Origin of the sequence: Micromonospora sp. LOL_024 (assembly GCF_048060415.1) — a bacterium.
Lineage (GTDB): Bacteria > Actinomycetota > Actinomycetes > Mycobacteriales > Micromonosporaceae > Micromonospora.
On sequence record NZ_JBHMIS010000031.1, the window covers coordinates 1 to 49794 of the forward strand.

General features: G+C 68.6%; 41 protein-coding genes and 7 pseudogenes. 29 read left to right on the top strand and 19 right to left on the bottom strand.

Annotated elements, in window-relative coordinates:
• Window positions 1-250: 250 nt before the first annotated feature.
• The 4 genes from ACFHWY_RS23205 to ACFHWY_RS23220 form a co-directional block, all read right to left on the bottom strand.
• Window positions 251-1477 carry a Dyp-type peroxidase gene (locus ACFHWY_RS23205; protein ID WP_416582363.1) on the bottom strand — a complete coding sequence of 409 codons (1227 nt, stop codon included), beginning with the start codon at window positions 1475-1477 and terminating at the stop codon, window positions 251-253.
• A complete protein-coding gene (locus ACFHWY_RS23210; protein ID WP_416582364.1) occupies window positions 1474-2061 on the bottom strand; it encodes a copper chaperone PCu(A)C in 588 nt (195 codons plus the stop codon). Before ACFHWY_RS23210 ends, ACFHWY_RS23205 begins: the two co-directional genes overlap by 4 nt.
• A gap of 95 nt (window positions 2062-2156) precedes the next feature.
• Window positions 2157-2912 carry a zf-HC2 domain-containing protein gene (locus tag ACFHWY_RS23215; protein WP_416582365.1) on the bottom strand — a complete coding sequence of 252 codons (756 nt, stop codon included), beginning with the start codon at window positions 2910-2912 and terminating at the stop codon, window positions 2157-2159.
• Between the two features lie 69 nt (window positions 2913-2981).
• Window positions 2982-3548, bottom strand: coding sequence for a sigma-70 family RNA polymerase sigma factor (locus ACFHWY_RS23220; RefSeq protein WP_416582366.1), 567 nt, complete (start codon window positions 3546-3548; stop codon window positions 2982-2984).
• A gap of 628 nt (window positions 3549-4176) precedes the next feature.
• Between ACFHWY_RS23220 and ACFHWY_RS23225 the strand changes: the two genes are divergently transcribed.
• From ACFHWY_RS23225 to ACFHWY_RS23265, 9 genes are all read left to right on the top strand, one after another.
• The gene (locus ACFHWY_RS23225) at window positions 4177-5454 is read left to right on the top strand and encodes a nucleoside hydrolase-like domain-containing protein (protein ID WP_416582367.1); all 1278 of its coding nucleotides are present in this window, start codon (window positions 4177-4179) and stop codon (window positions 5452-5454) included.
• 338 nt (window positions 5455-5792) lie between these two features.
• Window positions 5793-6803, top strand: a complete 1011-nt coding sequence (locus ACFHWY_RS23230) for a sugar phosphate isomerase/epimerase family protein (protein WP_416582368.1) — start codon at window positions 5793-5795, stop codon at window positions 6801-6803.
• 35 nt (window positions 6804-6838) lie between these two features.
• Window positions 6839-7723, top strand: a complete 885-nt coding sequence (locus ACFHWY_RS23235) for a transketolase (RefSeq protein WP_416582369.1) — start codon at window positions 6839-6841, stop codon at window positions 7721-7723.
• Window positions 7720-8691 carry a transketolase family protein gene (locus ACFHWY_RS23240; protein WP_416582370.1) on the top strand — a complete coding sequence of 324 codons (972 nt, stop codon included), beginning with the start codon at window positions 7720-7722 and terminating at the stop codon, window positions 8689-8691. The genes ACFHWY_RS23235 and ACFHWY_RS23240 overlap by 4 nt, the downstream gene beginning before the upstream one ends.
• Window positions 8684-10159, top strand: a complete 1476-nt coding sequence (locus ACFHWY_RS23245) for an FGGY family carbohydrate kinase (RefSeq protein WP_416582371.1) — start codon at window positions 8684-8686, stop codon at window positions 10157-10159. The genes ACFHWY_RS23240 and ACFHWY_RS23245 overlap by 8 nt, the downstream gene beginning before the upstream one ends.
• Entirely contained in the window at window positions 10156-10788 is a 633-nt protein-coding gene (locus ACFHWY_RS23250; RefSeq protein WP_416582372.1) for a DUF2291 family protein, read from the top strand. The genes ACFHWY_RS23245 and ACFHWY_RS23250 overlap by 4 nt, the downstream gene beginning before the upstream one ends.
• The gene (locus ACFHWY_RS23255) at window positions 10785-12323 is read left to right on the top strand and encodes a sugar ABC transporter ATP-binding protein (RefSeq protein ID WP_416582373.1); all 1539 of its coding nucleotides are present in this window, start codon (window positions 10785-10787) and stop codon (window positions 12321-12323) included. Before ACFHWY_RS23250 ends, ACFHWY_RS23255 begins: the two co-directional genes overlap by 4 nt.
• Window positions 12320-13459, top strand: coding sequence for an ABC transporter permease (locus ACFHWY_RS23260; RefSeq protein WP_416582374.1), 1140 nt, complete (start codon window positions 12320-12322; stop codon window positions 13457-13459). Before ACFHWY_RS23255 ends, ACFHWY_RS23260 begins: the two co-directional genes overlap by 4 nt.
• Before the next feature lie 80 nt (window positions 13460-13539).
• Entirely contained in the window at window positions 13540-14490 is a 951-nt protein-coding gene (locus ACFHWY_RS23265; RefSeq protein WP_416582375.1) for a D-ribose ABC transporter substrate-binding protein, read from the top strand.
• 162 nt (window positions 14491-14652) lie between these two features.
• Here the strand turns inward: ACFHWY_RS23265 and ACFHWY_RS23270 are convergent, their stop codons facing one another.
• Window positions 14653-15663, bottom strand: coding sequence for a sugar-binding transcriptional regulator (locus ACFHWY_RS23270; protein WP_416582376.1), 1011 nt, complete (start codon window positions 15661-15663; stop codon window positions 14653-14655).
• Window positions 15664-16204: 541 nt separating this feature from the next.
• On the opposite strand from ACFHWY_RS23270, the gene ACFHWY_RS23275 reads away from it, so the two are divergent.
• Complete coding sequence (locus ACFHWY_RS23275; protein WP_416582377.1) at window positions 16205-18070, top strand: nucleoside hydrolase-like domain-containing protein; 1866 nt, start codon at window positions 16205-16207, stop codon at window positions 18068-18070.
• Window positions 18071-18623: 553 nt separating this feature from the next.
• Here the strand turns inward: ACFHWY_RS23275 and ACFHWY_RS23280 are convergent.
• A complete protein-coding gene (locus ACFHWY_RS23280) occupies window positions 18624-19775 on the bottom strand; it encodes a pyridoxal-phosphate dependent enzyme (RefSeq protein ID WP_416582378.1) in 1152 nt (383 codons plus the stop codon).
• Between the two features lie 282 nt (window positions 19776-20057).
• Between ACFHWY_RS23280 and ACFHWY_RS23285 the strand changes: the two genes are divergently transcribed.
• From ACFHWY_RS23285 to ACFHWY_RS23305, 5 genes are read left to right on the top strand one after another with little or no spacing between them, the layout of a single operon-like run.
• Window positions 20058-21518, top strand: a complete 1461-nt coding sequence (locus ACFHWY_RS23285) for an ABC transporter substrate-binding protein (protein ID WP_416582379.1) — start codon at window positions 20058-20060, stop codon at window positions 21516-21518.
• Window positions 21515-22504, top strand: a complete 990-nt coding sequence (locus ACFHWY_RS23290) for an ABC transporter permease (RefSeq protein ID WP_416582380.1) — start codon at window positions 21515-21517, stop codon at window positions 22502-22504. The genes ACFHWY_RS23285 and ACFHWY_RS23290 overlap by 4 nt, the downstream gene beginning before the upstream one ends.
• Window positions 22501-24351: a dipeptide/oligopeptide/nickel ABC transporter permease/ATP-binding protein gene (locus ACFHWY_RS23295; protein WP_416582381.1), complete on the top strand. Its 1851-nt coding sequence runs from the start codon at window positions 22501-22503 to the stop codon at window positions 24349-24351. Before ACFHWY_RS23290 ends, ACFHWY_RS23295 begins: the two co-directional genes overlap by 4 nt.
• Entirely contained in the window at window positions 24345-25121 is a 777-nt protein-coding gene (locus ACFHWY_RS23300) for an ATP-binding cassette domain-containing protein (protein ID WP_416582382.1), read from the top strand. The genes ACFHWY_RS23295 and ACFHWY_RS23300 overlap by 7 nt, the downstream gene beginning before the upstream one ends.
• Before the next feature lie 17 nt (window positions 25122-25138).
• On the top strand, window positions 25139-26341 hold the full coding sequence (locus ACFHWY_RS23305; RefSeq protein WP_416582383.1) for an ATP-grasp domain-containing protein: 1203 nt from the start codon (window positions 25139-25141) through the stop codon (window positions 26339-26341).
• Here ACFHWY_RS23305 and ACFHWY_RS23310 read toward each other — a convergent pair.
• Window positions 26338-27075, bottom strand: a complete 738-nt coding sequence (locus ACFHWY_RS23310; protein ID WP_416582384.1) for a class I SAM-dependent methyltransferase — start codon at window positions 27073-27075, stop codon at window positions 26338-26340. The genes ACFHWY_RS23305 and ACFHWY_RS23310 overlap by 4 nt on opposite strands.
• Window positions 27076-27171: 96 nt before the next feature.
• On the opposite strand from ACFHWY_RS23310, the gene ACFHWY_RS23315 reads away from it, so the two are divergent.
• The 4 genes from ACFHWY_RS23315 to ACFHWY_RS23330 are packed head-to-tail and all read left to right on the top strand — an operon-like array spanning window position 27172 to window position 31227.
• Window positions 27172-28206, top strand: coding sequence for a mandelate racemase/muconate lactonizing enzyme family protein (locus ACFHWY_RS23315; protein WP_416582385.1), 1035 nt, complete (start codon window positions 27172-27174; stop codon window positions 28204-28206).
• Window positions 28203-28919, top strand: coding sequence for a class I SAM-dependent methyltransferase (locus ACFHWY_RS23320; protein WP_416582386.1), 717 nt, complete (start codon window positions 28203-28205; stop codon window positions 28917-28919). Before ACFHWY_RS23315 ends, ACFHWY_RS23320 begins: the two co-directional genes overlap by 4 nt.
• Window positions 28916-30085, top strand: a complete 1170-nt coding sequence (locus ACFHWY_RS23325; RefSeq protein WP_416582387.1) for an MFS transporter — start codon at window positions 28916-28918, stop codon at window positions 30083-30085. Before ACFHWY_RS23320 ends, ACFHWY_RS23325 begins: the two co-directional genes overlap by 4 nt.
• On the top strand, window positions 30082-31227 hold the full coding sequence (locus tag ACFHWY_RS23330) for an acyl-CoA dehydrogenase family protein (protein ID WP_416582388.1): 1146 nt from the start codon (window positions 30082-30084) through the stop codon (window positions 31225-31227). The genes ACFHWY_RS23325 and ACFHWY_RS23330 overlap by 4 nt, the downstream gene beginning before the upstream one ends.
• 42 nt (window positions 31228-31269) lie before the next feature.
• Here ACFHWY_RS23330 and ACFHWY_RS23335 read toward each other — a convergent pair whose 3' ends face one another.
• Window positions 31270-31425: a hypothetical protein gene (locus ACFHWY_RS23335; RefSeq protein ID WP_416582389.1), complete on the bottom strand. Its 156-nt coding sequence runs from the start codon at window positions 31423-31425 to the stop codon at window positions 31270-31272.
• Between the two features lie 92 nt (window positions 31426-31517).
• Window positions 31518-31703, bottom strand: a pseudogene (locus tag ACFHWY_RS23340) (LysR substrate-binding domain-containing protein); the annotation flags it as partial.
• Between the two features lie 257 nt (window positions 31704-31960).
• On the opposite strand from ACFHWY_RS23340, the gene ACFHWY_RS23345 reads away from it, so the two are divergent.
• Window positions 31961-35068: an amino acid adenylation domain-containing protein gene (locus tag ACFHWY_RS23345; RefSeq protein ID WP_416582390.1), complete on the top strand. Its 3108-nt coding sequence runs from the start codon at window positions 31961-31963 to the stop codon at window positions 35066-35068.
• A 150-nt stretch (window positions 35069-35218) separates the two neighbouring features.
• Here the strand turns inward: ACFHWY_RS23345 and ACFHWY_RS23350 are convergent.
• The 4 genes and pseudogenes from ACFHWY_RS23350 to ACFHWY_RS23365 all read right to left on the bottom strand — a co-directional run.
• Window positions 35219-35479: pseudogene (locus tag ACFHWY_RS23350) on the bottom strand (divalent metal cation transporter); the annotation flags it as partial.
• A gap of 25 nt (window positions 35480-35504) precedes the next feature.
• A pseudogene (locus tag ACFHWY_RS23355) lies at window positions 35505-36002 on the bottom strand (IS3 family transposase); the annotation flags it as partial.
• A complete protein-coding gene (locus ACFHWY_RS23360) occupies window positions 35999-36379 on the bottom strand; it encodes a TOTE conflict system archaeo-eukaryotic primase domain-containing protein (RefSeq protein ID WP_416582391.1) in 381 nt (126 codons plus the stop codon). The gene ACFHWY_RS23360 and the pseudogene ACFHWY_RS23355, both read right to left, overlap by 4 nt.
• Before the next feature lie 150 nt (window positions 36380-36529).
• Window positions 36530-37549 carry an aldo/keto reductase gene (locus ACFHWY_RS23365; RefSeq protein ID WP_416582392.1) on the bottom strand — a complete coding sequence of 340 codons (1020 nt, stop codon included), beginning with the start codon at window positions 37547-37549 and terminating at the stop codon, window positions 36530-36532.
• A gap of 145 nt (window positions 37550-37694) precedes the next feature.
• Between ACFHWY_RS23365 and ACFHWY_RS23370 the strand changes: the two genes are divergently transcribed.
• On the top strand, window positions 37695-38282 hold the full coding sequence (locus tag ACFHWY_RS23370; RefSeq protein ID WP_416582393.1) for a TetR/AcrR family transcriptional regulator: 588 nt from the start codon (window positions 37695-37697) through the stop codon (window positions 38280-38282).
• A gap of 304 nt (window positions 38283-38586) precedes the next feature.
• On the opposite strand, the gene ACFHWY_RS23375 is transcribed toward ACFHWY_RS23370, so the two are convergent.
• The 3 genes from ACFHWY_RS23375 to ACFHWY_RS23385 form a co-directional block, all read right to left on the bottom strand.
• On the bottom strand, window positions 38587-39189 hold the full coding sequence (locus tag ACFHWY_RS23375; RefSeq protein WP_416582394.1) for a nucleotidyl transferase AbiEii/AbiGii toxin family protein: 603 nt from the start codon (window positions 39187-39189) through the stop codon (window positions 38587-38589).
• A 2-nt stretch (window positions 39190-39191) separates the two neighbouring features.
• Entirely contained in the window at window positions 39192-39689 is a 498-nt protein-coding gene (locus tag ACFHWY_RS23380) for a hypothetical protein (RefSeq protein WP_416582395.1), read from the bottom strand.
• Between the two features lie 208 nt (window positions 39690-39897).
• Complete coding sequence (locus ACFHWY_RS23385; RefSeq protein ID WP_416582396.1) at window positions 39898-40275, bottom strand: winged helix-turn-helix transcriptional regulator; 378 nt, start codon at window positions 40273-40275, stop codon at window positions 39898-39900.
• A gap of 78 nt (window positions 40276-40353) precedes the next feature.
• Here ACFHWY_RS23385 and ACFHWY_RS23390 point away from each other — a divergent pair, with 78 nt between their 5' ends.
• The 4 genes and pseudogenes from ACFHWY_RS23390 to ACFHWY_RS23405 form a co-directional block, all read left to right on the top strand.
• Window positions 40354-40764 carry a RidA family protein gene (locus tag ACFHWY_RS23390; protein ID WP_416582397.1) on the top strand — a complete coding sequence of 137 codons (411 nt, stop codon included), beginning with the start codon at window positions 40354-40356 and terminating at the stop codon, window positions 40762-40764.
• Between the two features lie 175 nt (window positions 40765-40939).
• A pseudogene (locus tag ACFHWY_RS23395) lies at window positions 40940-41871 on the top strand (LysR family transcriptional regulator).
• Window positions 41868-42762 (top strand): annotated as a pseudogene (locus ACFHWY_RS23400) (serine hydrolase); the annotation flags it as partial. The pseudogenes ACFHWY_RS23395 and ACFHWY_RS23400, both read left to right, overlap by 4 nt.
• A gap of 801 nt (window positions 42763-43563) precedes the next feature.
• A pseudogene (locus tag ACFHWY_RS23405) lies at window positions 43564-43650 on the top strand (IS5/IS1182 family transposase); the annotation flags it as partial.
• 100 nt (window positions 43651-43750) lie between these two features.
• Here ACFHWY_RS23405 and ACFHWY_RS23410 read toward each other — a convergent pair.
• On the bottom strand, window positions 43751-44443 hold the full coding sequence (locus ACFHWY_RS23410; protein WP_416582398.1) for a trypsin-like serine peptidase: 693 nt from the start codon (window positions 44441-44443) through the stop codon (window positions 43751-43753).
• Window positions 44444-45232: 789 nt separating this feature from the next.
• Between ACFHWY_RS23410 and ACFHWY_RS23415 the strand changes: the two genes are divergently transcribed.
• On the top strand, window positions 45233-46495 hold the full coding sequence (locus tag ACFHWY_RS23415; RefSeq protein WP_416582399.1) for a serpin family protein: 1263 nt from the start codon (window positions 45233-45235) through the stop codon (window positions 46493-46495).
• A gap of 92 nt (window positions 46496-46587) precedes the next feature.
• Here ACFHWY_RS23415 and ACFHWY_RS23420 read toward each other — a convergent pair whose 3' ends face one another.
• Both ACFHWY_RS23420 and ACFHWY_RS23425 read right to left on the bottom strand, forming a co-directional pair.
• Entirely contained in the window at window positions 46588-47241 is a 654-nt protein-coding gene (locus ACFHWY_RS23420) for a hypothetical protein (protein WP_416582400.1), read from the bottom strand.
• 139 nt (window positions 47242-47380) lie between these two features.
• Window positions 47381-47527 (bottom strand): annotated as a pseudogene (locus ACFHWY_RS23425) (transposase); the annotation flags it as partial.
• Here ACFHWY_RS23425 and ACFHWY_RS23430 point away from each other — a divergent pair.
• The 3 genes from ACFHWY_RS23430 (at window position 47480) to ACFHWY_RS23440 (ending at window position 49482) form a co-directional block, all read left to right on the top strand.
• Window positions 47480-47644, top strand: coding sequence for a hypothetical protein (locus tag ACFHWY_RS23430; RefSeq protein ID WP_416582403.1), 165 nt, complete (start codon window positions 47480-47482; stop codon window positions 47642-47644). The pseudogene ACFHWY_RS23425 and the gene ACFHWY_RS23430 sit on opposite strands and share 48 nt — an antisense overlap.
• Before the next feature lie 147 nt (window positions 47645-47791).
• Window positions 47792-48358 (top strand): RICIN domain-containing protein, encoded by a 567-nt coding sequence (locus tag ACFHWY_RS23435; protein ID WP_416582401.1) that lies wholly within the window; start codon window positions 47792-47794, stop codon window positions 48356-48358.
• 542 nt (window positions 48359-48900) lie between these two features.
• On the top strand, window positions 48901-49482 hold the full coding sequence (locus ACFHWY_RS23440) for an RICIN domain-containing protein (RefSeq protein ID WP_416582402.1): 582 nt from the start codon (window positions 48901-48903) through the stop codon (window positions 49480-49482).
• Window positions 49483-49794: the final 312 nt, after the last annotated feature.

Genomic DNA, 49794 nt, shown 5'->3' on the forward strand with positions numbered 1-49794 from the left:
CGGAACCTACCAGCCTCCACGAAGGACCAGGACCGGACCCGCCACAGACCTATCCAGTTACGACGCGTCGTCCACAGCGTGTACGTGTTCGACTGCGACCCGCAGCCGATCCTCTCTCCACCCGACTGAGGTCGACTCGGTCGGATCCGTCCCGGACACGTCGGCGGGCCGCCGCAGGTGCCGCGGCCGGGCCGAACGCAGCAGTGCCGGCGCGCGGCAGCCCGTCGTACAGTGGATCTTTCCTGTCGGTTCAGCCGAGCAGTTGTTGGCCGATCCAGCCGCCGGCGGGGCAGCCGGGCGGGATCGCGAAGACGGCCGAGCCGACCGGAGTGGTCCACTCGTTCAGTAAATCCTGTTCCGACAGGCGTCGCTGGATGGGCAGGAACTGCTTCCCGACGTCGGCCTGGAACGAGGCGAAGATCAGCCCACTGTCGGCGGTGCCGTCGGCATCGGGCACACCGTCGTAGTTGTACGGCCGCCGCAGGATCTTCAACCGGTCGTCGGTGACATGCGCTCGGGTCAGGTGGGAGAAATCGGGGATGACGGTGAGACCGTCGGGGCCGAGCGCGGCGAAGTCGGGCTCGTCGTGTTCGGCGGTACCGGTCAGCGGCGCTCCGGTGTCCACGCGGCGGCCGACCGACAGCTCCCGGTCGCCGCGGCCGAGTAGGTCCCATGTCTCCAGGTTCATGCTGATCCGCCGCACCACCAGGGTCGTGCTGTCGCGCAGCCAGTCCGGGCCGTCGCTGACCCATACGGCGTTTTCCAGGGGCCCGCCGGGCTTCGGGTTGGCGGTGCCGTCAAGCTGGCCGAACAGGTTGCGCTGGGTCCGGCCGGGTTCGGCGCCGGCGGCCCGGCGGAAGCCCTGCTGCACCCAGGCGACGGTGGCGAACGGCCGGATGTCCTTGACCAGCATCCGTTGGGCGTGGGCGACGGTGAGCGGGTCGTCCGCGCAGATCTGCAGCAGCAGGTCCCCACCGGACCAGCGCGGCTGGAGCCGGTCGATCCGGAACGCCGGTAGGTCGGCCACCGACGCCGGCCGGCGGTCGTCGATGCCGGCGGCACGGTAGAGGCCAGGGCCGAAGCCGAACGTGACGGTCAGCCGGGCCGGCAGCAGCCCGAGCTCGGGTTCGGTGTCGGCGAGGGCGGGACGGCCCTGGGTGAGGCGGGCGGAGTCGTCGGACAGCAGCCGCAGCATCCGCCCGAGCGCTGCCCGGTCGATGCTCGGCTTGAAAGTGAACGCGACGAAGGCCGCGTGCGCCTGCGGTTCGGTGGCCACGCCAGCCTGTCGGGGTCCGTGGAACGGCTCCACCGCGGTGCCGACGTGCGCCATCGGAACCGTGTCGACGGGGCGTACCGCCGGGGTGTCGGAACGAGCGGCGGCACCGGCGGCGGCACCGGCGAGCGCACCCCCGGCAGCCAGGGCACCGCCGGTGAGCAGACCACGCCTGCTCACCGGACGGGCGGACTCACCGGTCATGCGGCCGGGCGGGGGCTCGCGGACTCCTCCGGCATGCCGTGCCCCGGGGCGTAGCTCTCCTGGGCGCCGGTGAACGGCTTCGCCACGGCGGTAAAGGTCTGGGTACGGCCGTCGGTGAAGGTCAGGGTGAAGGTCAGCTCGTCGCCGGCCTTCACCGGCTGCTTGAGGTCCATCATCATCAGGTGGTCGCCGCCCGGCTCAAGCACGTGAATGCTCTTGGCTTTGATCACAATGCCGCCCTGCTTGGCCTGCATGACCATCGTCCCGTCCTGCATGGTCATCTCGTGCATCTCCATCGGCGACACCTCCGTCGACGCCGAAGTGATCGTCACATCGGTGTCTCCGTCGTTGACCAGGGTGCCGAACGCGGCGGTCATGCCCTTGTCCGCGGCCTTCACCCACGGATCGCGGATGCCCAGCACGCTTGCGGCCGCGCTCGCCGACGCTGAGACGGTCGGCGTCGGCGTCGACCCAGCGGCCGACGAGTCGTCCGACGAGCCGCACCCGGCGGCGGCGAAGGCCAGGACGGCGGCACTCAGCAGGGCCGCAGGGCGAGTGAGCCGGCGAGTTCTGGTGCTGGGCATGGCGAGATCCCCTTATAAGTTGGTGTCGAGAACTGGTCGGGCTGGCGGAGCCGGTGGTTCCCGCCGGTGCGGTAACCCATGTCACGCCTGGAGGATCAGGCAGCCGCGTCCCTGCGGTAACGGGCCGAACCGGGGTGGGGCGGTAGCAGCCGAAGCCCGGTCGGCGTTGGTGGCTCCGCCTCCGTCAGCCGCCAGCGGCTGCCGTCCCGGCCAGTTCGTCCAGCCGGGCCGCTCGGCGCCCGCTGTTCGCGGGACATGGCGACCACGATGGCGTAGCCGGCGAGCAGGAAGGCGTGGCTGACCAGCCGGGCGGGGTCCACCCGGCTGGTGGCCAGATCGTTGACCGACAGCAGGACGAGGGTGGCCACGAACGCGGTCAGCATCGGCACCAGGCCGGTCGGCCGGGCCCGCCGGGTCGCCACGAACAGGAAGCCCGCGCCGACGGCGACGTTCCACGCCGCCGACTCGTGCCACAGGTGTCCGGATGCCAGGGCCTCGCCGAGGGCGTGCTGGTGCCCGGCGGCCGGGCCGCGGGCGACCTGGCTGAGGCCGAGCACCAGTTGCAGCGCGCCGACCAGTCCCAGCGCGGCCCGCAGGCCCGTCGGGACCCGGCCGCGTAGGCGCCGCCGCGGTGGCGCTGAGGGCAGCGCGGCGAGCACGGTCTCGGTGAGGTCGACGCCCGGACCGGTCAGCGTCAACCGGGCCCGGCGGGTGACCGCCGCGGCCCGCTCGTACCACCCCTGGCAGTCGCCGCATGCGGCCAGGTGCTCGTCGGCCGCCGGCCGCTCGGCCGGGGTTTCCTCGCCGTCGAGCTGGGCCGACAACATCTCACGCCACTGCTCACACCCCATGTACCGGTAGTCGGCCGACGCACCCGGCTGGTTCCCGCCGATCGCGGTGAGCGCGCAGGTCAGCGCCGGTCAGCCGGCGACGCCGTCACTGCGGCCACGCCGCCCGGTGGGTCGGGTGCTGGCGGTAGCCACCAGGTCCTCGCGGGCCCGGCCCACCCGGGAGCGGATCGTCCCGACCGGGCAGCCACACACCTCGGCGGCCTCGGCGTAGGACAGCCCGAGCATCTGGGTGGCGACGAACGCCTCCCGCCGGTCGTCGGGCAGCGCCGCGATGAGCTGCTCCAGCGCGACCTGCCGGTCGAATCCGCTGCGGTGCGGGTCGGCCATGTCGTGGGAATCCGACATGGGAACCGTGCGGGGACGGGACATCGCCATCCGCACCTGGTCCACCGCGACCCGCCGGGCGATGCTCAGCAGCCAGGTACGCGCAGAGGACCGGCCGGCGAAGGACGGCAGCGACCGCATCGCCCGCAGGTACGTCTCCTGCGCCAGATCGTCCGCCTCACCCGGAGATGCCAGTGCGGCGAGGAAACGCCAGACAGGCAGCTGCGTGGCCCGCACGAACGCCGCCGCGGCGTCCCGGTCACCCCGGCCGGCGGCGAGCGCCCACGCCGTCACCTGCGCGTCGTCCATCACCCTAGGCACCTCCGCGTCGTCGCCTCCGACCTGGGAACGACGGCCTGTAGTAGTAGCTGGTCGTCAGCGTACGGCAGCGACCAGCGCCGACGTCTACATGTACGGTGCGCAGCCCGCCGCGGATCAGTCCGCGCCTTCCGACACTGTTGCGTGTCTCGCCGGTGCGGTGGCTCGGGATGAGGTCGGCCGATGGGGGTGCGCCGCACCCCTTGCGGGCGTACATGGGCTGGCGACCGGACCCGCCCCACAGTCCCCGGTTCGGATCCTGCCAAAGGCCCTGGATTCCGCAGGTCGCGGGCCTCGGCTTGCTGACCATGGTGCCCTCTGCCTCGTGGAGGCCTACCACATCCGGGCCGGCAGGCGTAACTTCGACGTGTCGATGGAGGGCACGGAGCGGATCAGCGACCTGGACACCTACTCCGGGCCGGCGTCAACATCGCCGGGGCCACGCAGGTCGTGGCCGTCAACGATGGAACGCTCAACATCCAGTTCGTGTCCGACATCGAGAGACCAAGGTCAACGCCATCAGGGTGTCGGTGGTGGACTTCACGAAGGGCGACTACACCGTGACGGCGGCGGACAACTGTGGCTGGTCCGGCGCGGCGACGAAGTCGGCATAGGTGCGGAGGTGGCGGCAGCGGTGAAGCCTCGGGTGATCAATACGACTGATCTGGGCGCCGATCCCGATGACCTGCAGTCGCTGGTGCGGATGTTGGTGACCGTGAACGAGGTCGACCTGGAAGGTCTGATCACGGTGACCAGTTGCTGGAGGCCGACGCAGAGCGCGTCGAACATGGCCACCCTGTTGAATCCCCAGTTGACCGCGTACGGGCAGGCGCTGCCGAATCTGCAGAAGCACGCGTCGGGCTATCCGTCGCTGGCGTATCTGCAGTCGATCTCGAAGTTGGGTCAGACCGGGTACGGCATGGGTGACGTCGGCGCGGGCAAGGACAGTGACGGCTCGGAGCTGATCATCGCCTCGGTGGACAAGGACGACTCGCGTCCGGTGTGGGTGAACCTGTGGGGTGGGGCGAACACGCTGGCGCAGGCTTTGTGGAAGGTGAAGAACACCCGGACCTCGGCGCAGGTCGATCAGTTCGTCGGCAGGTTGCGGGTGTATGACGTGCTGGGTCAGGACGACGCCGGGGCGTGGATGACGAAGACGTTCCCGGATCTGCTCTACATCCGGGCGAAGGAACTGGTCTACAGCTGGCAGCCGTCGGACAGTTGGGTGAAGACGCACGTGCAGAGTCACGGGCCGTTGGGGGCGCGGTATCCCGATCGGAAGTACGCGACCGAGGGGGACACGCCAGCTTTTCTCCACCAGATGCCCAACGGGCTCACCGATCCGGACCGGGTGGACTGGGGGGGTTGGGGCGGTCGTTTCGGTCCGGCCGGAAAGGCCGGTGTCCGGGGAATGACCGAAAGTAACAGGTTGGGCGCGGAGTCGTTGTACGACCCTTACTACATGTACAGCGACGCGGCGGAGGGTGGTAGTTCGATCAGCCGGTGGAGCACGGCGATCCACAACGACTTCGCCGCTCGGATGGACTGGAGCATCACGAGCAACTACTCCGACGCGAACCATCACCCGGTCGCGGTGGTCAACGGTGACAGCGGCAAGCAGGTGCTGCGGATCTCGGCCGCGGCCGGAGCGAGTGTCAACCTCTCCGCGGCCGGGTCCACCGACCCTGACCAGGACTCGCTGAGCTATTCGTGGTCGTACTACGACGAACCGAGTTCCTACCACGGTGCAGTCACCATCAACAACAGCGCCTGGATCTCGGCGACCGTGCAGGTGCCGTCGAACGCCGCCGGCACCAACCTGCACATCATCCTGACCGTCGAGGACGATGGATCGCCCAGCCTCCACAGCTACCGCCGGGTCGTCATCGACGTCAGCTGACTGTGACGCCGACGCCGGCCACCTGGAGGTACAAGCCTCCAAGTGGCCGGCGTCGGCGGGTCCAACGGGCCCGACGGGTGTCGCCACCAGAGTTGAGCTGAGCGACCAGCGGGCGGCCGCCACCTGCGATGTGGGGCGCCACCGGCATGCCCGGTGACCGCCATCGGATCGACCCAGCACCGTGATCGCTGCCGGTGACGGTGGCCGGCGGGCACATGACCGACGTTGCCGGCCCCGCAGATCCGTCCTGATCTGCGGGGGTGGCGGTCGGACTGTGAACCAGGGATGGCGAACGTGGGGCATTGACATTGCTGGTTCGGCCAACTTAGGCTGCGGTCATGTCGGATCACAAGCGAATAGATATGCAAGTGCCGGTCTTTGGCGCAGGTATCTGGCATTTCGGCCAGTATGTGGACCGGTATGCGACCGACGGCTACGGTCCTCCAGTCAACACGCTGGAGGCGATCAACCTGGCCGGCAAGGTCGAGGACCTGTCGGTGGTGGACCTGACGTATCCATTCGATCCCGTCGGGTTGAGCGTCGCGGACGTGACCGGCGTGCTCAAGATGAACGGGCTGCGCGCGGTCGCCGTGACTCCACAGATCTACACCCGCCGGTTCAGCCGCGGCGCGTTCACCAACCCGGACGCGGACGCACGGCGAGCCGCGATCGAGCTCGTTTCGCGAAGCGCCGAGGCGGCCCGGGAACTCGGCTGTGACTACGTCAAGCTCTGGCCCGGACAGGACGGCTGGGACTACCCGTTCCAGGCCGACCACCGGCAGCTGTGGAAGTTCTCCGTGGACGCGGTCCGCGAGCTTGCCGAAACCTTCCCCGACCTGCGCTTCGCCATCGAGTACAAGCCGCGCGAGCCGCGCAACGCGATGGTGTTCTCCTCCGTCGCCCGCACGCTGCTGGCCATCGAGGAGATGGGGGTGCCGAACGTCGGCATCCTGCTGGACTTCGGGCACTCCCTCTACGGCGGGGAGTCGCCGGCCGACGCCGCGCGGTTGGCGATCTCGCGCAATCGCCTGTTCGCGATCGACGTCAACGACAACTACCGCGGGTGGGACGACGACATGGTCGTCGGGTCGATGCACCCGATCGAGACCTTCGAGTTCTTCTACGCCCTGGTCGAGGCTGGCTGGCAGGGAGTGTGGCAACTGGACCAGTTCCCGTTCCGGGAGGACAGCGTGCAGGCCGCCACCGACGGCATCCGGGTGATGAAGCGCATCCACCGAGCGGTGTGCGCCCTCGACCGGCAGGCGCTGCAGGCGGCCCAGCGGTCTCAGGACGCCCTCGCCGCGCAACGGATCATCCAGAACGCCCTGTACGGCCCCTACGAGGGTTGATAACAATGGCATACCTTGTCGATGAGGTGGCACCGGTGAAACTGTCCGCTGATCCCGAACGCTCCCAGCGGTACGGGGAACTGTCTGCCCGCCTGCGCGCGTCCGACGCCGATGTCGCCGCCGTCGAGTTGCGGCGCATCTCACGAGAGGTGCGGCGCAGCATCGTCAGGATGATCGACCGCGCTCGGATGGGTCACATCGGCGGTGATTTGTCGGTGACCGACATTTTGGTCACCTGTTTCTGGGGAGCGCTGTCGCTCGATCCGCAGCAGCCGGCGTGGCGGGAACGGGACCGGTTCATCCTCAGCAAGGGGCACTGCGCGGCTGCGCTGTACTCCACCCTGGCGCACTGCGGCTTCTTCCAACAGGAGGAGCTCGACACCTTCATGGCGCCAATGTCCGCGTTGAACGGGCATCCGAACAGGCTGAAAGTTCCCGGGGTGGAGACCAACACCGGCGCGCTGGGCCACGGCCTTCCGGTTGCCACCGGCTGCGCCATCGCCGCACGGCTGACCGGAGCGACCTGGCGCACAGTAGTCGTCCTGGGCGACGGAGAGATGCAGGAGGGCAGCAACTGGGAGGCGGCGATGACCGCCTCCCACCACGGACTGTCCTCGCTGACCGCGGTCATCGACCGCAATCGCCTGCAGCAGGGCGCCCGCACCGAGGACACCAAGCGCCTGGAGCCCTTCGCCGACAAGTGGCGCAGCTTCGGCTGGGAGGTGCGTGACGTCGATGGGCACGATCACGCCGCGCTGCTGCGGGCTCTGGGGCCGTCGTCGGCCGGGCAGCCGGTCGCGGTCATCGCCAACACGATCAAAGGGAAGGGTGTGTCCTTCATGGAGGACCGCGTCGAGTGGCATCACAAGGTGCCCAGCCACGACCAGACCGACCAGGCGCTGGCGGAGCTCGTCGGATGACGATCGTGGAGCAGGCCACCTTCGACTGCCGGCAGGCGTTCGCCGACGAGCTGCGCTCGATGGCCCGAGCGGACGAGCGAATCGTAGCCGTCTGCAACGACTCAGTTGGATCGAGCAACCTCGTGGGCTTCCGCGAGGAGTTCCCGCAGCGGCTGGTGAACGTCGGCATAGCCGAGCAGGACCTGGTCGGTGTGGCGGCCGGGCTGGCCAACGCGGGCAAGATCCCGTTCGTCTGTGCGGCGGCACCCTTCCTGACCGGTCGGGCACTCGAACAGATCAAGGCGGACGTGGCCTACAGCGACGCGCACGTCGTGCTCTGCGGGCAGAGCCCGGGCATGGCCTACGGCGAGCTGGGGCCGACGCACCACTCCATCGAGGACCTGTCGTGGATGCGGGCAGTGGCGAACCTCGATGTCATTGTGCCGGCCGACCCGGATCAGACGCGGGCCGCCGTGCGCTGGGCCGCCGCCGCAGGTCGGCCCTGCTACCTGCGGATTCCCCGCTTCAAGGTGCCCGCCGTCACGCCACCGGACGCACCGTTCGCCCCCGGCACGGCGGTTCGGTTGATCGATGGTGACGACGTCACGGTCATCGCGATCGGGTCACTGACCTCCCGTGCGTTGGACGCCGCCAGTCGACTGCGGGCGGAGGGCATCGCCGTCCGTGTGCTGAACATGCCCTTCGTGGATCCGATCGACATCCAGGCGGTGCTGGCCGCCGCTCGGGAGACGCGAGGGATCGTGACCGCCGAGGAGGCGACCACGACCGGAGGTCTGGGGGCAGCAGTCGCGGCGATTGCGGCCACCACCCACCCCACCCCGATGCGGATACTCGGCGTGCCCAGAGTCTTCGCCCCCACCGGCGACACCGCGTTCCTGCTCAACTACTTCGGGCTGACCGCGGACGGCATCGCCGCGGCGGTGCGTGACCTGCTCGGCACCACTGACACGGGTGGTGGTCATGGCTGACGGGCCGCTCGTCCTCGCGGTGGACCAGGGGACGAGCTCCACCAAGGCCCTCCTGGTCGACGCCGGTGGGCAGATCGTCTCACGTGCCGTCGCGCCGTTGTCCGAACGGCAGCCACAACCGGGTTGGGTCGAGCAGGACGCCGTCGAGCTGTGGCAGAGCGTACGCACGGCCGTGGCGTCGTGCGTCGACCCGGCGCTCGCGCACCGGATCGAGGCGGTCGGGTTGAGCACCCAGCGGGAGTCGCTGGTGCTGTGGGACCGCCGTACCGGCGAACCGCTCGGGCCGTTGGTGAGCTGGCAGGACCAGCGGACCAACGGCGCATGCCGCGAACTCGCAGCGGCCGGCAGCGGTCCGCTCGTCCGTGCGATCAGCGGGATGCCCCTGGACCCGATGTTCTCGGCCCTCAAGGCCGGCTGGCTCCTGGACACCTATGATCCGCAACGGAGGCGCGCCAAGGCCGCCGAACTGTGCCTGGGTACCGTCGACTCCTGGTTGCTCAGCCGGTTCGGAGGTGAGCACGTGACCGAGGTCGGCAACGCGTCCCGCACGCAGTTGCTCAACATCGACACCCGACGGTGGGACGATCGCCTCCTCGACCTCTTCGCCGTACCCGCCGCCGTGCTGCCCCGGGTGGTCGCCTCCTGCGGCGACTTCCCGGCCGTCCGCGGTCTGGCGCCCGTGCCGGACGGCACTCCGGTGCGGGCCGTCCTCGGGGACTCGCATGCGGCGATGTTCGCGCACGCCGGCTGGCGACCCGGGGTGGTGAAGGCCACCTACGGCACCGGCTCGTCGGTCATGGCCATCGGCGACGGCGGTGACAACCAGCGGCTGTGCCGCACCGTGGCGTGGGACGTCTCTGGCCCGGTCGTCGCCGTCGAGGGCAACATCCGGGCGACCGGCCGTACGTTCAGCTGGCTGGCCGACCTGTTCGGCGTCGACGTGCAGCTGCTGCTGCAGGAGGCGGCGCAGGCCGCGGGCCCGGTGCAGTTCGTACCGGCGTTCGGCGGCCTGGGCGCCCCTTGGTGGGAGCCCGACGCGGTCGCCGTGATCAGCGGGTTGACGCTGGCCACCCGCCGGGGCGACCTGGCCGCCGCGGCCCTGCACGCCATCGCCCACCAGATCGAGGACGTGGTGGCGGCGGTCGAGGCCACCGTCGGCGAGGTGCGGCTGCTGTTGTGTGACGGGGGCCTGACCCGCAGTGCCCGGCTGATGCAGGCGCAGGCCGATGTCAGCGGGCGGCGGGTCGGCCGTTCCGCCGAGCAGGATCTGTCCTGTCTGGGTGCCGCGGACGCGGCTGGCTTGGCGGCCGGCCTGTGGAGCCTGCCTGACCTTGAGCGGCGGCTGCGACCCATCGGCGAGTATCACCCGTCGACCGACCACGTGGTCCGGGCCGCCGAGCGGACCAGATGGCACATCGCGGTCGACCGGGCCCGGCCTGCCGCCGAACCGGGAAGGAGCGGATCGTGACTCTCGCACCACGTCCTCGATGGCTCGGCGTGGCGGCGGTCGCCGCACTCGTCGTGGCGATCCTGGTCAGCACCGAGTACCGGCCGGCGGGCGCGCCCTCGGCTGCGGAGGCGCAGAGGTTCGACCCGGCCCGCTACGGGGCCGAGACATACCAGAGCAAGGTGGTGCCGGCCATCCGGCAGGGCGCCACCCCGCTGCCGGAACTGTTCGCGGCCCTGACCGCGGACAAAGAGGCGGCCAGCCGGAAGTACGGTCACCGCCAGGGCACCGGCCCGGCGACCTTCGCGGTGACCGGCGAGGGCGTCGCCGGCAAGACCACCGGCAGTCTCATGCTCGTCTCCGGCACCGGACTACCGGCGCGGACCCGGGTGTCGCTTCAGGTGGGGCCGGCGATCAACGGGACCGCCCTGCGGGACGCCGCTGGCTTCATCACCTTCGGTGAGTTTCTCAACCAGGTGGAGTACGCGGACGCGGCGACCGCACTGAACAACCAGATGCGCGCGACCGTGCTGTCCGAGCTGAATCCCGCGGAGCTGGCAGGAGAGAACATCACGTTCACCGGCGCGTTCAGCTTCGTCACGCCGTCGGTCATCACCATCACCCCGATCGAGATCGGGAGGGTGCCGTGAACCCTGTCCTGCGTGCCTGTGGGGTGACGAAGGTGTACGGCGGCACCCACGCGCTCAAGGGCGTCGACTTTGCGATCGCCGCCGGTCGGGTTACGGCGCTGTTCGGCGAGAACGGCGCCGGCAAGTCCACCTTGATGAAGATCCTGGCCGGGATCGAGCAGCCCACCACCGGTCACATCGAACTCGACGGCACGACCGTCCGTCCCCAATCCGCCCGCGAGGCGGCTGACCAGGGCATCTCGATCATCCACCAGGAGCTTAGTCTCTGCCCCAACCTGAGCGTGCAGGACAACCTCTTCCTGGCCCGCGAGATCCGTAGGCGAGGCATCGTCGACCGGGCGGCACAACGCGAGGCCACCCTTGCTGTCCTGCGCCGGCTGGAGGAGGATCTGGACCCCGATCAGCTCGTGGCTGACCTGCGCCTTGGCCAGCAACAGATCGTCGAGATCGCCCGGGCACTGTTGCAGAACGCGCGGGTGCTCATCATGGACGAGCCCACCTCGGCCCTCACGGCGCCCGAGGTGGCCGTCCTGTTCCGGCTCATCCGGGAACTGACCACCAGCGGGGTCGCCGTCGTCTACATCTCACACCACCTCGACGAGGCGCTGGAGATCGCCGACGACGTGACCGTGCTCCGTGACGGCAACCTGGTGGCCGCCGACGCGGCGAGCGAGGTGACGCTCGGCTGGATCGTCCAGCACATGGTGGGCCGCGACCCCGACGCGCTGTTCCCCCACCGCGAGCCCATTGTCGGCGCCCCCGTACTCACCGCGGACCGGATCGTGGTCCCCGACCCGCAGAACCCGCACCGCCTCGCCGTCGACCAGGTATCGCTGACCCTCCACGAGGGCGAGATCGTCGGCGTCTACGGACTCATGGGATCCGGGCGCACCGAACTGCTGGAGACGCTCGCCGGACGGATCACGCCTGCTGCGGGAACGATCACCCTCGACGGCTCACCGTTGGGCGACGTCGGCATCCGCCGACGTATCGCCCAGGGGATCGCCCTTGTTCCCGAGGACCGTCAACGCGACGGCCTGGTCCAGTCCATGTCGGTCGGGCAGAATCTCAGCCTCGCCGGGCTGGCACGGTTCGTCCGCACCCTGCTCGTCACGCGCAGCGCCGAACGCGAGGCGGTCGAGCGGGCCATCACCGAGGTCACCATCAAGACCAGCGGTGCCACCGCCGCCATCGGCTCGCTCAGCGGCGGCAATCAACAGAAGGTCGTCATCGGCAAGGCGCTGCTGACCCGGCCCCGCGTTCTGCTCCTCGACGAGCCGTCCCGCGGCGTGGACGTGGGTGCCAAGGCGGACATCTTCGAGCTGATGGCCGCTCAGGCGCGCAGTGGACTCTCCGTGCTCTTCGCGACATCCGAAGCCGAGGAGGCCTTGCACATCCCCGACCGTTTGCTCGTGCTCGCCCGTGGCGTGGTGGTAGGCGAGTTCCGGCGGGGGCAGATAACCCGGGAGAAACTGATGAGCCTGTCCGACGGCCGTGTCGCCGCCCCCGCAGCGCAGAAGGAGTCGGCGCGGTGACCACACAGACCACCCTGCCGGTGAGGGCAGGAAGCGATCCCGCCACCGACCCGGACCCGAAGTCTCGCCGGCTGACGTTGCTCAATGGCCTGTTCGAACTCCGTGCCTTCATCGCGTTGGCCGTGCTGGTCGTCGTGTTCAGCCTGCTGTCCGACTCGTTCCTGACCGTCACCAACCTGATCACGATGACCAAGCACGTCGCGATCAACGCGATCATTGCGCTTGGCATGTTGCTGGTCATCCTCAAGGGCGGCATCGACCTGTCGGTCGGATCCGTCGTCGGACTGTCCGGCGTCGTCGCCGGCGAACTGCTGCAGGGCCTACGGCTCGGATTCCTCGACATCGTCGCCTACCCGCCGGTCTGGGCGGTCATCGTGCTCTGCGTCGCGGTGGGGATGTTCGTCGGCCTGATCAACGGCGTCCTGATCACTCGCTTCCGCGTCGCGCCGTTCATCGCCACTCTCGGCATGCTCTACGTGGCACGGGGGCTGGCGTTGCTCATCTCCGACGGCACCACCTATCCCAGACTGGAAGGGAGCCCGGAGCTCGGCAACACCGGTTTCGGCTTCCTCGGCAGCGGGCGACCGCTCGGGCTGCCAACCTCGATCTGGCTGATGGCGATCCTCGCCGCCGCGGTCGCTCTGGTATTGATCAAAAGTCCGTTCGGTCGCTGGCTCTATGCCACCGGTGGCAACGATCGGGCGGCCGAGCTGTCCGGCGTACCGGTCCGCCGGGTCAAGACCATCGTCTACGCCGTCGCCGGCGGATGCGCCGCGGTGGCGGGCCTCATCATCGCCTCGGAACTCACCTCCGCGGCACCGCAGGCGGGCGAGACCTACGAGCTCAACGCAATCGCCGCGGTCGTGATCGGCGGTGCGGCCCTCAGCGGCGGCCGCGGCACGGTACGCGGCACGCTTGTCGGCGCCTTCGTCATCGGGTTTCTCGCCGACGGACTGGTACTCCTCGGCGTGTCGACCTTCTGGCAGATCCTGATCAAGGGGGCGGTGATCGTCCTCGCCGTCATGCTCGACCAGGGGCAGCAGAGATTCCAGCGGCGTCAGGGGGCCCTTGCCTCCGCCGCAGCGGCCACCAAGACCCCTCGCTCTGATTCCGGCTCCAACCACACATCTCCATAACCACACCACACCATCCCATCTCATCCCCCATGGAGTCCTACATGTTCTCTTCAATCTCCCGGAGGCGTGCCCTCGCTGTCGTGCCTCTTGTCAGTGCCGCCCTCCTTCTCGGCGCGTGCGGCTCCGACAGCGACGGGTCGGACGCGGACGAAGTCGGCAAGGAGGCCGGTGGCCTGATCGCGATCATCACGCCGTCGGCGGACAACCCGTTCTTCAAGGCCGAGGCCGACGCCGCCAAGGCCAAGGCGGAGTCACTCGGCTATCAGACCTCCGTCGCGTCCCACGACGACGACCCGAACAAGCAGAGTGAGCTGATCGACACGGCGATCTCCCGCAAGGCCAGGGCGATCATCCTTGACAATGCCGGTGCTGATGCCTCCATCGGTCCGGTCCGTAAGGCCAAGGACGCGGGCATCCCGGTGTTCCTCATCGACCGGGAGATCAACGCCACCGGCATCGCCACGGCGCAGATCGTCTCCAACAACGCCCAGGGCGCCCAGTTGGCCGCCGAGTCCTTCGTCCAGGTGATGTCGGGCAAGGGTGACTATGTCGAGCTTGTCGGCAAGGAGTCCGACACCAACGCGGGTGTCCGCTCGAAGGGCTTCACCGACGTCATCTCCCAGTACCCCGACATGAAGCTCGTCGCGAAGGAGAGCGCCAACTGGGACCAGCAGGAGGCTTTCACCAAGATGGAGACCATCTTGCAGAAGAACCGCGACATCCAGGGCGTCATCGCCGGCAACGACACCATGGCGCTCGGTGCCGTCGCCGCGCTCAAGGCTGCCGGGCTGAACGGGAAGGTCGTGGTGGTGGGCTTCGATGGTAGCCCGGACGCCATCGCCGCGATCAAGGCCGGAGAGATGCACGCCACGGCCCTGCAGCCGGCCGTGCTCGGCGCCGAGACGGCGGTCGAGCAGGCCGACAAGTTCATCAAGACGGGTTCGACCGGTACCGAGGAGAAGCAGTCCATCGACTGCGAACTGGTCACAAAGGACAACGCCGACCAGTTCGGTGTCTTCGGTAGGAAGTAGTCCGGTGGCAATGTCCCGTGTCGCGCCGTTTGAGGCCGGCACGGGACATTCCTGTGTCGGCCCGGCGTTCCATACCCGGTGGCAGGTCCGCCGCCGGGGATACCGTAACCCGCTGTCGACGCTGACGGCCACGGAAGCTATCGCGCGGACTGGTCGGTGCGGCTACCGGGCCGGTTCCTCGGCGAGGCGCCGGGCCACGTCGAGGTCGGTGACCAGGACGTCGAGCCAACCGCCGCGCAGCGCCGCGCGAATCGCGGTGAACTTGCGGGCCCCACCGGCGATCGCCACGACGCGCGGTATCGACCGCAGCGTCTGGCTGTCGATGCCCAGCACACGCTCGTCGAGCGCGGACTTGACCAGGTCGCCGTTCTCGTCGAAGAAGCGCAGGCAGATGTCACCCACCGCGCCGAGCTTGCGCAGCGCCTGCTGCTCGGGATCGGCGACGGCGTTGCCGCTTTCCACGAGCAGCGGTGACGGCTCCAGACTGCCCAGGCCGGCGAGAAGCATCGTCAGACTGTCGTAGGAGGCCATCACGTCGCTGATGTGTGGATCCGCCATCAGGACCTCGCGGGTCGCCGGCGACGCGGCCAGCCCAGGAGCGGGCAGGAACACCGCCTTCGCCCCGGTCAAGGTGGCCAGCCGGTCGGCCAGGCGGGTGGCGTAGATCTGCGAGGTGCTGCTGCCGACCCCGCCGATCACCTGAACGACCTGATCGGCGACCGGAGTGGGTCTGGGACGCATGGCATCGACCGTCGCCAGCAGGGTCGAGCTCCATGAGGAGATGCCGATCCGGTCACCGCCGGTGAGTGTCGTCTCCAGATAGATTGCGGCCGCCGCGCCAACCGCCTTCAGGGTGGACTGCTCGTCGGGCGAGGACTGGCCGGTGTCGGCCACCACGACGTCACGCAGCCCGAAGCGACGCTCGATCTCCTCCTCCAGTTCGGCGTGCACGCCGGCCGGGGTGACCACCGTGGTACGGACGATGCCCAAGGTGGTGGCCTGTTTCAGAAGGCGGGAGACCCGTGGCTGGGAGATGTGTAGCTGGCCGGCGATCTGCGGTTGCCGCATCCCGTGCTCGTGGTACATACGAGCCACCTTGGTCAACAGCCGCAACTGGCTGGCTGCCACGCCACCGATAGCCGGCTCGCGGAGGTTGCCGCTCTCGCTGGGCACGGGACTCCTTCGACGGTACGGACGGGAGAGGATTCGCCGCCGAGGATACCTGAATTCGCATTCAACGTAGATTGTCACGATGGGCGACAGCAGGCCCGAATCGGTCGCGCCGCCCAGAGCAGGTCTGCCCGCTCTCCTTCCGTCGCTTGCCCGGAGCTGACGAGTGTGGGCCCCGCCCGGTGCATGCCTCCGCACCTGACGCTGCGGCTCCGGCGCGCCCGTTCGACCGGGAAGCCAAGTCTCGACGTCAGATGGATGCTGGGTAGGTGGAGATCCGAGGTAGGCCAGCGGCGAATAGCAATTCGCCATCGAATTGTATCACTGTTTGCTGGCATGATAGCTGTCTATGGGCCTGCGGGAGTGGGCAGCGCTGACTATCGGAGTCGAGGGCAACGGCGACGAACCGGAACCAGACAATCCTGATCACCTGTAGCTGGGGTCGCAGGTTTCTGACCGCCTGTCGGATCGGATTCTCCGAGCCGTCTCCAGTTGCCCAATGCTGCCGTCTACCGCACCGTGGTGGCAGCAGAGAGGAAGCCTGATGAGGCTTACCCACCGCCGTACCGCCCCACCGTCACGCCTACGCCGTGGCACCATCGCGGCCACTGCCCTCGTCGTCGCGTCCACCGCGTTGGTCGTGGGTGCCACCCAGGCCAACGCCGCGGCCGGATGCCGCGTCGACTACACCATCAGCAGTCAGTGGCCGGGCGGCTTCGGCGCCAACATCGCTGTCACCAACCTCGGTGATCCGATCTCCGGCTGGACACTGAGGTTCTCTTTCGCTGCTGGGCAGACCATCACCCAGCTGTGGAACGGCACCGTCAGCCAGTCAGGAGGCAACGTCGCGGTCATGAATGCCGGCTACAACGGCAACCTCGCCACCAACGCCACTGTCACCCCCGGCTTCAACGGCACCTGGAACGGCAGCAACCCGGTCCCCACCTCGTTCGCCCTGAACGGTACCACCTGCACCGGCAGCGTCACGCCCACCACCCCGCCGCCGCCGACGACGCCGCCACCGACCACCCCGCCACCGACCACCCCGCCACCGACCACCCCGCCACCGACGACGCCGCCACCGACCACCCCGCCACCGACGACGCCGCCACCGATCACCCCGCCACCGACCGGCAACTCGGCGAAGCCCCGGATCATCGTGATGAGCGACATTCCGCCGCTGGATGGAATCCCGGGCGGGGAGTCCGGTCCGGCAAACAAGAAATCCGACCTTGACGACCTACAGTCGTGGGTCCGTTTCCTGAGCTACGCCAACGAATTCAGCATCGAGGGGCTCGTCGCCTCGTCGGCGACGTTCGCGAACTACGCCAACAAGCAGAACCTCCTCGCGCTGATCGACAGGTACTCCCAGGTCTATCCGAACCTACGGCTCCATGACCCGGCATATCCCTCGCCCGACTCGCTGCGCGCCATCACGAAGCAGGGACGGGACGGCAGTTGGGGGCAGCCGGCCAGTTCCATCCTCGGAGCCGGCAGGGACACCGAGGCCTCCGAGCACATCATCAGGGTGGTGGACCAGGCCGATCCTGCGCCGGTCTGGATCGTCTCCTGGGGTGGGCCGCGTGAACTCGGCCAGGCGCTGTGGAAGGTGCGCAACACCCGCAGCACCGCCGATGTAGACAGGTTCACCTCCAAGATCCGGGTTCACCTGATCGGCGACCAGGACGGCAGCGCCGCGTGGATGCGGGACAACTTCCCGGGCCTCTTCGTGATCAGTAACGGCTGCTACACCGGGATGGCCAACAGATCCAGCTTCAACGGCACCTGGTTGCGGAGCAACGTCATCACGGGGCACGGTGCGCTCGGGGCCGCCTACCCGCCGGCCAACTGGAACTACAACAACGAGCGCGTGTACGAGGGTGACTCGCCGTCGTTCCTCCACGTCCTCAACGGAGTGATGGGCCTTGGAGACCCACTGAATCCGTCGATGGGCGGGTGGGGTGGTCGCTTCCAGAGCACGACGGCCAATCGTTGGGTCTGTTCGAGCGAGGGCACGGGTTCGATCTCCCGCTGGGAGCATGCCCGCAACTGGGACTTCGCCGCACGTATGGACTGGATGGTCAAGCCCTACAGTCAGGCCAACCACAACCCCATCGCACGCCTGAACGGCGACACGTCCCGTGACGTCGTCCGGTTGGACGCAGCACCTGGTTCGACCGTGCAACTCAGCGCCGAGGGGACCACCGACAACGACGGTAACGCCTTGTCCTACAAGTGGTATCAGTACCCGTCCACGGCCGGGCTGACCATAGTCAACAGTACGAGCGTAAGGGCTCACTTCGTGGTGCCGAATGCTCCCGGCACACAGCTCTCGATCGTCCTTGAGGTCACCGACAACGGAAGCCCAAGCCTGACCAGCTACCGGCGGCTGGTGGTGAACGTCCGGTAGCCCACGGCACTTCCTCAACTCTGTGACGCTCGGCCTGATGGCGACGGCCGCCGAGCCAGCGTCACCCTGACGGCGCGGGTCGCTCTCGGCCACCGCGGACGTGACGAGCCGCGCGAGGGCGACCCGCTGCCCGGCGCGAAGCCGCACGTGGTGGGGGCGCAGATCCACGACGCCGACGACGACGTGACCGTGTTCCGCCTGGAGGGCAACAGCCTCTACTACGGCGAGGTCAAGATCGACGGCCTCACCGTGACCCACTCCTGAGGCGCCCTCCGCCCGGGGGCCCGCGCCCCGGGCGGAGTCCCCACCCGACCCGCCGGATGGACGTCGTAGTCCCGCGTCCGGCGCCAGAAGGACACCTTTCTGCGGTTCGTCCACCTCGGGGCAGTGCCTCGATGCACTATCCACTGCGGCTACCCCAAATCCGAGCATGACTGCTCCCGGCAGGGACGGGAGTCGAACTTCCGGTCCTCGCGACGTACCGCGGCTAGATGCACAACTGCCCATTGAAGGGGTCGGCGAGGTCTGGTGCCGCCTGGCCGGCACAGTTCGGTCACAGGTCGCCCACACGTGGGAGGACCCGGCCGACACTTCCGGTGATATCGATCGCCGGTTTCGGCGTTCGAGTTGAACGGAGCGTCTCGTCTGTGGAGGTGACGCCGGGTGAGGCCGAGTGCCGGCGGCGGTCCCAGGGCATCACCGACCAGGGCGGTGTCAACTGTCCGAGACTGTCGATCTCGGTGGGCTTCAGGATGGCTGGATCGAGGGCGTCCTGGTGCCGGGTGAAGACCTTGTCCACATACCGGTGCCCGGTATCGGCGCTGATGACAACGTATGTGCGGCCGGGGTCGCGGCGTGCTTCCCAGGCCGCTGCCAGCCAGGCCGCACCGGTGGACAGGCCGGCGAATACCGTGTGCGTGCGCATCAGGCCGATCGTGCCGGCCACGGCGTACTGGAAGATCAGCCAGTGGATCTGGTCGTACAGCTCGGGCCGGATGTTGTCGAACGGGATTGCGCTGCCGATGCCGGCGATGATGGCTTCGGGGTCGACGAAGCGCTCGCTGCCGAAGCTGACGCTGCCGAAAGGCTGGACGCCGACCAGTCGGACCGCCGGATCGTGATGCCGTAGCGGCTGGATCAGGCCGGCGCTGGACGCGCCGGTGCCGACGCCGGTCACCACCGTCAGAGCCCTGCCGGGTAGTGCGGTGCGGATCAGGTTGGCCAGTTCCTCGTACCCGCGGTAGTGGATGGGGTCGTGATACTGGCGCATCCAGTGCATGCCGGGGTTGGCGTGCAGCAGTTGGCGTACGCGCGCGACCCGACGGTCCTGGTCCAGGCGCAGGTCGGACTCGGCCGGCATCTGGTCCACGGTCGCGCCGAGGATCTCCAGCTGCGATCGGATCGCCGGCGTCACGGTGGTCGAGGCGACAATGTGGCAGCGCAGTCCGTACCGGTGGCAGACCATCGCCAGGGCAAGGGCGTAGATGCCGCTGGAGCTGTCCACGACGGTGTCTCCGGGGCGGACGGTGCCGTCGGCGAGCAGGGCCCGAACTGCACCGAGCGCGGCGTAGATCTTGAGCGTCTCGAACCTGACGAGCACCGTGTTGTCCGACAGGCGGATCAGGGTGGGCGTTCGAAGAGCGTCGGTGATGTGGTCGTGGACGACGGTCGGGGCCATGAACGGCATGAGCGGTCGGTCCCTCATACGTAGGCGACGGTATAATTACATCAGTCGATTTATTTGCCGTGCCGGTTCCGGCCCGCCGGGATCTTCGCTGATGGTGAATCGACCGATGTCGCGGGAACCGTTGGCCGTGCGGGTCCGACTACTTCAGCGGTGGCCCACGGACCGCCACCGGAACGCCTGACCAACGTCCACTCAGGAGAGTCAGTGTCCCGACTACGCCCGCTCGCCGTCCTCGTCGCTTCGATCATCACGATCTCCGCATGTTCCGCCAACGCGGATGTTGACACCGGCGGTTCGACGATGCTAAAGATCGGTTTGAGTGAGGAGTCCGGTGCGCTGGATCCGCACGCGTTCACCGGCAACTTCATGCTGCTGGACGCGCTCTACGAGCCGCTGGTCACCTACGCCGACGGTGGCAAGCTGGAGCCAGGGCTGGCCGAGTCGTGGACGATCGCGGAGGGCGGCCGGCAGGTCACGTTCGACCTGCGAGATGGTGTCACCTTCACCGACGGTGCGCCGCTGGACGCCGATGCGGTGAAATGGAACTTCGACCGGTGGGTCGGCAACGATCGGTTCTCGTTCTTCCGCGCCGCCCAGGTCATCTCCGTCGTGGACGTCGTGGACGCCGACACCGTCCGGCTGACGCTGTCGGAACCGTACGAGCCGCTCCTGCAGGAGCTGTCGATCGTACGACCGGTGCGGCTGCTCAGCCCCAGGGCCGTGACCGCGGGTGGCGAGTTTGCGAACCCGGTCGGGACCGGGCCGTGGAAGTTGGAGTCCAACTCGGCCACCGGCGCCACTCTCGTCCGCAACGACACCTACTGGGGTGGGAAATCTAAGCTGGAGAAGCTCGAATTCAGGGTCATTCCGGACTCGCAGGCACGCATTGACGCACTCGGCAACGGCGAACTCGACCTGATCGGCGGTTCGTACCTTGCCCCGATCACGCCAGTGGAGGCCCAGTCACTGAGTCAGCGCGCCGACGTGCAGCTACTCACCGGCGACCCGGACGTGTCCATCATCCTCGGCTTCAACGCCAAGGGCCCGGCCGGTGACCGGGCCGTCCGCGAGGCGGTGCGGCAGGCCATCGACACCACCGCGCTGGCGAAGGCACTGCTGCTGGGCTATGCCGAGCCTGCCCGGCGGGTCTTCCCGCCAGGTGTGCCCGACTCCGGCACCGACCTGCCGACCTACTTCGACCAGGCCGCCGCCCGCAGCACCCTGGACGCCGCCGGCTACCCGCTCGAAGGTGACACCCGAGTCAAGAGCGGCAAGCGGCTCTCCCTGAAGCTGCTCATCCCCGCCACACCTGCCGAGGGGCAACTCGACCCCCGCACGATGGCCGCCGCGATCGCCGCAGCGCTCAAGGAGGTCGGTATCGCAGTCGAGATCGCGCCGGTCGACGCGGCCGCCTACTACGACGAGCGCGCGGAGGGCGCCTACGACCTCACGTTCTTCGAAGGGCTCGGCGCGCCGTACGATCCGTCCGCTTCGATCGTCTCGCTGTTCACCTCAGGCGCGCGTGCCCCACTCTGGCTTACCACGGCCACCGAGGACATGGTCGACAAGGCGCTCTACGCCACCGACCCCACCGCCCGCAGCGCCGCCTACCAGCAGCTGTACGACACGGTGGCCGCTGACGTCGGCTTCGTGCCGCTGGTCTACCGGCCCCGCCTCTGGGCAGTGCGGGACGCGGTCAAGGCATTCACCGTTCCGCCCACCGACGTCGACCTGGAACTGGCCGGAGTCACCGTCGAGTGAAGAGACCCGGTCACCTGGCCACCGTGGGCGGACACCTCACCCGTTGGGCCGTCGACACCGTCGGCGTGTTGCTGGCCATGTCGGTCGGCACGTTCGCGCTGGTCCTGCTCGCCCGCGGTGACCCTGCGGCGCTCCTCGCGGCCACCCGCGCCGGGCGTCCGGCCACACCTGAGCAGATCGAGGCCGTCCGCGTCGAGCTCGGCCTCGACGACCCCGCACCGGTGCGCTACCTGAGGTGGCTCGGTCACGCGCTCACCGGCGACTTCGGGCTGTCGCTGCGGTCCGGCACACCCGTCGGGCACGAGGTAGCGGATCGGCTCAGTGTGACGCTCGGTCTGGTCGCCGGTTCGGCGGCGGTCGCCGTCATGGTCGGCCTGACCGTCGGCGTCGCTGGCGCGGTGCTGCCGCGGGGTGCGCTACGAGGTGCGCTACGGGCGGGCGCACTGCTGGTGATCTCGGTGCCCGCGTTCTGGCTGAGCTACCTGCTCGTCCTCTTCCTGGCCCTGCGTCTGCGGGTGGTACCGACCTCCGGGATGGCTGGTCCAGATACGTGGATCATGCCGATGGCCGTGCTGGGCCTGCCTGCCGCCGGAGTGCTCAGTCGGGTTGTCGCCGTCACGCTACGTGAGGCCTTGGACCGACCGTACGTTCGGGCTGCGCAGGCACGAGGCAGCAGCCCGTGGTCGATCGTGTTACGCGACGGCCTGCCCAACGCCTCGGGGCCGATCCTCTCCGTCGCCGGATTCGGCATCGGTACCCTGCTGGTCGGGACCGTCGTGGTGGAGAAGATCTTCGGCTGGCCCGGCCTCGGCGCCTACCTGGTGCAGGCGGCCGGATCGCGAGACGTACCCGCGTTGCAGGCGGCCGTGCTGCTTCTGGGCGGCGGATTCATCCTGGCCAACCGTTGTGCCGATGTCCTGCAGGGGCTCATCGACCCGCGATCCCGGAGAACCTGGAGCGCCCGCGCCCAGCGGAGTCCGGCATGACAGGCGGACACGCCCGGGTGCGCACGGTGGCGGTCGCCCTGCCGTTGATCGCGTTCGCGGTCACGGGTCTGCTGGCACCGCTGATCGCCCCGGCCGACCCCACCGCCAACGACCTCGCCGCGAGCCTGGCGCCACCGTCGGCGGACCATCTGCTCGGCACCGACCAGCTTGGCCGCGACCAGCTGAGCCGGCTCCTCCACGGCGCCCGGATCTCCCTCGCCGTCGCGGCGGCCGTGCTGGCGATCTCGCTGGTGGTCGGCGCGGTCGTCGGCACGACCGCCGGATACCTGGGCGGCTGGATCGACCGGGTCGTGTCCCGGGTGATCGACGTGGTCGTGTCGTTGCCCGGCATGCTGGTGGCACTGGCCGTGATCGGAGCTCGTGGACCCGGCGTGGACAACATGGTCCTCGCGCTGTCGCTGTGGTCCTGGGCGCCATACGCGCGCATCGCCCGCGCCCGTGTCGCCGGGATGCGCGCCAGCCCGCACCTGGATGCGCTGCGCCTGCTCGGCGCCAGCCGAACCCGTATCGTCGGCCGGCACCTACTTGCGCCCGCCCTCGCGCCCTGCCTGGTCTTCGCGAGTACGGACGTCGGTACGGTCGTGCTCACCGTCGCCACGCTCAGCTTCCTCGGTCTCGGGATCGCTCCCCCACAGGCCGAGTGGGGGCAGATGCTCATCGAAGGCCGGCCGTTCCTGGCCTCCGCCTGGTGGCTGGCCTATCCGCCCGGCGTCGCCATCACCGCCGTGGTGTTCGCGAGCAACCTACTCGGCGAGCGCCTGGCCGCTGGCGCGGAGAGACCATCGATCCTCCGGCTGGCGTGGCCCGTCCAGTTCTCGCAACCGAAACCCGCCATCCCTGCCGAACCCGGCGTGGTGTTACGGGTGCGGGACCTCTCCGTCTCCTACCCGGACCGGCGGGTCGTCGCGGACGTGTCCTACGAGGTGCGGCGCGGGCAGACGCTCGCGTTCGTCGGTGAGACCGGCAGCGGCAAGACCACGGCCGCGCTGGCGCCGTTCGGCCTGCTCGACCCGAGCTCGGTGGTCACCGGTTCCGCGCTGCTGAACAGCACGTGCGAGCTGGTCGGGCTCACACCGGCGCAGCGGCGGCAGATCAACGGCCGTCGGGTCGGCGTCGTCTTCCAGGACAGCGGTGCGTTCCTCAACCCGCTGCGCACGATCGGGGCGCACGTCGACGAGGCCGTCCGCAACACCGGCCACGGCGGCCGGCGTGCCGCGACCCGCCGGGTCACCGAGGAACTGCTACGCCTGGTCGGTCTGCCGGATGCGGCGTCGGTCGCGCACCGGTTCCCGCACGAACTGTCCGGCGGGATGCGGCAGCGGGCACAGATCGCGATGGCTCTCGCTGGCGAGCCGGAGCTGCTGGTCGCGGACGAGCCCACGTCGGCGTTGGATGTCTCCGTGCAGGCGCAGCTGCTCGACCTGCTCGCCAAGCTGCGTGACGAGCTGGGCATGGCCATGATCGTCGTCAGCCACGATCTGGCGGTCGTGTCACGCATCGCCGACACGGTGGCCGTCGTGTACGCCGGCCGGATCGTGGAGACGGGGCCGGCTGCCGCCGTGATCGGTCACCCGGACCACCCCTACACCCGAGGTCTGCTCGATGCCGTCCCGCGTCCCGGCACCGTGCCCGGCACCCGCTTCCGCACCATGCCCGGCATTGCCGGCGGCGGCCCGGACGACCTTAGCGGCTGCGGGTTTGCGCCCCGGTGTCCGCTCGCTGACCAGCGCTGCGCGCACCACGCCCCGGCCCTGCGGCCGCTGCCCGTGGCGGCCGCGCACCGGTCCGCGTGCCTGTACCCCCAGAGCCTGGATGACGCATGTTAGAGATCGAGCGGGTGAGCGCCGGCTACGGGAACGGCACGACCGCAGTCGAGGACGTGACGCTGGGTGTCGGGGCGGGTGAGATCGTCGGATTGGTGGGCGAGTCCGGTTGTGGCAAGACGACGCTGGCCCGGGTCGTCACCGGTCTGCATCGCCCCAGCGCGGGAGTCGTACGTGTCGCCGGTGACGACGTGCACGCGTTGCGCGGCGCGGCGTTGCGGGCACACCGCCGCCGGATCCAGATGGTGTTCCAAGACCCGTCGCTGACGCTCAGTCCTCGGCAGACGGTTCGTGCGGCGATCGCTGAGCCGTTGCACATCCACCGGATCGGCGCCGCCCGGTCCCGTGTCACGCGTGTGGCCGAGTTGCTGGATCTCGTCGGACTCGAACCCGCCCTGGCCGACCGTCGGGCCGGGCAGTTGTCCGGCGGGCAGCAGCAGCGCGTGGCGATCGCCCGCGCCCTCGCACTGGCGCCCCGGCTGCTGATCTGCGACGAGCCGGTCACCGCTCTCGACGTGTCCGTGCAGGCGAAGGTGCTGAACCTACTCTGTGACCTGCGGGACCGGCTGGGGCTCGGGTGCCTGTTCATCACCCACGATCTGGCCGTGGTGTCGCAGCTCGCCGACCGGATCGCGGTCATGGACGGTGGCAGGATCGTCGAGCAGGGCCCGACCCTGCAGATCACCACCCAACCGCAGCATCCGTACACGACGGCTTTGCTAGCCGCGATTCCGGGAACCTTTCTGGCCCCGCACCCGACATATTTATCGTGACCATTGCGTGCCTCGAGATGCTGTCCTTCGGCCTCGCCCACCTCGCCCGGGCCGCGCATGAGTCGGGGGAACGCCTCGCGCTGCTCACCGGCGTCGAGCCGCTCTACCTCCACGAACTGGCCACACTGCCACCTGGCGCGGTTGACGTCGTGCAGGTCGACACGCACGACCGTACGGCCGTCGCCCGGGCCCTGCACGCGATCAGCGACCTGAGCGGTTTGATCAGCTCGACCGACACATGGGGCGTGGCCGGCGCGGAACTCGCCGCCGAACTCGGGTTGCCCGGTATCGAACCTGCGGTGATCCGGCTGGTCCGCGACAAGTCCCGCGTCCGTGACCTTCTTCATGACAAGGGTCTGAGCCAGGTCCTGCCCTTCCCAGTCGATGACGTCGCCGCCGTGAGTCTCGACCGGCTCGCCACCGCCGTCGGGCTGCCCGCCGTCGTCAAGGACGCCGCCGGCACCAGCAGCGCGAACGTGTGGCTCGTCCGGGACGGGGACGACCTTGACCGGCTCCGCCGCGAGGCCACGCACGCCGCGCTGTTCGGGCGGCTGTTCGCCGAACCGTTCCTGGCTGGCCCGGTGTACAGCGCCGAGACCGTGACGTGGTCGGGGCAGACTCGGTTGCTGGGGCTGTCGAGCCGGCTCATGTCAGCCCAGCCCTGGTTCCGGGAGGACGTGACCGCGTTCCCCGTAGCACTGCCGCCACCTGATCTTCGTGAGATCGAGACATGGCTTGGCGAGGTCCTGGCCGTCCTCGATTACACCGACCGGTTCGCGCACATCGAATTGGCCATCACCGCCGACGGGCCGCAGTTGATCGAGGTCAACCCACGCATCGGCGGCGCACTGGTCGGCGAGTCGATGTGCCGGGCGCTTGGCGTCAACGTCTACGCCGGTCTGATCGACCTCGCGCTCGGTTGCCGCCCGCGCCTGCTCGATGCGACGTTTCCAGGCGGCCCGGCGGTCGCGTTCGTTCTGGCCTACCCGGACCGGGCCGGGGAACTGGTCTCGGTCGAGGGTGTGGACGGCCTGAACCGATACCCGGGAAGGGTGCGCTGGTACCCGACCAAAGCGATCGGTACCCGCATCGAGCACGTGACCGACGGGCGTGGCTACGCCGGGATCGTGCTCGCGGAGGGACCGACAGCGGAAATCGCCACGCACCGCGCCGTCGCCGCCGCCGGCGCGGTGCACGTCGTCACCAGGCCGTCGTGTTAGGCCCGCCGGCCGCGTACGATCAATCGTCGGGCGTGGTTGTCGAACGGCTCGCCCGCGAAGCCGCCGAAACAGTCGATGTCGGCGAAACCCGCCTCACGCAGCATCGCCTTCAGCTCCGCGGCGCTGTAGAGCGCGTGCTCGACCACGGCGGTCCGGACCTGACCGTCGCGAACGAGAAGGAAGTCATCCCGGAATCGGGTCCAGTCGTGCAGGACGGTGCCACGCACCAGCAGCGTGCCACCGTTCACGTCCACGACCTTCGGCTCCTGACCGTCGCGGGCCGCGATCTCCTTGCCGTACAGGTCGATCAGCAGCCGGCCGCCCGGTTTGAGGCTCGTCAGGACGTTGCGCAGCACCCGCATGTTCTGCTCCGGCTCGACGAACAGACCGAACGACGTGTACATGCTGATCGCCAGGTCGAACCGGTACGGCTCGGCGAATCGCCGCATGTCCGCCCGGATCAGGCGTACCTCGACGCCGGCCTCGGCTGCTGCGGCGGCGGCATGTTCGAGAAGCGCTGCGCTGAGGTCCACGCCGGTCACCGTCGCGCCGCGCCGGGCGAACGGGATCGTGTACGTGCCCGGCCCGCACCCCAGGTCGAGTACGGCTGCTCCGGCCGGCAGGCGCAGCAGCGGCGATGCGGCGACACGCACCGCGGCCTCGGCGGCCCGCTCGGCGGAGAACATCACCTCGGAGAAGCCGGTCCACAGCGCCTCGTCCTCGAACCATTCCATCGCCACTCCATCCGCAACTGTTGATGTCCTTGCTTCTGACAGTCGCTGCCGGGCCCGCTCTGGTTCCGGCACACCGCACGATCGGGAGGGCTGCCCATGGAACTGTCCATCCGGCGCGAGACGCTGTGGCTCAGCGAGGTGGTGCGCAGCTCACGCAGGAGGATCGACTCTGTCGGCACCTGCATGGTGACGCTGACCCACGACGGCATCACCGCCTACGGCGAAGGCACACCCAGCGAGTACGACGGCGTCACCGCCGACGACGTCGTGGCAGCCCTCGACGCGGAGGGTGCGGTAGTCCTCGGCCGTGACCTCGGTGATCCGGACGCCGCGCTCGACCGCATCGCCCGGTGGAATGCGCCGGCGGGAGCGCGGATGGCGCTCGACGGGGCGGTGCACGATTGGATCGGCAAGGCCGCCGGTGCGCCAACCTGGAAGCTGGCCGGCGCGCCGCGGACCCTTGGGCCGACCGTGTACACGCTCTCGATGACCGACCCCGAGGAGACGGTGGACGCGGTCCGCAGAGCACCAGCGGTAGGCGCGTTCAAGGTGAAGGTCGGCGGACCTGGCGACCTCGATGCCCTCGAAGCGATCCGGGCGGTGACCACGCTGCCGGTACGCGTCGACGCCAACGGCGCCTGGGACTTCCAGACCGCCCGCGCGCTCACCCCGCATCTGCGTCGGCTCGGCATTCAGTTGATCGAGCAGCCGTTCCCCGTTTCCGCGTGCGACGACTACCACCGATACCGGGAGGTGTCGCAACGGTTGCCGGTCTTCCTCGACGAGGGATGCACCGACGTCGCGAGCGTGCTGGCCGCCAGCCTGTACGCGGACGGGATCGTCGTGAAGCTGTGCAAGGCGGGCGGGATCCGCAGTGCGCGGCAAGTGATGGAGGCCGGCCAGCGTTCCAGGCTGGGCATCATGATCAGCTGCCAGTGCGAGTCGGAACTCGGCATCAGCCAGGCCGCGCAGCTGGCGCCGCTGGCCGATCACATCGACCTCGACGGCCACTTCTACCTGAAGCAACCGCCGTTTCTCGGCCTCGCTCTCGACCACGGGCGGATCGTGCTGGGCGATGCCCCGGGCCTGGGGGTCGTGCCTGCCCGCGACGTGAAGGTGAGCCCGCGGTGAACTGGTACGAGGACCTGCGACTCTGGTCCGGCTTCTCGGACGTGCTCTTCACGCCTGAGCGGGCGCGGCAGGCCAGCGACCTCGTGGCCGCATCACCGCTACTGGCGTTCCCAGCGGGTGCCCGGGTGCTCGACCAGTGCTGCGGGGCCGGATTCTTCGCCGCGCCACTGGCCCGCCGGGGTTGTCAGGTAACCGGCGTGGACATCCATCCCGAGCTGCTCGCCCGAGCATCCGGTGAGGCTTCGTATGTCTGCGCGGACGTGCGGGACTACGCCGTGCCGGGCGCATTCGACGTGGTGATGAACATGTACACGTCGTTCGGCTACTGCGAATCCCACGACGACAACCTCCAGATCCTGCGCAACGCGTATCTCTCGCTCGTACCCGGCGGTCAGTTGATCGTTGACCTGCTGAGCAAGGAGATCTACGCCTCCTGGGTCGGGCCACCGAAAATCGTCGAGGTGCCGGGCGGCATGGTCGTCATGCGCGACACGGTCCTCGACGACTGGACCCGGTACCGGACCGACTGGACACTCATACGCGGCGACACCGCCCAGCACACCTCCCTCACCTGCTGGGTCTACAGCGCGGCCGAGCTGCGGGTGATGGTCACGCAAGCCGGTTTCGAGAGGACAGAGTGCTTCGGTAACTTCGACGGCGACCCTTACGACGGCACGGCGACCCGCCTGATCGTCCGGGGAACGAAGGCGTGACGTATACCGGAACCCGGATGGCGCTGCTCGGCAGCGGGCTCCTCGTCAACCTGATCAACTTCTCGGTGTATCCGTACCTGGCGGTCCTGCTCCGCCATCGCATGGATTTGGGCATGGACTCCGTAGGGATCATCCTCGGGTGCGCGACGCTGGTCCAGTTCGCCGGCGGGCTGCCGGGGGCGGCTCTCGCCGAGCGGTTCGGACTGCAGCGGTCCCTGGTGCTCGCCATGGTGCTGCAGACGCTCGGCTCGCTGGGCTTCCTCGCCGGAGGGATGTGGCCGGCGTTGACGATCGCCGCGTTGTTCCTGCGGGCGGCGTCCTCCTCGGTCTACTCGCCGGCGGTCCGGGGATACACGATCCTCGGTGCCGCGCCCCAGGAACGGGCACAGCTGGTCTCTGCCAGCTACGCCACCGGGAACGTCGGGATCGCACTGGGACCGGTGGTGGGAGCGTTGTTCATCCACGACCCGGGCGTGATGTTCCTCGTCGCCACGGTGCTGCACGTGACGATGACGATCGGGCACGCCCTGCTGCCCCCCGACCGGCGCGAGAACGTCGCGGTGGTCGAGCCGCTGCGGCGGGCGTTGCACGGCCTGGCGGCGCTGCCGTTCGTGGTGACCACCCTGACCCTCTACCTCCACATGCACTTCTACCAGTACCTCTCGCCGTATGCCGAGGGCCGCGTGCCGACCGTGTTCTTTGGGTCGGCGATGATGGCGTACTCGCTGATCCTCGTCGTGGTGCAGCCACTGATCTCGAAACTGGTCGAGAGAATGCGTTACACGTACGCGATGGCTCTCGGATTCGGCGGTCTGGCCGCCGGTACGACCGCGTTCACCGGTGGGAACGAGATCGCGATCGCCGCCGGGGTCCTCGCCATCGGCACGGGCAACTCGGTGCTGTTCCTGAAAAACGTACTCGAAGGACTCGATCGAACGAACCGGTCGGCAACGGTCGTCTTCGGGCAGCAGCGCCTCGCCGAAGGCATCGGCGCGTTCCTCAGCGGTCTCGCTGGTGGCGGCCTTTACCACCTGTTCGAGTCCACCGGACAACTGTCCGGATTCTGGCTGGCCGTCGCCGCTCAGTGCCTGCTACTGCCCGCAGTCGTGTTGCTCGTCGCTCGATCCCTCCGCCGTCCGGTCCCCGAAACGGCAGGTGCCTCATGAACCAGGCCGAAGCGCTCGTCGCCGCGCGTACCGTCGCCGGACGGCTCCGTGAGGACGCCGTCACGCGGGACCAGGCCAACCAGCCACCGCACGCCGAGATCGCCCTGCTGCGCGACAGCGGCCTACTCGCCGTCGACCCCGACGACCACCGGACCACGCACGCCGTCACCCGGCTCGTGGCCTCCGCCGACCCGTCGATAGGACACCTGCTCGGCTACCACTACCTACATCTGTGGCGAGCCGGTCTCTACGACAATCGTGAGCTGGCATGCGCGCTGCGCGAAGACGCCGCCGCCGGAGCGTTCGTCGGCGCCGTCAGCAACCCGCGCGACACCATCACGGCAACCGAGCATCTGACCGTCCACGGCCGGGGAACTTTCGCCACCGGCTGCGCGATCGCAGACCGTCTGCTCGTCAGCGCGATCCGTGCGGACCGCACCGCACGACTCGTCGTCGTCATGCACGGCGACGCCGCAGGCGTCGCTCACCCACCGGACTGGGACAACCTCGGACAGCGCCTCACGGCGAGCGGAAGCATCACATTCGAAGACGTGGCGGTCGACGAGGACGACGTGCTGAGCATCTTCCCAGCCGACGAGAGCGAAACCAGCCCAGGCGGGCTCCGGCTGTCACTGGTCGCACTGGCATTCCAGGCGGTGCTCACGCAGGTCATCGTCGGCCTCACCGAAGGGGCCATCGACGAGGCGGCCCGGTACACCCGCGAACACTCCCGCCCCTGGCCGGCGAGCGGGCTGGACCGCGCCGCCGACGATCCGCACATCCGCGCTGGATACGGCGAACTGACCGCGTCACTGCGGGCGGCACGGCTGCTGGCGGACGACGCCACCAGCGCGCTGGCGCAGGCGGATGCCGCGGGAGCCGCGCTCACCACAGACGAGCGCGGTCGGGCGGCGCTGACGATCTCCGCCGCGAAGGTCGTCTCGACCCGGCTCGCGACCGAGGCGACGAACCGAATCTTCGAGTTCACCGGCGCCCGCGCCACGACCCGCGCGACAGGCCTGGACCGCTTCTGGCGCGACGCCCGCACGTTGACCCTGCACGATCCCGCCGTCTACAAGGCTAGCGAACTCGGGGCGTTTGTCCTGAACGGTCAGCTTCCATCGACTACCGCATACAGCTGATCAAAGGCCACCCGGTACTGGAAGGGCCGGGACGCCGGACGGCTACCCCGCCCAGCCGCGCTGTTGTGCGAGTTGGGCAGTGACGTCGATGACGACCGCAGCGGCCGGCGGCAGTGAATCGCGTCGCCAGACCAGCTCCAGGTCCGACGCCGGGAGGTCGTCGGTGAGGGTGAGGACGACGCCGTCGACCGTGGGCAACGCGGCAAGCGACCGGGTACCAGCGAAAAACCGGTGTCCTCGGCGATGCCCAGCCGGCGCCAGCCAAGTTGCTGGCAGTCCCGAGCGTCGAACGGTACGCCGGCGCGGGCACAGGCGGCGAGCACGGCGGCGCGGTAGCCGGGTGTCAGATGGTCGGGCGGCAGGTTGAGCGGGCCGATCCGCAGGTCGCTCAGGGCCGCGGTCGAGTGCCCGGCAAGCGGGTGCCGAGGACCGACGACGGCGACCAGCGGTTCCCGGCGTACCGTCTGCCGGGCGAGGTCCGACTGAGCAGAGGCGCGAGTTCAGGCTGTTGGCGGAGGGACGTCTGCCACCCGGCGCTGACCGGTAGAGCGCGGAGCTTGTCGCTGGACGGCAGCGTGGAGGTGTCGGTGTAGAGAACGAGGCCGGCGATCAACTCGTCGCCGAGGCGCGGGTCTGACCGCAGGAATGTGACGAGGCCGCCGCCCGACTGAAGACTGTCGTATGTGGGCTTTGTATGTTCCGTGCACAGGCAACACATGCGTATAGTCGGGCCATGACCGGTGACTGGTCGGAGCTGACTGCCAAGCTGCTGGGGTGCACCGCCGAGGCCGTTACCGGCCGGGAGAAGACCGCATCGTTTGTGGACCTGGGCGGTACCTCGCTCAAGGCCGCCGAGCTGGTGGCGCTGGCAGAACGTGAGCTGGGCCTGACCGTCGACCTCGCCACCCTGCTCGACGGGTCGCCGTTCGCGCGTGTCGTCGAAGAGGCGGTGCCGAGCACGCCCGCGCCGGCCGTCCCGGCGGAACCGGGAATGTGTACCCCACTGCCCGGCCACCTCGAACTGCTCGAGATGGACGACCACCTGGGTGGCACGATCAACCACCTGCTCTTCACCGCGGCGGCCGACCGCGAACTCGACGAGGCGACGCTCACGGCGACGCTCGCCGGGCTCACCCGACGACACCAGTCGCTGCGGAGCGTGTTCGTCCGAGACGGCGACTCTTTCCGTCGTCGGGTGCTCCGCGAGTGGCGGCCACGCCTAATGGTCGAGCGGTACACACCCGCCGAGGGCGACGATCCGGTGACCGTGGTCCAGCGACAGATCGCCAGCGCCAGCGTCGAACTTCTCGATCCGTTCGACCAGCCGCCGGTGGTGTTCTTCTGGACTCGGGTCGCAGGCCGCGGTGACCTGCTGTCCGTGCTGTTCCACCACGTCGTTATGGACGGCTGGGCGGTCGGCAAACTGTGGCGAGAACTCGCCGCGTCGTACGCCGGTGGTGGTCACGGTGCCGAGCAGGGTGCCCCGATCGAGGCCGCGCTGGCCCGCGACGTACGCCTGCGGGAGTCGGGCCGTCTCCGGGAGCTGGCCGCGGCCCGAGCCGTTCAGCTGGTCGACGTCGGTCAGGTGCTGGAACTGCCGAGCGACCGGGTCCCTCCCGCCGCTCCCGACACCCGTGGCGTGCGCCTGCGCTTCGGCCTGAGTGGGGCCGCCCGCGACGCGACGGAGCAGCTGGCCACCGCCACGGGTGTGACCCGGACCGCGGTGCTGCTGACGGCGTGGTCCCTGGTCCTGGGCCGGCGCGGCGGGGTCGACGACTTCATGCTCGTCATGGCCGTCTCCGGCCGCCCGGCCGCCGACCTGCAGGACGCCGTCGCCATGTACACCCAGGTGGTGAACGTCAGGGCGACCCTCGACGGGCGGGTCAGCCCGGCCATCACCGTGCGGGCCATGGCCACCCGCATGGCCGAGGCCGTCGCCGCCGCCGACGTGCCGTTCGGCATGCTGGCCGAGCATGTCGGCCGGACCCCGGCCTTCGACAGCCTTCCCTTTCCCAACTACTTCTTCGCGGCCCACGACGAGCTGGTGCCCGAGACACTCACCGCCGGGCCGGTGACCTTCACTCTCCACGAAGGACACTGCGGCGGAACCTTTTTCGATGCGACGCTGTTCGTGCAGCACTGGGGCAACGCACCCCGGCTAGCGCTGGAATACAAGCCGTCGGCGTTGACTTCGGTGCAGGCCGCCGGCCTGGCCGAGGCGTTCGAGCAGACACTCATCGACCTGGGGCGGTACGCGCAGCGCCCGCTGCGGCACGTCCGTGGCATGTCGGCGTTCCAGCGCCGGTGGCTCGACCGGCACCGCCACGGCCCATCGGGCAGCACCGCAGCAGGTCCGTGGCAACTCGTCGAAGCGCAGTGCGCCAGGTTGGGCGACGCGTTGGCGGTGCGGGCCGCGGACGCCGAGCTGAGCTACGCCCAACTGCTCGACGCGGTAACCACACACGCCGCAGGTCTCGCCGAGGCCGGCGTCGGCGTCGGCGACCGGGTTGCCGTCGCCCTGCCGCGCAGCGCCGCCGAGATCATCGCGGTGCTCGCGATCATCCGTCAGGGGGCCAGCTACATCGGCGTCGACCCGACCGCCCCCGAACCGCACCTGCGCGACATGTTCGCGCAGGCGACCCCGGTGGCGGTCATCGGGACTGGTGGGTCGGCCGTACGTCTGGCCTCGTTCGCAGCCGGCTGTGTGCCGATCGCCGGTTGGGTGCCCGGCACGGTCGCGGCGAGCGTCGCGGCGGCACCGCCCGACTCCGAGCGTATCGCCTATGTCGCGTTCACTTCAGGATCCACCGCCCGGCCAAAGGGGGTCATGGTGCCCTGCCGTGGCGTCGTACGCCTCGTCCACGAGACCGACTACCTGTGGGTGAATCGCGGCGAGCACTTCCTGCGGCTGGCGCCACTGGGGTTCGACGCGTCGACTCTCGAGATCTTCGCTCCGCTCGTCGCCGGTGGCGTGGTGGACGTGTTCCCCGACGGCCCGGTCTCGCCGTCGGCACTCGCCGACTTCATCAACTCCCGTCGGATCAGCGTTCTCTTCCTGACCGCGGGCCTGTTCCGGCTTCTGGCCGATCATCGGCCCGATGCCTTCGCGGGGGTGCGGCACCTCCTGACCGGGGGCGACGTGGTCCCGCCGGAGCAGGTACGGGCGCTGCTGACCCGCTGGCCCACGCTGCGGATTTCCAACGGGTACGGCCCGACCGAGAACACCACCTTCACCACGTCCTTCACCGTCGGTGACGCCTGCCAGGTCGTTCACTCGATGCCGATCGGCACCCCACTGCCGGGCACCAGCGTCGTGGTCCTCGACGAGGACCAGCAGCTCGTGCCACCGGGCGGCATCGGCGAGCTCTACACCGGCGGGCGGGGCATCGCCGCCGGCTACCTCGGCCTGCCCGCCGAGACCGCGGCCGTGTTCGGGCACCGCGCACCCGACACCGGCGAACCGCTCTACCGCACCGGTGACCTGGCCCGGTGGGACGACGACGGCCGGCTGCGCTTCCTCGGCCGTCGTGACCGCCAGGTCAAGGTGAGCGGTCACCGTATCGAGCTCGACGCGGTGACCGCTCACCTCCGCGAGCACCCGGCGGTACGCGACGCGATCGTGCTCAGCGTCGGCGACGACGCGGCGTCGCGTCGGCTACTCGCCGGCGTAGTGGCGGATGCCGCAGCAGGGCTCGTCGAAGACCTGCGGGGGTGGGTGTCGCAGCGGTTTCCCGGGTACGCGGTGCCAGCCCTGTGGGCGGTGGTCGACACGCTGCCGGTCACGGCCAACGGCAAAGCCGACCCGGAGGCGCTGCGGGCGGTGGCCTCGCCCGTAGCGTAGACGGTTGCGGATCTCGGTGGTCGCTCCACGAAGGTGGGACTGAGCGGCAGGTCCCGCAGGACTGGGCATTCCGGCACAGCCCGCGTGTTCGGCGGAGCCGTGACCATGGAGAGTGGCATGCGGCGTACCGGGCGGATCCCCGGCGTTCGGTCAGATGATCGTCTGCGCCACCATGAAGAGGTTCAGGCCGATGACCAACGTCGCAACCAGAACCGCAGCGGCCGTGGTCGCCGGCCGGTTCGTCATCGAGCCCATCAGCGACCGGTCCCGAGTGAGCATCACCAACGGCACCAGGGCGAACGGGATACCGAACGACAACACGATCTGGGACCAGACGAGAGCCGTCATCGGGTCGATCCCGACGGCCAGGATCACCATGGCGGGCGCCAGCGTCACCGCTCGGCGCAGCGAGGTCGGTGTAGAAAGACGTCGATGCCTGCCACCCGACGATCATGCGGGAGTACACGTCGAGCACGAACGCGGCGTACACCCAGCCCACGCTGGTACGCACGTAGGTCAGGTCGGCGACCCACAACTGGTTCGGCCGGGTCGCGGTGAAGTCACGTCTGACCAGGTCACCGGGGCGGCCGGTCTCGGCCGCCGGCCGGGTCGTGCGCGGTGACCTGTCGCGCAGCAGCCCGCGCAGCCCGGACTCACGCATCAGCCGCTCGACGGTGCACCGGGCCACCGGCACCCCTTGGCGGTGCAGCTCGTGCCAGATCTTGCGGGCGCCGTAGACGCCGTAGTTGGCCGCGTGGACCTGCTCGATCATCGCGGTCAGCTCCTCATCACGCCGCGACCGGGCGCTGGCCGGGCGGGTCTTGGCGGCGTAGTAGGTCGACGGTGCGATCTGTGCCGGCGTGTCTTCGAGCGCCCGCAGGACCGGCTGGACACCGTGTTCGGCCTTCTGAGAGTCGACGAAGTCGACCCTCACCGCGACGGACGGTCCAGCTCCGCCGCGAAGAAACTCGCCGCGGACTTCAGGATCTGGTTGGCCCGCCGCAGCTCACGCACTTTCCGTTCCAACGCGGCGAGGCGTTCGGCGTCGCTGCTGGTCGTGCCCGGCCGCTGTCCGGCGTCGGTCTCGGCCTTCTTCACCCATGAACCGCCCCGGGTTCTGTGGAGACCGGACGACAGGGCGCGTGGAGCGCCGGCGACCGCGGGCATCCATCCGGCAGCGCCGGTACGGGCGTTGTCCCACCGCCCGGCGTACACGTCGGCTCGGGCCCGGAACCGGTCGGCGAACAGCGCCAGTTTGTCCCGGGTCGGCGAGGCCATGGTGACCAGCCCCGGCGGCTCAACAGCGGTCATGAGCCCGAAGCTGGGCGAGGGCTTGCTTGGCATGGGTCCGTTCGTCCTTGCGCGTGAGCCTGGCAAGACCTGGCTGTGCGGTGGGCCGGGCGGCAGACGGACGCGCTGGCGCACGTCCGTCTGCCGCCCGGTCACCGATGTGCCGAGTGATCAGCGGCGGCGCAGCGCCGGCTCGAGCAGAGGGGGCGGGGTGTCGTTCTTCTCGTGGGCGGCGAGGTCGACGCCGGGAGCCACGATCGCGTCGATCGCTTCCAGCACGTCGGCCGAGAGCACCGTGTCCGCCGCGGCGAGCTGCGAGTGGAGGTGGTCCATCGTGCGAGGACCGATGATGGCGCTGGTCACGCCGGGGTGTGCGGTGACGAAGCCGAGCGCGAGTTGGATCATGCTCAGGCCAGCCTCGTCGGCGACGGTGGCGAGCTGTTCGACGGCGTCGAGCTTGGCGCGGTTGGCGGGGATGCTGATGTCGTAGCGCTGCGGCATGAAGCCCGCGCGGTTCGTGCTGATTTGCCGGCCGGCGCGGATCGCGCCGGACAGCCAGCCCGACGCCAGCGGGCTCCAGGCGAGCACGCCCATGTCGTACTCCTGTGTCGCGGGCAGCACGTGGGTCTCGATGCCACGCTGCAGGATCGAGTAGTTCGGCTGCTCGGTCACGTAACGGCTGAGACGTCCCTCGCGGGCGGCCCACTGCGCCTGCACGATGCGGTAGGCCGGGAAGGTCGAGGAGCCGAAGTAGCGAATCTTTCCCGCGCGCCGCAGGTCCGTCAGCGCCGACAGCGTCTCATCGTCGCTGGTCGTCGGATCCCACCGGTGCATCTGGTAGAGGTCGATGTGGTCGACGCCGAGGCGGCGCAGGCTGTTCTCCAGCGCGGTGACCAGCCAGCGGCGCGAGCCGCCCCGCTGGTTGCGCTCGTCGCCCATCGGCAGGGTCGCCTTGGTGGCCAGGACGACGTCGTCGCGGCGGCCGGCGATGGCCTTGCCGACCATCTCCTCGGACTGGCCGCCGCTGTAGGCGTCGGCGGTGTCGATGAGGTTGATCCCCGCATCGAGCGCGGCGTTGACGATCGCGGCGGCGTCCTCCTGGGTGGTGTTGCCGATCCTGCCGAAGTTCATCGCGCCGAGTACGAGTGTGCTGACCTGCACTCCGGTGCGACCCAACGTGCGGTACTGCATGACTGTTCTCCTTCAGACGTTCGGCGGTACACGATTTGGTGGCAGCCCGTCCGGTCAGTACGCTGACAAAGCGGAGCGCTGTTCCGCTAACCACCATACGGAACGATGTTCCGGATGCCAATCGGGGTGACGGAGGTAACGCGACATGGCAGCCATCGACAGTGGCTCCGAGCGACCGGTCCCGCGCAAGCGGGCCGACGCCCGGCGCAACGAGAGGACCCTGCTCGACGCTGCCGCCGCGGCGTTCGTCACCTCCGGCGTCGACGTGCCCGTGCGGGACATCGCCGTCAGGGCGGGCGTCGGCGTGGGCACGATCTACCGCCACTTCCCCACCCGGGCGGACCTCATCGTCGCCGTCTACCGGCACCAGATCGAGGCGTGCGCCGAGGCGGGACCGGCCCTACTGGCCGACAGCGACACACCGCACGCCGCCCTGGCACAGTGGATCGACCTGTTCGTCGATTTCCTGGCCACCAAGCACGGTCTCGCCGCAGCGCTACAGTCCGACGCCGCCGCCTTCCAGACTTTGCACGCCTATTTCATCGACCGGCTCGTCCCGGTCTGCGACCGTCTACTCGACGCCGCCGTCGCCGCCGACGAGATCCGCCCCGACATGGACGCCTACGCGCTGCTGCGTGGCGTCGGTAATCTCTGCATCGGCGCGGGCAGCGATCCCCGTTACGACGCACGCCGCCTGGTCGACCTCCTCGTCACCGGACTTCGCGTCCGCTAGTGACGCCAAACCCACGTCGTCGGGGCGCGCGGCAACGCCACGGGCGGGGACCCGGCGACCGACACGGCCACGCGCGGCTGATCGCGACCTGACCGGATCCCCCGTGGGAGGCGGCGCCCAGCCGGGGGGGAGCGGGTAGCCCCACATGATCTTCGACGATATCCGCGGTGTGTGCTCGCTTGCCGAAGATCAGCTGGGACGTTGTGGGTACTGCGGGTGCAGGCTCAACGTTGCCGTGAGTCGGGAGTCGGGAGTCGGGTCACCCTTCCTCGTCGTCGAGCAGATCGCGGCGCCACTCCGCGAATCAACTTCGGAGATCGTCCAGCGCTGGGCCGGTGACGCCGTACTGGGCAAAGTCGTCGGGATCGAGCTGGGCGGCTTGTCCGAGGGCGTCGGCGAAGATGCGCGGGTCGAAGCCGCGGTCGGCGCGCTGGGCGAGGGTGAAGAGGTTTTCGCGGGTGTAGCGGCCGGATCGGAGTGTGGCGTCGATGTCGATGAAGTCCCGGGCGAACGCTCGTCCGTAGAGGGCGCTCATCTTGTTCGCGACCGCGTCGTCGGGGTGGCGGACCGGTCCGATCGCCGTGAGGATCGGTTCGTTGGCGCGCCAGTCCACGCCGAGTTCGACCCTGGAAACCCGGATACCGTCGGTGACGGACAGCCGGGCGAAGGTGTCGTACTGGCGCTCGGTCTCGACGGTCAGGCCGTCGTCCCGGCAGGCGTGCAGGACGGCGGTGACTGCGGCGGTGAACTCCTGCCGGCGGTCCCAGGCGGTGAACAGGTCGACGTCCTCGCTGAGCCGTTCGACAAGCCCGGCTGCCTGGACCGCGTAACCGCCGGCCAGCGCGAAGCCGTATCGATCGGCCGCCGCGAGCCCGGTACGGGCGAGGCGTTCGTGGAAGGGGTCCACCGCTACGCCGCGTCGCTGCGGCTGGCGGCGAGTTCGGGGAAGGCTTCCTCCCAGCGCTGGCGGAGCTGGGGCGGCAGCCAGAGGGCGGGCCAGAGCCGCCGGAGGAGGCCGGCATCAAGCCAGGCGTTGAGGTCCTCGGCCGTGCTGGCTTCGGTGAGCACCACCTTGTACATGCTGGCCAGGCGTGCGGCCCGGCTCAGGTCGTACTCAGCGTGCCCGGACCAGTCGAGATGACGCGGAAGCGTCACCGTGCCTTCGGTCGGGCCGCGCAGCGCGGCGAGGGTTTCGGCGATCACGTAGGGCTTCCGGTCGCCGTAGGGCCGGTAGTCCGCCGGCGGCTGGGGTGACGTCCTGCGTCGGCTGATGTTGGTCGCCCGCCGGACTTCCGGTCGTAGTGCCTGACGGATCGTCTCCCGGCTGTAACCGGTGACCCGCTGTAGATCCACCGGCCGCCACCCGGCTGCGTGAAACGCCCGCAGCTGCTCGTCCCGCTCGGTCAACGCCTGCGCCCGTGTTGCCTCGGACCGGGAAACAACCGCCCGCAGCTCATCCTCGGAGGCTCAACGTGTGCATGGTCGGGGTAGATGCCGCTGAAGATTACCCAGGCGGCGTTCGTCATGGTCCGGTCGCCTACCGGCTGTCCACTTCGCGGTTCCAGAGGCGGCAGCGGGCCGAGAGGTGGAACGGGGGCGGTGCGGCCCGCATTCGTTAGTCGATTTCCGCGTCGAACGCCTTGCGGGCGTGTTCGATCTGCGGCAGGTAGGTGTCGGCCCACTCGAGGAGGGCGTCGACTGGTACGCGCAGGGTCTTTCCCAGCCGGGTGATCCGGTACTCCACTGCGATCGGGCGGGTCGCCACGACGTGCCGTTCGATGATCCCGTTGCGCTCGAGTCGGCGCAGGGTCGCGGTGAGCGATTTCTGCGTCACCTTCGGAACCGCCCGGCGTAGCTCGTTGAACCGGCAGGGGCGCTCGCACAGTTCGTTGAGAACGCTCAGCGACCACTTGTCCAACACCTGGTCGAGCAGCTCGCGGTGCGGCGCGTCGATACGCATCTCCTCGGCAGGGGCGGTGGTGGTATCGCGCATGAAACCAGGCCTCCTTGAAGTGCCCTCCGTCAACTAGGTATCAATGGTAAACCTAGTTGGTTCCGCAAAGGAGAAGCGATGCCCGTCACCCGCATCAGCCCTGACGGCCTTCAGCCGAACACGCCCTACCATCATGTGGCGGTGGCAACCGGGTCACGTCACATCCACGTCAGCGGTCAGATCGCCCGACTGGCAGATGGCTCACCGGTCGCGCCGGGCGATCTGGCCGGGCAGGTCGCGCAGACGCTGCGCAACACCGGCCGTGCCCTCGCCGGAGTCGACGCCTCGTTCGACGACGTGGTCCGGTTGACCTTCTACGTCACCGAGTGGGCACCCGAGAAGATCGGGCCGTTCATGGCCGGGATCGAATCGGTCGTCGAGGAGCTCGGCCTGCCCTGGCCCCTTCCGCCGGCGTCACTGATCGGAGTGGACCACCTCTTCGAGCCCGACGTGCTCGTCGAACTGGAGGCGACCGCAATCGTGCAGTAATGCCTTCTGCTCGGTCGGGGGATTGAGACAGCGGTCCGCGCGCCACGCGCCGGTGTCGCCGTCTCACGCCCTGCATGACCTTGTGTCATCGGGCCCAGCATCAGGCCGCCTCCGGCCTGATGCTGGGCACGGCCCGTGCCCGTCCGTCCATGCGCTCTGGGTATAGGTTCGAGAGGTGGATGTGGTCGCTGCCTGCCGGGCTTTCATCGCGGTCAGCGGTCACGGCAGCTTTACCTCCGGGGCCGCCTCGGCGGGCATTCCCCAGTCGGTCGCGAGTCGCCGTGTCGCCGCCCTGGAGGAGCACTTCGGGGCGCGGCTGTTCGACCGGTCGTCCCGGGCGGTCCGGTTGACGTCGTTCGGGCAGGACATGCTGCCGTCGGCCCGGCGCCTGGTCGACCTCGCCGACGCCATGCGCGACGACGCCGAGCGGGCACGGTCGCGCCCGCCACTGGTCGCCGTACCCAAGATCTGCCCGCCGCACCGCCTCGCCGACCTGGTGGTCGCGGCACGGCGGCAGCGGATCCACCTGGAGGTACGGCCGGCCGGCCCGTCCGAGCGTCAACGGCTCTGCCGGACCCTGGAGGTCGGCGCCGGGATCGTGGCGGTACCGGAGGCGACAGCGCCCTGGCGGGTCCCGCTGGGGCTGGCCACCCGGACCCCGTTCCCCGCGCCGACGGTGTTCCTGGAGACGCTGCGTAGCGGCCGAGCCGCACGCAGGCACGGCGGAGGATCCTGATCCAACCCGAGGACGACATTGCGCACCTTCGGGACCCACTGACCCGCGCCGGCCAGGCGGTTGGCCTGGCACCGGCCCAGGTGACGGTCGCGCCGTCGCTGGTCGCCGCCGCGGCAGCGGTCCTCGGCTCTCCGGACCTGCTGCTCTGCTCCCGTCAACAGGCCGAGGAGTTCGACCTGCACTGGCGTCCTCTCGCCGGCCTGCGGCTCCTGCGGGGCTACGACGTCGTTACCGGCACACGCGAGGAGCCCGATCAGCTCACCACAGTCCTGTACGCGGACATCGCACGCTGCCTGGGAGCCTGCGACGGGCACCCGAGGCCGACCGAGGGGGCACCACCCGGCAGCCCTTCGACCGGAGATCCGACATGAGCGCCATCGCGGTGGTACGCAACCGCCCAGGACCTGCTCGACGAGACAGGGCTGTACGGCGCCTTCCTGGTCCGCAACCTCGACACCGGCGCGGAGATCGGCTTCGACGCGGACACCCCGTACCCGTCGGCGTCGCTGGTGAAGGTGCCGCTGGCGGTCGCCTTGCTGGAACGGGTCGCGCGCGGGGAACTGGACCCGGCGACGCCCGTCGACCTCGTGCCTGGTCGGATCACCACACCGGGCCCGACCGGGCTGAGCCGCTTCCGCCATCCCGCGCGGATCGCGGTGGACGACCTGCTCTACCTGAGCACCTGCATCAGCGACTCGGTCGCCGCCGACGCCCTGTTCGACCTCGTCCCGCCGACCGCGGTCACCGCCGAGCTGCGGCGGCTCCGCATCGACGGGATCGCCGTGCGGCACCGGGCCGGTGACCTCGCCGACACGCCGGCGGAGCGTCTCAGCCCAGACGAGGTCCATCTCGCCCACTCCCTCGCCATCGGTGGCGCCGCCCCCGGGCAGGGCCACCCGGTCGCCCAACTCGATGTCGCCCGGGCCAATACCGCGTCGGCCCGGGCCTTCGTCGACCTGCTGCACGCGCTCTGGCGGCCCTCATCGATCCAGGCGTCCACTGCCGCACGGGTACGCACCCTGATGGGCGAAAACCTGCACCGGCAGCGGCTCGCCCCGGACTTCACCTCCGACGCCTTCCGCTGGTCGTCCAAGACCGGCACCCTGCTGCACCTGCGCCACGAGATGGGGGTGGTGGACCACGCCGACGAGCAGTCGTACGCGGTCGCCGCGCTCACCGCCTCGCGGGTGCCCGCCGCCGCGCAGCCCGGCAGTGAGGCGGCGATGGCCCAGGTCGCCCGCTCTAGCCCGGGCCGCTGGCGATTGCACCCTCACGGCACCCCATCGCGACACCCATCTGGCATTACCCCGCCCCGAGCGACCCGGAGTGTGAGCGCTCGGTCCTTCTCCCATGGCGGTGCCGACGGTAGGTACCCGGGCGGAACCCTGTTGATCTCCGATGATGTGCGCGATGTGTGCTCTCCAGCGGATGCCAACCCGGGTGAACCGGTGCCAACGCGGGTCACCGTGGCCGACCGCCGGTCGCAACCCGGGGTTCGTGTGCTCCGGGTGTGCTCCTGGGCTGGGAGAACAGGGGTCCGGGTGACGTGGGTGAACGTGGGCCACTCCCTGCCACCCCAGGTGAACCCCCAGGTCGCTAGACTGGGCCCTCGCGCCCTCGTAGCTCAGGGGATAGAGCATCGGTTTCCTAAACCGTGTGCTTTTATAACCCGCAGGCCGATGACCTGCGGGTTCCCGTTTCTTAAGGTCAATAAGAGGTCGCAGTGGCGGTACTGCTGTGATCGCTTGCCGGAGATTTGCGGTGCGGCGTTTAGCCTGCTCAGAGTGCCGATGGTGCGATGAACATCCAGCGCCTAATCCGGAAGCAGCCGGCTTGGCGCGGCTGCCGAACGCCATGATACGCGTGGCGCAACCTCGGACATGGCCGTTATTGTGTAGTACGTGACCTCGGATTAAACCATTGGGCAGCAACCCGCAGCGGGCAGAAAGCTGCCGACGTCGCCTCCTGGCCGAGCTACGGGCCTCACCACCGACACCGCGCACGCCATGCCAACCTGACGGTCTCACCCCTCCGGACGGGAAGACCATTTTCGAGTCAGATCCTTGACCGAGCTGCGCTGCTGCCGACGACGCGCCACCACGGGCGTGCAGGCAATCCTCGTCCTACACCACTTTGAGGCGAATCGCTAACATGATGAAAATCGATCAATGATGACTCCGGATGCCGCAGCGTCCGAAGAGGGTCGCGGGGCCCGCCGGTGATGTCGACGGGCCCCGCAAGGCAGCAGGGCTAGCCGTTGTTTACGGCGTTGATTATGCTGGCCGCCGTACCGCCGTGGTTAGAGGAGTACAGCCAGTTGTTGATAAGGTTACCATTGTTGTCGACATCGCGATGACTGTTCGAGCCGATGATCCGGATATCGGTCGACCCGACGCCGATCGCCATGGGTCCACCGCTTGACCCCTGGCCCATGTCACAGTCCATCTTGACGCGGTTGTCCAAGGGATTTAAAGGGGAAGCGTCAAGGATGCTTCCCTCGCAGTACATCATGTACTCGCCGTCGTTAAAGTCTGAGTTGGGCCTGTTGTATCCGTTGGCGGGGTATCCGTAGGAGCGGGCGTTCGTAAACGAAGTTGATCCGTCGAACCTGTAGCCCCAAGACCCCACGGCCGTCTGAAGGTTGTTCGTTCCCGACTCAGGAACCACAATCAGGGCTCCCATGTCGTTGTGAATGTCGCCGCCATTAATGAAGCTGTTGGGGGCAATGAGGCTAACGCCGAACCACCAGCCATACGGGTCCATTCCAGCCGTGTATCCCGGGATGAAGATGTGGTTAGAGAACCATCCCGCATTGCCGCCCGATCCTGAGTGGAGGCAGTGCGCCGCCGTCCACACGGCGTTACCGTGGGTGGAGGCGATGGAGGTCGCGCCGCAATGGCTCCACACCGTCCCCGCCTGGTTCGAGAAGAACAGGCTGCCCACCGCCGAGTGAGGGTATGTCATTGGGTAGGGGGCAACTTGGGAGATACTGACCGTGGCCTGCGTCGAGAACGGCGGGGATGACTGGGATGTGGTGAACGATTCGGGCGGCACCGCGGGAGCCGAAGCCGTCAGCGGTGTTTTCTCTTGCGTCTGCGGGGCCCTTCTCTCAGCGTCCGCCGGCCAATTCCTTCGGGTGCTGAGAGCGTCGGCGGGATTCCTAGCCGCCTGCTCGAGACGCTCAGACGTCCAGAACTCGCGGAGTTGCTGGGGAGTTTTCCCGAGGGGTCGCGAGCTGACTGCCAGTTCGGCTGGCTCCTCCGGTGCGGCGACAGCCGTCGAGGGAACTAGTAGGGTGCCGGCCATCAGGGCGGCTGTTGCCAGGACGGGAAGGATCCAGCGTCTTTTCGACTGTCGGTCGAGTGGCAGGGGCATGACTCTCCGATCATAGGTCCATGCGAACGCAGCGAGCGGGACGCTGCCCTACCGCCCCCCGTGGTCACTGATCATTCGGCACGTCCAACCTCACCACTCATGACTGACGTCCATCAATGGGAGCAGATGAACTGTGACAATGATCACGAACATGTATCTGCGGTCGTAGCGATCCGTGCTGCCGGGCGCTCCGGCGAGCTGTGTAGGGTCACGTCAGGTCAAGGTTCTGCTCCGCGAACGATTCCAACGAATGCCTCTGGCGGTGCTCGCGTGTCCGGAACTGGACCGCGGGCCGGAACCAATCGGCTACCAACGTGCGTCGAACCAGCGACATAGTGATGAGCGGAGGCTGTGTTCATGTCCCTATCGCACCTAGCCACGAGCCTGCCCGCCCGGTTCAGCGCGGTCCTGCTCGCTGGCGCGATCCTGCTGGCTGGTTGTAGCCGCCCGATGCCACCGGGCGATGCGGCACGCATCGATGCAGACCTGGTGGCCAACCTCAATCCCGACGACGCGCGGGCGGTGGGTGAGGCGGTCAACGCCTTCGGGTTCGATTTGCTCGGCGAGTTGGCGGACGGCAGGCAGAACGCCATCACTTCGCCGATCTCCGTGGCGGTGCTGCTGGCGATGGCCCTCGCCAGCGCGGACGGCGACACGGCCACTGAGATGGCCAAGACGCTGCACCTCGATGGCCGGCGCGACGTGAGAGTCGGCGCGCTGCTCCGGACGCTGGCCGACACCGACCAGGTCACACTCTCGGTTGCCAGCGCGCTCTGGGCCGACCAGGGCAAGCCGTTCGAGGAGGACTACCTGACGTTCGTGCGTCGCACCTTCGGTGCCACTGTGGAGCAGGGCGATCTCAGCTCATCGAAGGTGGCCGACACGATCGACGCCTGGGCCGAAGAAAACACCGACGGGCGAATCTATGACATCGCAACCGATCTGGGGCTGCCCGACCCGGACGTGGTCCTCGTTCTGCTCAACGCCGTCTACTTCCTTGGCGAATGGAAGACGAAGTTCGACCGCGCCGACACCCGGCCGCAGCCGTTCACCCTTCCGGACGGCAGCGAAATCGACGTGGCAACGATGCACCTGAGTGGACAGGCGTTCGGCTACACCCAGCGCGACGGGTACCGGATGCTGCGCCTGCCCTACGGCAAGCACGGTCGGTACGGCATGGAGGTGCTGCTGCCCGACGACGGGAACACCCTTACCGACATGCTCGGCTCGCTCGACGCCGGTCGGTGGCGCGCCGCCGTGGACAGCCTCACCGAGCAGACCATCAACGAACTCGCCCTGCCCCGCTTCGAACTACGGTGGAAGGGCGAGCTGAACGACCCGCTCCGGCGGCTCGGCATGTCCACCGCGTTCACGCCGGGCAGCGCCGACTTGCGAGCGATGTCCCCGCTGGCGCCGTCGCTGGAGAAGGTTGTTCACAAAACCTACCTCAGGGTGGACGAGAACGGCACCGAGGCTGCCGCCGTCACCGGTGGGACTATGGCCGTCTCGGCACTGGACCAGCCTGTGTTCCGCATCGACCGGCCCTTCGCCTTCACCATTTCCGACCAGCAGACCGGAGCTATCCTCTTCCTCGGCGCCGTCACCGACCCACGAACCTAACGGCATGACGTCAGGGTGAGCTGTCGCCGTGGTAGCCGGCGGCCAGCAGCATGATCAGGTTACGGCGCTGTTCACAGCCCCGCCATTCGTGATCATGGTTGGAGTTCGAGGTTGAGGCGGCGGGTGTAGTGGGCTCGTTTGGCTCGTGTCTGGTGTCGGCGTCGCCAGTTTGACCAGCGCAAACGGTAGGCGATGCTGCGGGCCGGCCGGATCAGTAGGACGTTGATCGGACGGCGGATCTCGTTGACGGTCAGCTCGATCATGTCGGGTTGAGGGTGTCGGTGGGCTGTTCGGGTGTCGGCGGCGCAGATCGCGAGGACGGCGAGGGCGGCCGGAGCGAGGGTGGTGAACCGGTGCCATGACGTCCAGCGGCGGACTTGGTGCTGGTCGAGCCCGACCTGGCCGTTTGCGGCCTGGAACGATTCCTCCACGATCCAGCGAACTCCCGCTACCCGCACGAGTTGGATGAGGGCGGCCGGCCCGGGTGTCCAGCAGCGGTAGAAGGCAAGCTCACCGGTGGTGGTGTTGCGGCGGATCAGCAGAGTGTGCCGGCCCTCGTCGTCGGGGTCACCGTCGACGTCGGCGAGCCAGGCCCAGTCGTAGAACCGTGGTCCTTTCGACCCGTCACCGGCACTGCGCCGGGTCGACGCGGTGGCGGGCCAGGTCGGTGGCCAGACGGTCGGCGCGGCAGCGGGTCTTCCCGCCGTCGATCGGTACGAGATGATCGCAGGAGGCCGCCAGGACATGGCCGAGGCAGAGTTCGCGCAGTGCACCCCCGCAGCCGACTGTTGTCGCCGTAGGCCTCGTCCGCGGCGACCCATCGGGCCGGGCCAGGGCTTCAACAGCGGCGGTGGTCATATCGTCAGCCAGCTCGGATCGGGTGGCGAACGCGACGCCGTCCGGGACGCCGGCCTGCTCACACCGCTGGCGATCGTCGGTCCAGGACTTCGGTAGGTAGACCCGGCGGTCGATCAGGGTGTGGCCGTGTCTGCTCGCGTAGGCCAGGAACACGCCAACCTGGGCGTTCTCGATCCGCCCGAACCGTCCCGCGAACGCATCGCACACTCCGGCCAGGACCTGCCGCCACCGGGAAGGGTCTACGCTGTGGCACCCAAGCTGTCGATCAACGTCGCGCTCGACGTCTGGTGACGTGCAGATATTCAACATTCAAGTCGAACTGGGCTTGATCATCAACGCAACATTTGCCGACCTCTATTGCGCGGGCGCAATCGGTCTGGCAATGTCGCGGTCAAGGCATCACTCAGGGCAACTGAGTGGACACGGGGAGGAGTAACTATGCGTAACAGAGCAATCAAGGCGGCAGTTGCGGCGGCTGTGACCGCGGCGCTGGCGGTTACCGTCAGCCCGGCAGCCGCACACGCAGCGACCGATGACAGGACCCCGGTACCAATCTCGGTGGTCTTGTCCCAGTCGAAGTCGCTGGCCGCGGCACCCTTTGCGGTGAAGAACAGGAAGTCCTCCAAGTACCTGCAGGCCAGCAGTACAGCCAACAACGCCATCGTCCGCCAGCAGAACGCCAGCCCCAACGCTCTCCAAGGTTGGGAACTTATCAACGACTCTGGCTACGTCACCTTCTGGAACTACGGCGTAAACCGGAACATGGGAACCTCGGGCGCCAGCACCGCCTCCAACACGTCCGCGGTGATCGTCAACGGCTCCTCCAGCTTTGACCAAGACTGGCTCATGTCTGCGGTCGATGACACGTACTTTTACCTCAAGAACCGCAAGAACACCTCGATGTGCCTGGGAATCGACGGCGCTAGCACAGCCGCCGGCGCGAGGGCCGCCATCTACGCCTGCGCCAACGCGCCCAACCAGCAGTGGTCAATCACCAACTTTTAGCTAAGCCCGCTAATCCGGTCCGGCCGAACAGACTCGCACTGTTTGGCCGGGCCGGGCTAAGGTGCTCGTGACCTTGATGCCGAGCGCAGCGTCGTCGACCACTTCGAGCGGAATGCGGGCGGCGGTCCTGACGCCGATGCCGGACATCGAAGTCTGTCAGCGCTCCCAGCGCCCCGTAGCGGCTTCGTACACGCTCAGACTCGATGCAGACGAGGGCTACGAGATCAGCGATGGTGGTAGGGCGGGCATGGCTCACTTCGGCGATCGACACGGCGCAGGAACCTTGGTGATCTTTCGAACCAGTCATGCCCGTCTCGCTGTCATCAACAATGGTGCTTCTACTCCAGCCTACCCAAGTCGGACACCGTCACGACTTTGCCAGGGCCTACTCAACCCCCGTTAAACTTCGTTGATCCTCCATCAAGGAGCCCGGCTATCGCAAGCCGCATCGCGTACATGCACAGACGCCAAGGTCTATGGGGGTGGTAATGCCACGAGCGTCTGACGTAATTCGCATTCATCACCACACGGGAGGAAGCGTAATGCGCATCAGGATTAGTAAGAATTTGGTTGCTGCGGCCATGGCCGCAGCAACCACAGTGACCGTAACCATGCCAGTCTCCGCCTACGCAGCACCCGGCGACGCTGACTGGCAGGCCAGCGTGACGCCTTCGACTATTGATGCGGTTGCCGCCGCTGCCGCCCCTTTCCGGCTGGCGAACCAGAAGTCCGGCAAGCTGGCGCAGCCGCAAGGTGGCAGCTGGGCTAACGGGACAAAGGTCGTCCAGCAGCCCGATAGTGGCATCGGCGAACAGCGGTGGATCATCGTCAACGATGGCAGCTACATCAGCCTGCAAAACTACTCCGCAAACCCGGCAAAGAACATGGGAATCAACGGTGGTAGCACCGCCTCCGGAGCGTCGGCGATCATCGCGAATCCTGGCTCCGGCTCCAATCAGGACTGGAAAGTTCTGTGGATCGACAGCACGTGGTTCCGACTCCAGAACCGCAATAGCGGGATGTGTCTGGGGATCTCGGGGGCAAGTACCGCCAACGGTGCGTTGGCCGCCCAGTTCCCGTGTGCCAATCCTATCGCTCCGAACCAAACCTGGAAATTCTTCTGATCAAATCCGCCTCAGTGCTGAATCAATCCGCATCTGTTGACAGCGGTCGCCACAAGCAGCGACACACTTGAGACGTGCCTAGCCTGGCCACACCCAGCTATGCGGAAACAGCGCAAGCGTCTGCCAGGTCATGAGCGGTCAGCAGAGGCGCGTCCAGTTGCGCGGTCACGGCAACAGGTCGCGATGGCAGCGTCGCCACCGGGGGACAGGGCCCGATCAAGTTCCGTGAGTGTCCGGGGTGTTGGTGATGCCCAGGATAGGAAGCGCTCGTCGGGGTTCGTCACGGATGGCCCGGGTGGTCTTGGCGATGTT

Coding starts and splice junctions, on each gene's coding strand:
- ACFHWY_RS23205 (WP_416582363.1), bottom strand. CDS start 1,477: ATGACCGGTGAGTCCGCCCGTCCGGTGAGCAGGCGTGGTCTGCTCACC.
- ACFHWY_RS23210 (WP_416582364.1), bottom strand. CDS start 2,061: ATGCCCAGCACCAGAACTCGCCGGCTCACTCGCCCTGCGGCCCTGCTG.
- ACFHWY_RS23215 (WP_416582365.1), bottom strand. CDS start 2,912: ATGGGGTGTGAGCAGTGGCGTGAGATGTTGTCGGCCCAGCTCGACGGC.
- ACFHWY_RS23230 (WP_416582368.1), top strand. CDS start 5,793: ATGTCGGATCACAAGCGAATAGATATGCAAGTGCCGGTCTTTGGCGCA.
- ACFHWY_RS23240 (WP_416582370.1), top strand. CDS start 7,720: ATGACGATCGTGGAGCAGGCCACCTTCGACTGCCGGCAGGCGTTCGCC.
- ACFHWY_RS23245 (WP_416582371.1), top strand. CDS start 8,684: ATGGCTGACGGGCCGCTCGTCCTCGCGGTGGACCAGGGGACGAGCTCC.
- ACFHWY_RS23275 (WP_416582377.1), top strand. CDS start 16,205: ATGAGGCTTACCCACCGCCGTACCGCCCCACCGTCACGCCTACGCCGT.
- ACFHWY_RS23280 (WP_416582378.1), bottom strand. CDS start 19,775: ATGAGGGACCGACCGCTCATGCCGTTCATGGCCCCGACCGTCGTCCAC.
- ACFHWY_RS23285 (WP_416582379.1), top strand. CDS start 20,058: ATGCTAAAGATCGGTTTGAGTGAGGAGTCCGGTGCGCTGGATCCGCAC.
- ACFHWY_RS23295 (WP_416582381.1), top strand. CDS start 22,501: ATGACAGGCGGACACGCCCGGGTGCGCACGGTGGCGGTCGCCCTGCCG.
- ACFHWY_RS23300 (WP_416582382.1), top strand. CDS start 24,345: ATGTTAGAGATCGAGCGGGTGAGCGCCGGCTACGGGAACGGCACGACC.
- ACFHWY_RS23305 (WP_416582383.1), top strand. CDS start 25,139: ATGCTGTCCTTCGGCCTCGCCCACCTCGCCCGGGCCGCGCATGAGTCG.
- ACFHWY_RS23310 (WP_416582384.1), bottom strand. CDS start 27,075: ATGGAATGGTTCGAGGACGAGGCGCTGTGGACCGGCTTCTCCGAGGTG.
- ACFHWY_RS23315 (WP_416582385.1), top strand. CDS start 27,172: ATGGAACTGTCCATCCGGCGCGAGACGCTGTGGCTCAGCGAGGTGGTG.
- ACFHWY_RS23330 (WP_416582388.1), top strand. CDS start 30,082: ATGAACCAGGCCGAAGCGCTCGTCGCCGCGCGTACCGTCGCCGGACGG.
- ACFHWY_RS23345 (WP_416582390.1), top strand. CDS start 31,961: ATGACCGGTGACTGGTCGGAGCTGACTGCCAAGCTGCTGGGGTGCACC.
- ACFHWY_RS23360 (WP_416582391.1), bottom strand. CDS start 36,379: ATGACCGCTGTTGAGCCGCCGGGGCTGGTCACCATGGCCTCGCCGACC.
- ACFHWY_RS23365 (WP_416582392.1), bottom strand. CDS start 37,549: ATGCAGTACCGCACGTTGGGTCGCACCGGAGTGCAGGTCAGCACACTC.
- ACFHWY_RS23370 (WP_416582393.1), top strand. CDS start 37,695: ATGGCAGCCATCGACAGTGGCTCCGAGCGACCGGTCCCGCGCAAGCGG.
- ACFHWY_RS23385 (WP_416582396.1), bottom strand. CDS start 40,275: ATGCGCGATACCACCACCGCCCCTGCCGAGGAGATGCGTATCGACGCG.
- ACFHWY_RS23390 (WP_416582397.1), top strand. CDS start 40,354: ATGCCCGTCACCCGCATCAGCCCTGACGGCCTTCAGCCGAACACGCCC.
- ACFHWY_RS23415 (WP_416582399.1), top strand. CDS start 45,233: ATGTCCCTATCGCACCTAGCCACGAGCCTGCCCGCCCGGTTCAGCGCG.
- ACFHWY_RS23420 (WP_416582400.1), bottom strand. CDS start 47,241: ATGTCCTGGCGGCCTCCTGCGATCATCTCGTACCGATCGACGGCGGGA.
- ACFHWY_RS23435 (WP_416582401.1), top strand. CDS start 47,792: ATGCGTAACAGAGCAATCAAGGCGGCAGTTGCGGCGGCTGTGACCGCG.
- ACFHWY_RS23440 (WP_416582402.1), top strand. CDS start 48,901: ATGCGCATCAGGATTAGTAAGAATTTGGTTGCTGCGGCCATGGCCGCA.